Annotated in this window: 56 protein-coding genes (2 of these 56 cut by a window edge); 43 read left to right on the top strand and 13 right to left on the bottom strand. The window is 62.2% G+C overall.

Translation table 11 applies throughout. The features are described from left to right. The 6 genes in view from ACWF6P_RS24700 to ACWF6P_RS24675 are tightly spaced (at most 24 nt apart) and all read left to right on the top strand, a layout consistent with a single transcriptional unit that may run on beyond the window. On the top strand, positions 1–72 hold the final stretch of the coding sequence (locus ACWF6P_RS24700; protein WP_452622851.1) for a DHH family phosphoesterase. Its footprint begins 921 nt before the window's first position; the window shows 72 of its 993 coding nt (coding positions 922–993); its start codon lies off the left edge, out of view; its stop codon occupies positions 70–72. Positions 73–82: 10 nt separating this feature from the next. After that, complete coding sequence (locus ACWF6P_RS24695; protein ID WP_452622850.1) at positions 83–1,486, top strand: MATE family efflux transporter; 1,404 nt, start codon at positions 83–85, stop codon at positions 1,484–1,486. Further along, the gene (locus ACWF6P_RS24690) at positions 1,471–2,394 is read left to right on the top strand and encodes a metallophosphoesterase family protein (protein WP_317827802.1); all 924 of its coding nucleotides are present in this window, start codon (positions 1,471–1,473) and stop codon (positions 2,392–2,394) included. Before ACWF6P_RS24695 ends, ACWF6P_RS24690 begins: the two co-directional genes overlap by 16 nt. A gap of 13 nt (positions 2,395–2,407) precedes the next feature. Then, positions 2,408–3,067, top strand: coding sequence for a 4'-phosphopantetheinyl transferase family protein (locus tag ACWF6P_RS24685; RefSeq protein WP_452622849.1), 660 nt, complete (start codon positions 2,408–2,410; stop codon positions 3,065–3,067). A 24-nt stretch (positions 3,068–3,091) separates the two neighbouring features. Continuing rightward, positions 3,092–4,012: a tRNA pseudouridine(55) synthase TruB gene (truB, locus tag ACWF6P_RS24680; protein ID WP_452622848.1), complete on the top strand. Its 921-nt coding sequence runs from the start codon at positions 3,092–3,094 to the stop codon at positions 4,010–4,012. Next, positions 4,009–4,485, top strand: coding sequence for a GNAT family N-acetyltransferase (locus ACWF6P_RS24675; protein WP_452622847.1), 477 nt, complete (start codon positions 4,009–4,011; stop codon positions 4,483–4,485). Before truB ends, ACWF6P_RS24675 begins: the two co-directional genes overlap by 4 nt. Before the next feature lie 4 nt (positions 4,486–4,489). Here the strand turns inward: ACWF6P_RS24675 and ACWF6P_RS24670 are convergent, their stop codons facing one another. Then, positions 4,490–5,236 carry a metal-dependent transcriptional regulator gene (locus ACWF6P_RS24670; protein ID WP_452622846.1) on the bottom strand — a complete coding sequence of 249 codons (747 nt, stop codon included), beginning with the start codon at positions 5,234–5,236 and terminating at the stop codon, positions 4,490–4,492. A 117-nt stretch (positions 5,237–5,353) separates the two neighbouring features. On the opposite strand from ACWF6P_RS24670, the gene ACWF6P_RS24665 reads away from it, so the two are divergent. The 25 genes from ACWF6P_RS24665 (at position 5,354) to ACWF6P_RS24545 (ending at position 33,808) form a co-directional block, all read left to right on the top strand. Further along, entirely contained in the window at positions 5,354–6,334 is a 981-nt protein-coding gene (locus ACWF6P_RS24665) for a bifunctional riboflavin kinase/FAD synthetase (protein WP_452622845.1), read from the top strand. Positions 6,335–6,515: 181 nt separating this feature from the next. Beyond that, positions 6,516–6,785: a 30S ribosomal protein S15 gene (rpsO, locus tag ACWF6P_RS24660; RefSeq protein WP_003942254.1), complete on the top strand. Its 270-nt coding sequence runs from the start codon at positions 6,516–6,518 to the stop codon at positions 6,783–6,785. A gap of 438 nt (positions 6,786–7,223) precedes the next feature. After that, positions 7,224–9,494 carry a polyribonucleotide nucleotidyltransferase gene (locus ACWF6P_RS24655; protein ID WP_378533586.1) on the top strand — a complete coding sequence of 757 codons (2,271 nt, stop codon included), beginning with the start codon at positions 7,224–7,226 and terminating at the stop codon, positions 9,492–9,494. Positions 9,495–9,619: 125 nt separating this feature from the next. Then, positions 9,620–10,981 carry a M16 family metallopeptidase gene (locus ACWF6P_RS24650; protein WP_230813043.1) on the top strand — a complete coding sequence of 454 codons (1,362 nt, stop codon included), beginning with the start codon at positions 9,620–9,622 and terminating at the stop codon, positions 10,979–10,981. 28 nt (positions 10,982–11,009) lie between these two features. Continuing rightward, a complete protein-coding gene (locus ACWF6P_RS24645) occupies positions 11,010–12,122 on the top strand; it encodes an alcohol dehydrogenase catalytic domain-containing protein (RefSeq protein WP_452622844.1) in 1,113 nt (370 codons plus the stop codon). 180 nt (positions 12,123–12,302) lie between these two features. Continuing rightward, entirely contained in the window at positions 12,303–14,000 is a 1,698-nt protein-coding gene (locus tag ACWF6P_RS24640; protein WP_452622843.1) for a cutinase family protein, read from the top strand. A gap of 160 nt (positions 14,001–14,160) precedes the next feature. After that, positions 14,161–14,490 carry a hydrogenase maturation nickel metallochaperone HypA/HybF gene (locus ACWF6P_RS24635; RefSeq protein WP_452622914.1) on the top strand — a complete coding sequence of 110 codons (330 nt, stop codon included), beginning with the start codon at positions 14,161–14,163 and terminating at the stop codon, positions 14,488–14,490. 2 nt (positions 14,491–14,492) lie between these two features. Continuing rightward, positions 14,493–15,314 carry a hydrogenase nickel incorporation protein HypB gene (gene hypB, locus ACWF6P_RS24630; RefSeq protein ID WP_452622842.1) on the top strand — a complete coding sequence of 274 codons (822 nt, stop codon included), beginning with the start codon at positions 14,493–14,495 and terminating at the stop codon, positions 15,312–15,314. 197 nt (positions 15,315–15,511) lie between these two features. Next, entirely contained in the window at positions 15,512–16,627 is a 1,116-nt protein-coding gene (locus ACWF6P_RS24625) for an NADH-quinone oxidoreductase subunit B family protein (protein ID WP_378449942.1), read from the top strand. Between the two features lie 54 nt (positions 16,628–16,681). Then, a complete protein-coding gene (locus tag ACWF6P_RS24620; RefSeq protein WP_452622841.1) occupies positions 16,682–18,475 on the top strand; it encodes a nickel-dependent hydrogenase large subunit in 1,794 nt (597 codons plus the stop codon). Positions 18,476–18,478: 3 nt separating this feature from the next. Beyond that, the gene (locus ACWF6P_RS24615) at positions 18,479–19,381 is read left to right on the top strand and encodes a NifU family protein (RefSeq protein WP_452622840.1); all 903 of its coding nucleotides are present in this window, start codon (positions 18,479–18,481) and stop codon (positions 19,379–19,381) included. 36 nt (positions 19,382–19,417) lie between these two features. Beyond that, positions 19,418–20,038, top strand: coding sequence for a DUF5947 family protein (locus ACWF6P_RS24610; RefSeq protein ID WP_452622839.1), 621 nt, complete (start codon positions 19,418–19,420; stop codon positions 20,036–20,038). Further along, positions 20,035–20,673, top strand: a complete 639-nt coding sequence (locus ACWF6P_RS24605) for a DUF6084 family protein (protein WP_452622838.1) — start codon at positions 20,035–20,037, stop codon at positions 20,671–20,673. The genes ACWF6P_RS24610 and ACWF6P_RS24605 overlap by 4 nt, the downstream gene beginning before the upstream one ends. After that, on the top strand, positions 20,670–22,049 hold the full coding sequence (locus ACWF6P_RS24600) for a hypothetical protein (protein ID WP_452622837.1): 1,380 nt from the start codon (positions 20,670–20,672) through the stop codon (positions 22,047–22,049). Before ACWF6P_RS24605 ends, ACWF6P_RS24600 begins: the two co-directional genes overlap by 4 nt. Before the next feature lie 49 nt (positions 22,050–22,098). Continuing rightward, the gene (locus ACWF6P_RS24595; protein ID WP_374227973.1) at positions 22,099–22,218 is read left to right on the top strand and encodes a DUF6893 family small protein; all 120 of its coding nucleotides are present in this window, start codon (positions 22,099–22,101) and stop codon (positions 22,216–22,218) included. Between the two features lie 6 nt (positions 22,219–22,224). Continuing rightward, positions 22,225–22,719 (top strand): hydrogenase maturation protease, encoded by a 495-nt coding sequence (locus tag ACWF6P_RS24590; protein ID WP_378533575.1) that lies wholly within the window; start codon positions 22,225–22,227, stop codon positions 22,717–22,719. Positions 22,720–22,722: 3 nt separating this feature from the next. After that, a complete protein-coding gene (locus tag ACWF6P_RS24585) occupies positions 22,723–23,010 on the top strand; it encodes a HypC/HybG/HupF family hydrogenase formation chaperone (RefSeq protein WP_452622836.1) in 288 nt (95 codons plus the stop codon). Then, complete coding sequence (gene hypF / locus ACWF6P_RS24580) at positions 23,007–25,295, top strand: carbamoyltransferase HypF (protein WP_452622835.1); 2,289 nt, start codon at positions 23,007–23,009, stop codon at positions 25,293–25,295. Before ACWF6P_RS24585 ends, hypF begins: the two co-directional genes overlap by 4 nt. Positions 25,296–25,311: 16 nt before the next feature. Further along, complete coding sequence (locus ACWF6P_RS24575) at positions 25,312–25,611, top strand: HypC/HybG/HupF family hydrogenase formation chaperone (protein WP_030535597.1); 300 nt, start codon at positions 25,312–25,314, stop codon at positions 25,609–25,611. Next, the gene (gene hypD / locus ACWF6P_RS24570) at positions 25,608–26,720 is read left to right on the top strand and encodes a hydrogenase formation protein HypD (protein ID WP_452622834.1); all 1,113 of its coding nucleotides are present in this window, start codon (positions 25,608–25,610) and stop codon (positions 26,718–26,720) included. Before ACWF6P_RS24575 ends, hypD begins: the two co-directional genes overlap by 4 nt. Further along, positions 26,710–27,780 (top strand): hydrogenase expression/formation protein HypE, encoded by a 1,071-nt coding sequence (hypE, locus tag ACWF6P_RS24565; RefSeq protein ID WP_452622833.1) that lies wholly within the window; start codon positions 26,710–26,712, stop codon positions 27,778–27,780. Before hypD ends, hypE begins: the two co-directional genes overlap by 11 nt. Beyond that, positions 27,780–28,529, top strand: coding sequence for a DUF6390 family protein (locus tag ACWF6P_RS24560; protein ID WP_452622832.1), 750 nt, complete (start codon positions 27,780–27,782; stop codon positions 28,527–28,529). The genes hypE and ACWF6P_RS24560 overlap by 1 nt, the downstream gene beginning before the upstream one ends. Positions 28,530–28,560: 31 nt before the next feature. Continuing rightward, positions 28,561–30,378 (top strand): ABC transporter ATP-binding protein/permease, encoded by a 1,818-nt coding sequence (locus tag ACWF6P_RS24555; RefSeq protein WP_452622831.1) that lies wholly within the window; start codon positions 28,561–28,563, stop codon positions 30,376–30,378. Between the two features lie 234 nt (positions 30,379–30,612). Continuing rightward, positions 30,613–32,277, top strand: a complete 1,665-nt coding sequence (locus ACWF6P_RS24550; protein WP_452622830.1) for an alpha/beta hydrolase — start codon at positions 30,613–30,615, stop codon at positions 32,275–32,277. 103 nt (positions 32,278–32,380) lie between these two features. Continuing rightward, complete coding sequence (locus tag ACWF6P_RS24545) at positions 32,381–33,808, top strand: hypothetical protein (RefSeq protein WP_452622829.1); 1,428 nt, start codon at positions 32,381–32,383, stop codon at positions 33,806–33,808. 134 nt (positions 33,809–33,942) lie between these two features. Here the strand turns inward: ACWF6P_RS24545 and ACWF6P_RS24540 are convergent, their stop codons facing one another. Continuing rightward, entirely contained in the window at positions 33,943–34,581 is a 639-nt protein-coding gene (locus ACWF6P_RS24540) for a PadR family transcriptional regulator (protein ID WP_452622828.1), read from the bottom strand. Positions 34,582–34,624: 43 nt separating this feature from the next. Further along, complete coding sequence (locus ACWF6P_RS24535; protein WP_452622827.1) at positions 34,625–35,950, bottom strand: serine hydrolase domain-containing protein; 1,326 nt, start codon at positions 35,948–35,950, stop codon at positions 34,625–34,627. A gap of 86 nt (positions 35,951–36,036) precedes the next feature. On the opposite strand from ACWF6P_RS24535, the gene ACWF6P_RS24530 reads away from it, so the two are divergent. Together ACWF6P_RS24530 and ACWF6P_RS24525 are read left to right on the top strand one after the other, a co-directional pair. Beyond that, positions 36,037–37,629 carry a D-alanyl-D-alanine carboxypeptidase/D-alanyl-D-alanine-endopeptidase gene (locus ACWF6P_RS24530; protein WP_452622826.1) on the top strand — a complete coding sequence of 531 codons (1,593 nt, stop codon included), beginning with the start codon at positions 36,037–36,039 and terminating at the stop codon, positions 37,627–37,629. Between the two features lie 135 nt (positions 37,630–37,764). After that, entirely contained in the window at positions 37,765–38,427 is a 663-nt protein-coding gene (locus ACWF6P_RS24525) for a GAP family protein (RefSeq protein WP_452622825.1), read from the top strand. Between the two features lie 51 nt (positions 38,428–38,478). Here the strand turns inward: ACWF6P_RS24525 and ACWF6P_RS24520 are convergent, their stop codons facing one another. Then, positions 38,479–39,942 carry a glycoside hydrolase family 5 protein gene (locus tag ACWF6P_RS24520; protein ID WP_452622824.1) on the bottom strand — a complete coding sequence of 488 codons (1,464 nt, stop codon included), beginning with the start codon at positions 39,940–39,942 and terminating at the stop codon, positions 38,479–38,481. A gap of 176 nt (positions 39,943–40,118) precedes the next feature. On the opposite strand from ACWF6P_RS24520, the gene ACWF6P_RS24515 reads away from it, so the two are divergent. Continuing rightward, complete coding sequence (locus ACWF6P_RS24515) at positions 40,119–41,042, top strand: alpha/beta hydrolase (protein WP_452622823.1); 924 nt, start codon at positions 40,119–40,121, stop codon at positions 41,040–41,042. Between the two features lie 355 nt (positions 41,043–41,397). Continuing rightward, the gene (locus tag ACWF6P_RS24510; RefSeq protein ID WP_452622913.1) at positions 41,398–42,318 is read left to right on the top strand and encodes a tyrosine-protein phosphatase; all 921 of its coding nucleotides are present in this window, start codon (positions 41,398–41,400) and stop codon (positions 42,316–42,318) included. Between the two features lie 168 nt (positions 42,319–42,486). Here the strand turns inward: ACWF6P_RS24510 and ACWF6P_RS24505 are convergent, their stop codons facing one another. Next, positions 42,487–43,062 carry a TetR/AcrR family transcriptional regulator gene (locus tag ACWF6P_RS24505; protein ID WP_452622822.1) on the bottom strand — a complete coding sequence of 192 codons (576 nt, stop codon included), beginning with the start codon at positions 43,060–43,062 and terminating at the stop codon, positions 42,487–42,489. A gap of 108 nt (positions 43,063–43,170) precedes the next feature. On the opposite strand from ACWF6P_RS24505, the gene ACWF6P_RS24500 reads away from it, so the two are divergent. The 3 genes from ACWF6P_RS24500 (at position 43,171) to ACWF6P_RS24490 (ending at position 45,798) form a co-directional block, all read left to right on the top strand. Beyond that, on the top strand, positions 43,171–44,352 hold the full coding sequence (locus ACWF6P_RS24500) for a GDSL-type esterase/lipase family protein (protein ID WP_452622821.1): 1,182 nt from the start codon (positions 43,171–43,173) through the stop codon (positions 44,350–44,352). A gap of 71 nt (positions 44,353–44,423) precedes the next feature. Next, the gene (locus ACWF6P_RS24495) at positions 44,424–44,930 is read left to right on the top strand and encodes a VOC family protein (protein ID WP_452622820.1); all 507 of its coding nucleotides are present in this window, start codon (positions 44,424–44,426) and stop codon (positions 44,928–44,930) included. Positions 44,931–44,982: 52 nt separating this feature from the next. Then, positions 44,983–45,798 carry a MerR family transcriptional regulator gene (locus ACWF6P_RS24490; protein ID WP_452622819.1) on the top strand — a complete coding sequence of 272 codons (816 nt, stop codon included), beginning with the start codon at positions 44,983–44,985 and terminating at the stop codon, positions 45,796–45,798. Positions 45,799–45,817: 19 nt separating this feature from the next. Here the strand turns inward: ACWF6P_RS24490 and ACWF6P_RS24485 are convergent, their stop codons facing one another. Continuing rightward, complete coding sequence (locus ACWF6P_RS24485; protein ID WP_003942131.1) at positions 45,818–45,973, bottom strand: hypothetical protein; 156 nt, start codon at positions 45,971–45,973, stop codon at positions 45,818–45,820. 263 nt (positions 45,974–46,236) lie between these two features. Here ACWF6P_RS24485 and ACWF6P_RS24480 point away from each other — a divergent pair, with 263 nt between their 5' ends. After that, on the top strand, positions 46,237–47,286 hold the full coding sequence (locus tag ACWF6P_RS24480) for a lipoate--protein ligase family protein (RefSeq protein ID WP_452622818.1): 1,050 nt from the start codon (positions 46,237–46,239) through the stop codon (positions 47,284–47,286). A gap of 55 nt (positions 47,287–47,341) precedes the next feature. On the opposite strand, the gene ACWF6P_RS24475 is transcribed toward ACWF6P_RS24480, so the two are convergent. Together ACWF6P_RS24475 and ACWF6P_RS24470 are read right to left on the bottom strand one after the other, a co-directional pair. Further along, a complete protein-coding gene (locus ACWF6P_RS24475) occupies positions 47,342–48,502 on the bottom strand; it encodes a DUF7802 domain-containing protein (RefSeq protein WP_452622817.1) in 1,161 nt (386 codons plus the stop codon). Then, the gene (locus ACWF6P_RS24470; protein ID WP_230813137.1) at positions 48,502–49,449 is read right to left on the bottom strand and encodes a metal-dependent hydrolase; all 948 of its coding nucleotides are present in this window, start codon (positions 49,447–49,449) and stop codon (positions 48,502–48,504) included. Before ACWF6P_RS24470 ends, ACWF6P_RS24475 begins: the two co-directional genes overlap by 1 nt. Positions 49,450–49,674: 225 nt before the next feature. Between ACWF6P_RS24470 and ACWF6P_RS24465 the strand changes: the two genes are divergently transcribed. Further along, entirely contained in the window at positions 49,675–50,346 is a 672-nt protein-coding gene (locus tag ACWF6P_RS24465) for a TetR/AcrR family transcriptional regulator (RefSeq protein WP_452622816.1), read from the top strand. Here the strand turns inward: ACWF6P_RS24465 and ACWF6P_RS24460 are convergent. Beyond that, positions 50,297–51,031 carry an energy-coupling factor transporter transmembrane component T family protein gene (locus ACWF6P_RS24460; RefSeq protein WP_452622815.1) on the bottom strand — a complete coding sequence of 245 codons (735 nt, stop codon included), beginning with the start codon at positions 51,029–51,031 and terminating at the stop codon, positions 50,297–50,299. The genes ACWF6P_RS24465 and ACWF6P_RS24460 overlap by 50 nt on opposite strands. Further along, a complete protein-coding gene (locus ACWF6P_RS24455; protein WP_452622814.1) occupies positions 51,028–53,067 on the bottom strand; it encodes an ATP-binding cassette domain-containing protein in 2,040 nt (679 codons plus the stop codon). Before ACWF6P_RS24455 ends, ACWF6P_RS24460 begins: the two co-directional genes overlap by 4 nt. Before the next feature lie 102 nt (positions 53,068–53,169). Here ACWF6P_RS24455 and dapB point away from each other — a divergent pair, with 102 nt between their 5' ends. Then, positions 53,170–53,934, top strand: coding sequence for a 4-hydroxy-tetrahydrodipicolinate reductase (dapB, locus tag ACWF6P_RS24450; protein ID WP_452622813.1), 765 nt, complete (start codon positions 53,170–53,172; stop codon positions 53,932–53,934). Then, complete coding sequence (locus ACWF6P_RS24445) at positions 53,931–54,395, top strand: hypothetical protein (protein WP_283303888.1); 465 nt, start codon at positions 53,931–53,933, stop codon at positions 54,393–54,395. Before dapB ends, ACWF6P_RS24445 begins: the two co-directional genes overlap by 4 nt. A 34-nt stretch (positions 54,396–54,429) precedes the next feature. Here the strand turns inward: ACWF6P_RS24445 and ACWF6P_RS24440 are convergent, their stop codons facing one another. Beyond that, positions 54,430–55,086, bottom strand: a complete 657-nt coding sequence (locus ACWF6P_RS24440) for a DUF3105 domain-containing protein (protein ID WP_452622812.1) — start codon at positions 55,084–55,086, stop codon at positions 54,430–54,432. 48 nt (positions 55,087–55,134) lie between these two features. Continuing rightward, complete coding sequence (locus ACWF6P_RS24435; RefSeq protein ID WP_452622912.1) at positions 55,135–56,082, bottom strand: hypothetical protein; 948 nt, start codon at positions 56,080–56,082, stop codon at positions 55,135–55,137. Positions 56,083–56,286: 204 nt separating this feature from the next. Between ACWF6P_RS24435 and ACWF6P_RS24430 the strand changes: the two genes are divergently transcribed. Then, positions 56,287–56,703 (top strand): DUF1801 domain-containing protein, encoded by a 417-nt coding sequence (locus ACWF6P_RS24430; RefSeq protein WP_452622811.1) that lies wholly within the window; start codon positions 56,287–56,289, stop codon positions 56,701–56,703. 7 nt (positions 56,704–56,710) lie between these two features. On the opposite strand, the gene ACWF6P_RS24425 is transcribed toward ACWF6P_RS24430, so the two are convergent. After that, a protein-coding gene (locus ACWF6P_RS24425) for an isochorismate synthase (protein ID WP_452622810.1) crosses the window boundary here: on the bottom strand, positions 56,711–57,671 show its 3' portion. Its footprint extends 197 nt past the window's final position; the window shows 961 of its 1,158 coding nt (coding positions 198–1,158); the start codon falls outside the window, past its right edge; its stop codon occupies positions 56,711–56,713.

Genomic DNA, 57,671 nt, shown 5'->3' with positions numbered 1-57,671 from the left:
CTGTCGGCCGGATATACGTCGACCACTTCGAGCGACGAGATTGTCGCCGCGCTCGTCGCGGCACTCGGCTGAATCCGCGGCATTGAGCGAATCCGACGCCACCTCGGCGGGATCTTCAGCAGCTGATTTCGACGTCACTGGACGACGAATCTTTTCCCTGGCGTTTCCGGCACTCGGGGTGCTGGCCGCCGAACCTCTCTATCTGTTGTTCGACATCGCCGTGGTCGGCCGACTCGGGGCGCTTCCGCTGGCCGGTTTGGCGGTCGGTGGTCTGATCCTGTCGTTGGTGAGTACGCAGCTGACCTTCTTGTCGTACGGGACGACGGCGCGCGCGGCACGGCTGCACGGAGCGGGCCGCGAGCGCGACGCGGTAGGCGAGGGCGTTCAGGCGACCTGGCTGGCGGCCGCAATCGGCTTGGCCTTGGTAGCGATCGTGCAGGTGATCGCCGGCCCGCTGACTTCGGCGGTGGCCGGAACTCCCGACATCGCCGCGGCTGCGGAAAGTTGGCTTCGGATAGCAGTATTGGGTGTTCCACTCATCCTGGTAGCCCTGGCCGGCAACGGCTGGATGCGCGGGGTTCAGAACACGGTGCGACCGCTTCGGTTCGTCCTTGTGGGTCTGGGTATTTCGGCGGTCTTGTGCCCGATTCTCGTGCACGGTTTGCTCGGTGCTCCGCGTATGGAACTCGAAGGGTCGGCTGTCGCGAATCTGGTTGGCCAGAGCGTTTCGGGTGTCCTGTTCGCCTGGGCGCTCTTTCGTGAACCGGTCTCCGCCCGACCGCATTTTGCGATCATGCGGGCGCAGATGCTGATGGGCCGTGACCTGATTCTGCGCAGCCTCGCATTCCAAGCGTGTTTCGTCTCTGCGGCCGCGGTGGCGTCGAGGTTCGGTGCAGCTGTAGTCGGCGCCCACCAAGTTGTCCTCCAACTGTGGAATCTGGTTTCGCTCCTTCTCGATTCATTGGCTATCGCCGCTCAGACGCTGATCGGAGCGGCACTCGGCGGCGGATTCGCAGCCGCGGCGAAGAAGATGACCTGGCGGATCACCGCATGGTCGACGGTATTTGCCGTGGTGCTCGCGATCTTCTTTGCCGCCGGCCACTCCGTGATCCCCGGACTCTTCACGTCCGACGCCGAGGTGCTCGGTCAGATGTCGATCGCGTGGTGGTTCTTCGTCGCGATCATGCCGGTAGCGGGAATCGTGTTTGCACTCGACGGTGTTCTACTGGGTGCCGGCGATGTGGTGTTTCTGCGCAACGCGACAATGCTCTGCGCAGTTCTCGGGTTTCTGCCCGCGATCTGGCTCTCCCTCGTCTACGACTGGGGTCTGGCCGGAATTTGGGCAGGGCTTACCGTGTTCGTAGTACTTCGGATGGTCGCGGTGTCGTGGCGAGCGTTTTCCGGCAAGTGGGCAGTGACAGGTCCGGCGACGGCGAGGCGCGGAAGTTCAACTGAGGAAGCAGAGGGATCGTGGCAGCAAAGTTGATGGCGGTGAGCGACATTCATGTCGGTCACAACGGCAACAAGCCGATGACGGAAGAACTGTTTCCGGATTCGCCTGACGACTGGCTCATCCTCGCCGGTGACGTCTCGGAGAAGACGGACGACATCCGGTGGGCGTTGAAGCTCCTTCGCAGCCGATTCGCAAAGGTCATCTGGATTCCGGGCAACCACGAGCTGTGGACGACCGCCAAGGATCCGGTTCAGATTCACGGAGCGCCGCGGTACGAGTACCTGGTCAACATGTGCCGCGAACTCGACGTCATCACGCCCGAGGACCCGTTCCCGGTCTGGGAGGGGGACGAGGGGCCGGTCACGGTCGTCCCGATGTTCCTTCTCTACGACTACTCGTTCCTGCCCGCAGGTGCGCGGGACAAGGAACACGGGCTCGAGATCGCGCGGGACAAGAACGTCGTCGCCACTGACGAGTTCCTACTCTCGCCGCAGCCGTATGCAACGCGCGACGCGTGGTGCCGGGCCAGAATCGAATACACCCAGGCACGGCTGGACGCGCTCCCCGAAGGCACAAAAACCGTTCTCGTGAACCATTTCCCGATGGTCCGGCAGCCGACGGATGTGCTCATGTATCCGGAGTTCGCATTGTGGTGCGGAACCACCGCGACCGCCGACTGGCACGTGAAGTACAACGCGGTGTGCTCGGTGTACGGACACCTGCACATTCCCCGAACCACGTACTACGACGGCGTCCGCTTCGAGGAAGTCTCACTCGGATACCCGCGCGAATGGCGTCGGCGCGGACTGCCGGAGAAACTGTTGCGTCAGATTCTTCCCGTTCCGGAGTACCCGCCGGGAACGCTCAACAAGTGGGGCGGCCACTTCAAGGTCACGCCCGAGCAGGAAGCCGAAGTCGAGCGCATGCGCGCCGGACGCTGAGAGGTATCGCTACGTGATCGAACAGATTCTCCCCGGTGGAGTCGCGACGGCCGAGGCCTTCGTCGATCCGCCCGGTCTGGTACCGCATCCCAGCGAGGAGGCGTTGATCGGCCGCGCCGTCGAGAAGCGTCGTCGCGAGTTCGTGACTACTCGGCACCTCGCGCGTCAGGCGATGGGCAAGCTCGGTGTTCCGTCTGCTGCCGTCATGCGCGGCGAGCGTGGTGCCCCGCTGTGGCCGCAAGGAGTGGTCGGGAGCCTCGCCCATTGCGACGGCTACCGCGGCGCTGTCCTGGCGTATTCCATGCAGGTCCGCTCTCTCGGAATCGACGCCGAACCGCACGGCCCGCTGCCGGACGGGGTTTTGCCTGCGGTCAGTATCGAGGCGGAACGAACGTGGCTGGGTGCCCAGGAGACCGGCGGTCCGGTGCATTGGGATCGAGTGCTTTTCTGTGCGAAGGAAGCCACGTACAAAGCCTGGTTTCCGCTGACCGGGCGCTGGTTGGGGTTCGAGGACGCCCACATCACGTTCGAGGCGGAGTCGGACACTTCCGGAACTTTCACGTCACGTCTGCTCGTCCCCGGTGAGGCGACGTCCGGTCCGCCGCTCACCTCTTTCGACGGCAGGTGGTTGGTGTCGGACGGGCTCATCCTGACGGCAATTTCGGTGCAGTGAGTGCGACTGGCAGAATCGGCACACGTGTCAGCTCGTGAAAAGCCTTCCTCCGGTCTTGTCGGCGCCGGAATCCTGATCGTCGACAAAGAGGCAGGTATCACCAGCCACGACGTGGTCGCTCGTTGCCGCAAGTTGTTGAACACCCGCAAGGTGGGACATGCCGGGACGCTGGATCCCATGGCAACCGGTGTCCTCGTACTCGGCGTGGAGCGTGCGACCAAGTTGCTCGGACTCCTGGCGCTGACCACCAAGGCGTATTCGGCGACCATTCGTCTCGGTGCAGCGACGGACACGGACGACGCCGAGGGTGAGGTTCTGACTTCCGCAGACGCTTCGCAGGTGACGGACGCGGAGATCGCGGCGATCGTGGCAACGCTGACCGGAGACATCAAGCAGATTCCGGCGAGCGTGAGTGCTATCAAGGTCGACGGTCAGCGCGCACACGCATTGGTGCGAGCGGGAGAAACCGTCGAACTCGCTCCGCGCCCGGTAACGGTGTCGACTTTCGAAGTTCTGGCTCGGCGAGATGTTCCGGGAGGATTCGTCGACCTGGACGTCGACGTGGAGTGCTCGTCCGGTACGTACATCCGCTCACTCGCGCGGGATCTCGGTCGCGAGTTGGGCGTCGGCGGCCATTTGACGGCACTGCGCCGCACCCGCGTCGGGCCGTTCACTCTCGAACATGCGCGCACGCTCGAAGACCTGGCGGAGCAGCCGGGTGTGAGCCTCGACATCGACCAGGCCGCGCAGACGGCCTTTCCGCATCGGCAGATCACCGCAGAGGAAGCCGAGGCGATCAGCCAGGGGCGCTGGCTCGAGCCGCTCGGGATGAAGGGGATCTGTGCGGCCATCGATCCCACCGGACACACGATCGCGCTCCTGCAGGAGAAGGGTCGACGCGCCAGCTCGGTGATGGTCGTGCGGCCGGCGACGCTGCGGGGATGATCGTTCGCGAGCGTGTCGACGGCGACCTCGACGGTTGCGTCGATGTGCTCGCGCGGGTCCACGAGCGCGACGGATATCCGAACACGTGGCCCCTGAACCCGCGCCGCTGGCTCAGTTCGCCCACCGTGGTGAATGCGTGGGTCGGTGAGAGTGACGGCCGTGTTGTCGGTCATGTCGCCGTCGACAGCGAGGTCGGAGGTGCGCCGGTAACCGCGGGATCGACAGCTGTGTCGCGACTATTCGTTCATCCCCGTGTACGCGGGAACGGCCTCAGCGATGCGCTACTCGACGCCGTAACGGTTTTTGCAGCCGAGAGTCAGTTGGGACTGGTGCTCGACGTCGTGGATGACGCTCTGCCGGCGATCGCGCTGTACGAGCGTCGAGGTTGGGAGTACGTCGACGAGAGGCTCGCCGACTGGACCCGGGCAGACGGCGTCCGGCCTGTGGAACGTCGATACCGGCTGCCGCTCTGAGCGGTTAGACAAGCCAAATTGCTTGAGCGACTGGACTTCCCAGATCGATGGTGTTCGGGCTGTCGCCGAGTCGCACGGACACGGTACCGGCGAAATCGCGGCGCTCCTCGACAGTGATCTCGACATCGAGACTGACGCCGACGGAATCGAAGTAGCGGAGCATTTCGGGATCGGAATCGGAGATCCGGGCAACGCGGCCCTGTTCGCCGTTGGCGAAGTCGCTGAGCTGGCGGGCCGGGGGAGTTGGTACCGAACCATCGGTGGCGGGAATGGGATCGCCGTGTGGGTCGCGTTCGGGGAAGCCGAGTTTGGCGTCCATCCGGGCGATCATCAAATCGGAAACGGCATGTTCGAGGACTTCGGCTTCGTCGTGGACTTCGTCCCAGCCGTACCCGAGTTCCTGAACCAGGTAAGTCTCGATCAACCGGTGGCGCCGGACCATCGACACAGCGGCGGCGCGGCCGCTGTCCGTCAAGGCGATGGAACCGTAGCGGGCGTGATCGACCAGGCCCTGGTCCGAGAGTTTGCGGATGGCCTCGGACACGGTCGAGGCCGAGACGCTCATCTTCTCGGACAGGAGCTTGGTGGAAACCCGTTCGTGGGACCACTCCTGGATCGTCCAGATGACCTTGAGGTAGTCCTGAGCCACCGACGAGAGCGCGAGCGTGTCGATTGCCGCGTCGTGCGCCGAAGTGTTGTCGCTGTCCGACGCCGATGATGCTTCCGAGGTTCCGGTCTTGTGAGCTGCCACAACGCTTAGCTTAGGCTACGAAATCCGGAACTTCTGTACGTGAGCGGCAGCACAGCGGTGATTCGCTGGGCGGGTCCGAACGTGACCCGCCGCTAGTGGACCCGTAGGCTGCCAATCGTGCTGAGATGGCGTGGTCTCGACGAAGTTCCGGCCGATTGGGGTCGTTGTGTGCTCACTATCGGTGTGTTCGACGGTGTGCATCGCGGGCATGCCCAATTGATAGCGAGAGCGGTTGCCGCTGCCCGCAAACGTGGTGTTCCGAGTGTGTTGATGACGTTCGACCCGCATCCCATGGAGGTTGTGCGGCCGGGTAGTCATCCAGCCCAGTTGACGACGCTGCAACGGCGTGCGGAATTGGCTCAGGATCTGGGCATCGACGTCTTCTGCGTGATGCCGTTCACCGCTGATTTCATGAAGTTGACGCCCGAGCGCTACGTCCACGAAATTCTCGTCGAACGCCTGCATGTCGCCGAGGTGGTGGTGGGGGACAACTTCACCTTCGGCAAGAAGGCGCTCGGAAATGTTGATCTTCTGCGTGAGATGGGCGCTCGCTTCGGCTTTGCCGTCGACGGCGTCCAGCTGCTTGCCGAGCACGCGGTGACGTTCTCGTCCACCTATATCCGTTCGTGCGTCGACGCGGGTGACATGGAAGCGGCTACCGAAGCTCTCGGTCGTCCGCATCGTGTCGAAGGTGTAGTCGTGCACGGTGACAAGCGTGGACGCGAGTTGGGATTCCCGACGGCCAACGTTGCACCGCCGATGTTTTCGGCCATTCCGGCCGACGGTGTGTACGCGGCCTGGTTCACGGTACTGGGCGCCGGTGAGGAACTCGGGACTGTCGTTCCCGGTCGTCGATACCAAGCCGCAGTGTCTGTGGGTACCAATCCGACCTTCTCGGGCCGGACCCGAACCGTGGAGGCATACGTTCTCGACACCGAAGCCGACTTGTACGGCCAACACGTCGCGGTCGACCTGGTTTCGCGGATTCGCGGTATGGAGAAGTTCGACTCGATCGAGTCGCTCATCACGGCGATGAACCGAGATGTCGAACGCGCACGCCAGATTCTGAGTGAGGATGCAGAGCGCAGCGTTGGTTGAGCGCGGAGCGCAGCGTTGGTTGAGTTTCTCCTGCGTTAGTGGCGGCGGCCACATTCGCTGTAGGCGTGCGAATGTGCCGCATTACTGCTGGTAGCATCTTCTCTCGGTGCGTGCTGCGGTTTGCGGTGGCCGCGCCCGATCTAGTTCCTTTCACGCAAACGTCATTACAGGAGTGAATCAAGTGGCATTGACCACGGAAGAAAAGAAGGTCGTTCTCGGCGAGTACGGCTTGCACGAGACCGACACGGGATCGCCCGAAGCTCAGGTGGCAATGCTCACCAAGCGCATCACCGATCTCACCGAGCACCTCAAGACCCACAAGCATGACCACCACTCGCGTCGTGGACTGCTCTTGATGGTCGGTCGCCGTCGTCGTCTGCTGAAGTACGTGGCAAAGACCGACGTCGCTCGCTACCGCACGCTCATCGAGCGTCTCGGCCTGCGTCGCTAGATTTTTCTCACGACGCTGATCGAAAGCAACACGGCACGCTTCGGTTTGCCGAACACTCCGTCAGCCGGCGAAGCCACGCATATACTGGGCTTCGCTGGCTTTCGGCGTTAGCTGCCGCAAGGCAGTTTCCGCTGTCGGCGCACATGCACAGTTGTCAATGCGCAGTTGTGCAGAGCGAAGTCAGCACACCGTATGCACCAGAGAACGTGGTGTCGGTTGTCGGTAGTGGTTCTCCGGACCGGGCAAGTGCCCGAAAGCTCCGGCGGACTTCGATCGACGGCCGCCCGAACGTCGTGACGTCCCGAAGCAGAAATCGCTCGCATAGTAGGAGCGTCTGCAATTCAAGAGGGGGACGTCCCTCGGTGCGCAGTTTCCACCAGGAGGGTGGAAACGCCCGCGCGGGTACGGCGAAGACGAGAGGGAAGTGAAGAGAAAAGAATGACAGACAATTCCGTAGTAGAGGTCGACGAAGGCGTGTTCGAATCCACCGCCGTGATCGACAACGGGTCTTTCGGTACCCGCACCATCCGTTTCGAGACCGGACGCCTTGCTCAGCAGGCTGCCGGCGCCGTCGTTGCGTACCTGGACGACGAGACCATGCTGCTGTCCGCCACGAGCGCCAGCAAGCACCCCAAGGAGCACTTCGACTTCTTCCCCCTGACGGTGGACGTCGAAGAGCGCATGTACGCAGCGGGCCGCATCCCCGGTTCGTTCTTCCGTCGTGAGGGACGCCCCTCCACCGACGCGATCCTGACCTGCCGCCTCATCGACCGGCCGCTGCGCCCGTCGTTCGTCGACGGTCTCCGTAACGAGATCCAGGTCGTCGTCACGGTCATGAGCCTCAACCCGCAGGATCTGTACGACGTCGTGGCTATCAACGCCGCTTCCGCGTCGACGCAGATCGCGGGCCTGCCGTTCTCCGGACCCGTCGGTGGCGTGCGTGTTGCACTCATCGTCTCCGAGGACAACAAGGCCGGCCAGTGGGTTGCATTCCCGACGGTCGATCAGCTCGAGAACGCCGTCTTCGACATGGTCGTCGCCGGCCGCGTCGTGTCCGGCAGCGGTGACAACGCCGACGTCGCGATCATGATGGTCGAGGCCGAGGCCACCGACAACGTCATCGCGAAGATCGCCGACGGCGCTCAGGCACCGACCGAGGCCATCGTCGCCGAAGGCCTCGAGGCCGCCAAGCCGTTCATCGCACGCCTGTGCGCTGCACAGGCGGCGCTGGCATCCAAGGCTGCAAAGCCCACGGGTGACTACCCGGTCTTCCCGGCGTACCAGGACGACGTTTTTGCTGCCGTCGAGGCCGCTGCGTCCGAAAAGCTCAATGCCGCACTGACAATCGCCGGCAAGCAGGAACGCGACGACAAGACCGACGAGGTCAAGGTCGAGGTCCTCGAGCAGGTTGCACCGAACTTCGAAGGCCGCGAGAAGGAACTGGGAGCAGCGTTCCGCTCGCTCACCAAGAAGCTGGTTCGCCAGCGCATCCTGCGCGATCAGTTCCGCATCGACGGCCGCGGCGTCACGGACATCCGTTCGCTCTCTGCCGAGGTTGCGATCATCCCGCGCGCACACGGCTCCGCACTGTTCGAGCGCGGCGAGACCCAGATCCTGGGCGTCACCACTCTCGACATGGTCAAGATGGCGCAGCAGGTCGACTCGCTCGGTCCCGAGACCAGCAAGCGCTACATGCACCATTACAACTTCCCGCCGTACTCCACCGGTGAGACGGGCCGCGTCGGTTCACCGAAGCGTCGCGAAATCGGTCACGGTGCACTCGCCGAGCGCGCACTCATGCCGGTTCTGCCCAGCGTCGAAGAGTTCCCGTACGCGATTCGCCAGGTCTCCGAGGCTCTGAGCTCCAACGGCTCCACCTCGATGGGCTCGGTGTGTGCTTCCACGCTCGCGCTGCTCAACGCGGGTGTGCCGCTGCGTGCTCCGGTTGCCGGTATCGCCATGGGCCTGGTTTCCGACCAGGTCGACGGTGAAACCCGCTACGTGGCTCTGACCGACATCCTCGGCGCCGAAGATGCTTTCGGCGACATGGACTTCAAGGTCGCAGGCACCAAGGACTTCGTCACGGCTCTGCAGCTGGACACGAAGCTCGACGGCATCCCGTCGCAGGTTCTCGCCGGCGCTTTGTCGCAGGCGAAGGACGCACGGACCACGATCCTCGAGGTCATGGCGGAAGCCATCGACACCCCGGACGAGATGAGCCCGTTCGCTCCCCGCGTGACGGCCATCAAGGTCCCCGTCGACAAGATCGGTGAGGTCATCGGCCCCAAGGGCAAGATGATCAACTCCATCACCGAGCAGACCGGTGCCAACATCTCCATCGAAGACGACGGCACCGTGTTCGTCGGCGCTACCGATGGACCGTCTGCACAGGCCGCGATCGACATGATCAACGCCATTGCCAACCCGCAGCTCCCCAAGGTCGGCGAGCGGTTCCTGGGCACGGTCGTCAAGACCACCGCCTTCGGTGCCTTCGTTTCGCTCCTGCCGGGACGCGACGGGCTGGTGCACATCTCGAAGCTGGGCAGCGGTAAGCGCATTGCCAAGGTCGAAGACGTGGTCAACGTCGGATCCAAGATCCGCGTCGAGATCGCTGACATCGATGCTCGCGGCAAGATCTCGCTGATCCCGGTCGAAGAGGGCAACGACGAGGCTGCCGCTCCGGCCGCCGACGAGGCTGCTTCCGAGTAGATCTCACTTCGTACTCTGATGCGGCCCCGCGCGGATTTCCGTGCGGGGCCGCATCTGTACTGTCTGTAGACACAGAGCCTGTAGATACCTGTTTTCAATTGCACCGAGGACTGCTGAACCTTTTCATGGCAAAGACCACTCCCAACACCACGCGCAGCCGCAGCGCTGTGCTGAAATCGCCGATCGATGCGAAGTCTCCTGAATCGGGAGTGCAGCGCACGGTCCTTCCCGGCGGCCTGCGCGTCGTCACCGAATTCATCCCCGGTGTGCGTTCGGCCTCCGTCGGTGTGTGGGTCGGAGTCGGCTCCCGCGACGAGCAGCCGAGTGTGGCCGGTGCCGCGCATTTTCTCGAGCACCTGCTGTTCAAGTCGACGCCGTCACGGACCGCGTTGGACATCGCGCAGGTCATGGACGGTGTGGGCGGCGAACTCAATGCATTCACGTCGAAGGAACACACCTGTTTCTACGCGCACGTGATCGACGACGACCTTCCGATGGCGGTGGACCTTGTCGCCGACGTCGTGCTGCGCGGGCGTTGCAGAACCGCGGACGTCGACGTCGAGCGGCAAGTAGTGCTCGAAGAGATCGCGATGCGCGACGACGATCCGGAAGACTTGCTCGGCGACGCGTTTCTGACCGCGTTGTTCGGCGATCATCCTGTCGGTCGTCCGATCATCGGTAGCGTCGAATCGATCGAGTCGATGTCGCGCAATCAGTTGCATTCCTTCCACGTTCGGCGGTACACGCCGCAGCGGATGGTGCTGGCCGTAGCGGGAAACGTCGACCATAAGCAGGTTGTGACGCTCGCTCGCCGTGCATTTGCCGGGCATCTCGAGCGTGGGGTCAAGCCGGCGCCGCGGCGCGAAGGCACTTTGCGTTTGCGAACGATGCCTGAACTGAGCTTGACCCATCGCGACAGCGAGCAGGTCCACCTTGCTCTCGGGGTTCGTGCGTTCGGCCGGCACGAGGGCCATCGCTGGGCATTGTCGGTTCTCAACGCCGCGGTGGGTGGCGGACTGAGTTCTCGTCTGTTCCAAGAGATTCGGGAGAAGCGGGGTCTCGCGTACTCCGTCTATTCCGGCGTCGACACCTTCGCGGACACCGGAGCGTTCTCCGTGTACGCGGGTTGCCAGCCGGAGAACCTCGGGGAGGTCGCCACGGTGATCCGTGAGGTACTCGCGAATGTGGCCAGAGACGGAATCACCGATGCCGAGATCGCCCGCGCCAAGGGATCGCTGCGCGGCGGATTGGTTCTGGCACTGGAAGATTCAGGCTCACGCATGAACCGTATCGGTCGCAGTGAGCTGAACTACGGCAACCATCGCAGTGTTGCGCAGACGCTCGCGACCATCGACGCAGTCACCTCCGAAGAGGTGCTCGAGGTGGCGCAGGTGCTCTTGACGAGGCCGTTTGCAGCCGCCGTCGTCGGCCCGTACAAGCGGGTTCGTGACCTCCCCGCGTCGGTACGCGGGATCGTGGGCAAGTAGCTCGAACAATCGAAATCGGGGTGTGCAGTTGAAGATCCGTGGTGCAGTGCTCGAAGAGATCGGCCGGGAGCGTCCCTTTGCCAAGTCGACCCCGATTTCGATTTCGGAGCTTGATCTCGAATCCCCGGGCCCCGGCGAGATCCTCGTCAAGATCGAAGCTGCCGGGCTTTGTCACTCCGACCTCTCCGTGGTCGACGGGAATCGTGTTCGTCCCGTGCCGATGTTGTTGGGGCACGAGGCGGCCGGTCGGATCGTCGAGGTCGGGGAAGGAGTCGATTCGCTGTCGGTTGGCGCCCGCGTCGTGATGACGTTTCTTCCGCGGTGCGGTGATTGTGCGGGATGCGCCACCGACGGGCGGATGCCGTGCACGGTGGGCAGCGCCGCCAACAACGACGGCAATTTGCTCGGTGGCGCGCAACGGCTGAGGCGCTCCGGTGAGGACGTCAAACATCATCTCGGCGTTTCGGGTTTCGCAACGCATGCGGTGGTCAACGCCAAGTCGGTAGTTGCCGTCGACGACGACATCCCGGCCGAGATTGCAGCCGTCCTCGGTTGCGCTGTGTTGACCGGCGGGGGAGCGCTGCTCAACGCGGCCAAGCCTCGCCCGGCCGACACGGTGATGGTGGTCGGCTTGGGCGGAGTCGGGATGGCCGCCATCCTGACGGCGCGCGCACTCGGGGTCGAAAACGTCATCGGGGTCGACGCACTGGAGTCGAAGTTGGCCCAGGCCCTGGAACTGGGCGCGACCGAGGTCTTCACACCGTCCGGCCTGTCCGAGAGTGGCGTTCGCGCAGACATCGTCGTCGAGGCCGCGGGAAATGCTCGGGCCTTCGAGACAGCGGTGGCTGCGACGGCAGCGGGTGGCACGACCGTCACGGTCGGGTTGCCGGCGCCTGACGCACGCTCGTCGATCTCACCTCTCGGGCTGGTCGCCGAAGCGCGGACCATCATCGGCAGTTACCTCGGATCCGCCGTCCCGGCTCGCGACATCCCGATCTACGCGCAGCTGTGGCGAGACGGGAAGCTACCGGTCGAGAAGCTGATCTCCTCGCGAATCGAATTGGCCGACATCAATTCCGGTATGGACGAACTGGCGGACGGAAAAGCAATCCGACAGGTCATTATTTTCGACTCGGAGTAGCGTCACGCTGGCGTTATGCAGCGTTTATGAGCCTGCGACGAGATGAAAATCCACGCGGGCCGCCCGGGAAAATCGTTACCTCCTGTAACGCTCCTCTCGTACTGGACGACTACTCGAATGACGTTGCGTGACGCCCCGGGGGTCGGTCGTACGTTTTCCAAAGCTGATTGGGGAGAAGATATGCCGGTTCGTGGGTTCTTTTCGCGACATCGAATACTGGCGGGTGCAGTAGCGCCCGCAGCGCTCGGCGTGGCCGCACTGGTCGCGGTTGCGGTCGCTGTGGACTCTCCGGAGTCACGCACGATCGAGACACAATTGACGTCTTCGGTCACCGAGTGTCACGACATGGTGAGCATCGCGGTTGCCGGTCGACACGACACACCGGACGCTTCGACGGTGAAGATGTTGCTGGGAGCCGACGGGAAGCCCCTTCCTGCCGCCCTGTCCGGTGACTACAAGAGTGAACGCGTCGACCAGGTGATCAACCCGGCAGGCTCCGTCAACGCGAACAAGCCCGGCTCGTACGCGGCTGTGTACATCGCGTACCCGGCCAACATGGCGTCCTACGAGGACGCCGTCGCTGCCGGCGCTGCAAACACGCAGTCCGTGATGAGTGCCATCGCCAAGGAATGCCCGAAGACTCAGTTCTCGATCGTCGGGTACAGCGAAGGCGCCGATGTGGTGCGTCGCGTCGCGATGGACATCGGTACGCAGGAGAACAACGAGTTCGGGGTCGACCCGGACAAGGTTGTCGGTGTGGTCATGCTGGCGGATGCAGGCCGTGAAGCCGGCGACGGTACGTTCCTCGGTGCCAAGAATCCGTTCACGAACCCGGATAACTTCAATACGAAGTACCAGAACGGCACCTCCGCGACACCTGGCGAAGGTGTACTCCCCGGCACTGCCGGAGGTTTCGGCAAGCTGAACGGCAAGGTCGCGTCCTTCTGCTCGGACGGTGACTTCACCTGCTCGGCTCCCAGCAACATCTCTCTGTTGATCTTGGCGGCAAATGTCGGTCGGCAGTTGAACATCGACCAACTCGAAGCGCAGGGTCTGAACCCGGCCACCGGTCAGGACGTCGCGGTGGTGTTCGGCCAGATCGTCTTCGAGGCGTTCGCAGACATTTCGTCCAATCCCAACTGGATGCAGAGTGACGAGACGTTCCTTCAGGTGATGCTCAAGGTCTCGGATCCGGAGTACAAGCCCGGAAAAACACCCGCGCCGGCGCCCGTAGCCGATGGTGAGACGGTGTCCGCCGACAAGGTGTCTCCGCTGGCATATCTGCCGCAGAAGCTCTTCAAGGAGATCGTCGGTCTGATCGCTACCAACCAGAACACGATTCCCGTGATCTTGAGCGACCCCTACCAGCAGACACTCGCTCCGGATGTCGGACACCACTTCGATTACTGGCGTGATGCGGATGCTGCCAATGGCAAGCCGTTGACTTCAGCTCAGTACGCAGCGGCCTGGCTCACTTACCTCGCCCAGCAGGCGAAGGAAGGAAAGCCCGTCGACACAACGGCGAAGCCGACCCCGGAACAGATCAGCGCTGCAGTTGATGCCTACATGGCTGACGGCAATGCGGAAGGCGATGCCGCGGTGGCTGAAGGCACCGGAACCGGTCAGGCACCGGCCGGGGCCACAGGCTCCACGGGATCTGCCGGAGCGCCCGCAACCACGTCACAGGTCCCTGCGGCAGGATCGGCGTCGGTCACATCGGGAGCGGTAGCCACTCCGACGGGTTCGGCGGCAGTGACGCCGACGTCGACCGTTCCGACTTCACCGGTAGCGGGCACGGATGCGACGACGGCGCCCCCGACAACAACAGCGACGTCGACGACCACGACGACGACGAAGGTGCCGGTTCCGAACCCGTAACCCTTCTCTTCGGCGTTCGTCGCACGAATAACGCTGTCACAGGCTGCGATCCGCAATCAGTTGCGGATCGCAGCCTGTTTTCGTGTACGGGTTACGTACAGCGACCGATGGTGCTTATCGTGGAAGGGAGGTTTCCGCATCACGAATCGTGGGTTTCACCGTGCACGAGCTTTCTATTGCGCAGAGTGTGGTCGAAGCCGTGTGTGAGCGTGCCGGCGAGCGACGGGTATCGAGCGTGCGGCTTGAAGTAGGGCAACTCTGCGCGGTGGTTCCGCACTCCCTGCTGTTCTGCTTCGACGTCGTCACTGCGGGTACTCACGCCGAAGGTGCCAGCTTGCACATAGATCAGATTGCCACCAGCGCGTTATGCAAAAGCTGCGGTGTGACGTTCTCGCCGCCCGACATGTTCTTGCTGTGTGAATGCGGCAGTGCTGATGTGGAGGTGCTTGCCGGCCGAGAGTTGCGGATCCTGTCGATGGAAGTGAGCTGAGCATGTGCGCGACGTGTGGGTGCGGGGACACCACAGGACCTCGGGTTTCGGTAGTCGAAGACGGAGAACACGAGCAGGAACACGGCCATGGCCACGATCATGAACATGGCCACGGCCACGGCCACGGACATGACCATGAGCACGGACACCCCGACCACACTGTGATTCTCGAGCAGCAGGTGCTTGCCAAGAACGACGGCATTGCACTGAACAATCGTGAGAGGATGCGGGCGCGCGGAATTACGGCGCTCAACATCATGAGTTCGCCCGGCGCGGGGAAGACGACGTTGCTGGCGCGAACGATCCGGGAACTGGAACGGCAACGACCTGTCGCAGTGATCGAAGGTGATCAGGAAACCCGGCTCGACGCCGAGCGGATTCGTGATGCCGGTGCGTCGGTGGTCCAGGTGAACACCGGGGCCGGATGTCACCTCGATGCCGAGATGATCGACCGCGCGCTGCGCGCCCTGGATCCCGCAGACGAGTCGCTGCTTCTGATCGAAAACGTCGGAAACCTGGTGTGCCCCGCGCTCTTCGACCTGGGCGAGGAAGGCAAGGTTGTCCTAATTTCCACACCGGAGGGGGATGACAAGCCCAAAAAGTACCCGCACATCTTTGCCGTCGCGGACCTCGTGGTGATCAACAAGATCGACTTGCTCCCGTACGTCGACTTCGACGTCGATGCGTGTGTGGCGCAAGCGAAAATCCTCAATCCTGCTGTGCGCGTACTTGTTTTGTCCGCTACGACGGGTGAGGGCTTGGACGAGTGGTACGAGTGGATCGGTAGTCGTTCGGCGATTTCTCCGGTGGCCGTTGACAACTGATCTGCTCGGGTAGTTAATGAAATGAGTGGGTGCCACGCAAGAGGGCCGAGGTTCGACTCCGGTGGCGTCAGCATTTCGGTGCCGCGGCAATTCGAGGCCACAGAGTTTTGAGGCCACGGAGTTTTGAGGCCATTGCGTGTCAGGCCAGTCGCGGCGCTGAGAGTCAAGGCGCAAGTGCACCCGTGAAAGCTGCTGACATGGACACACAAAAATCGACTGCTGGCACCACGGCGGAACCTGCCTCCGAAAGCGCAGCGACCTCCCGAAGTGCAGCGGCGAAAGCGGAAGAAACTTTGATCCACGTGCTGTGGATCAATGCCGGTCTCAGTTGCGACGGTGACTCGGTGGCGCTGACTGCCGCCACACAACCCAGCATCGAGGAGATCGCGCTCGGGGCGTTGCCCGGCCTGCCTCAAGTAGCGGTTCATTGGCCGCTCATCGACTTCGAATGCGGACCGCAGGGTGGCGCCGACGATTTCCTCGAGTGGTTCTGGAAAGCCGACCGGGGAGAATTAGAACCCTTCGTTCTTGTTGTCGAAGGATCGATACCGAATGAGAAACTCCACGACGAAGGGTACTGGTGTGGCTTCGGGAACAATCGCGAAACCGGCCAACCGGTCACCACGAGCGAATGGCTCGACAAGTTGGCGCCGAAAGCGACTGCGGTAGTTGCGGTCGGAACGTGCGCGACCTACGGCGGCATACATGCGATGGCCGGCAATCCGACCGGTGCGATGGGCGTGCCGGACTATCTCGGGTGGACCTGGAAATCGAAGGCGGGCATCCCGATCGTGTGCGTTCCCGGGTGTCCCATTCAGCCGGACAACCTCTCCGAGACCCTGACCTATCTTCTGTACATGGCCACTGACCAGGCGCCGATGATTCCCTTGGACGAATCCCTGCGCCCGCAGTGGCTTTTCGGTGCCACCGTTCACGAGGGCTGTGACCGTGGCGGATACTACGAACAGGGCGAGTTCGCGACGGAGTACGGGTCACCGAAGTGCATTGTCAAACTCGGGTGTTGGGGACCGGTCGTGAAATGCAATGTCCCCAAGCGCGGTTGGATCAACGGAGTTGGCGGGTGTCCCAACGTCGGCGGGATCTGTATCGGGTGCACGATGCCGGGGTTCCCCGACAAGTTCATGCCGTTCATGGATGAACCGCCCGGCGGCAAACTCTCCACCAATGCGGTGGGAATGTACGGGTCCGTGATTCACAGTCTGCGCCGGATCACCGGTCACACGTTGGACAAGGAACCGCACTGGCGCGAGCGCGGGTCGAAGTTGCTCACGGGTGCAACGCGTACGTGGTGACCGACCGGATACATTCAAATTAGTTCGTGAGCAACGTCTCTGGGAGGCACTGCAATGACGGCCATCGTTCCCGAACCCACCTCGACTGCGGACCGCGACGGTCTTGTCGAGATGGCGTGGGACCCCATCACCCGAATCGTCGGCAGCCTGGGCATCTACACCAAGATCGACTTCGCCAATCGCGAAGTGGTGGAGTGCCACAGCACGTCGTCGATCTTTCGTGGGTATTCCCTGTTCATGAAGGGGAAGGACCCGCGCGACGCGCATTTCATCACCAGTCGTATCTGCGGCATCTGCGGTGACAATCACGCCACGTGCTCGTGCTACGCACAGAACATGGCGTACGGCGTCAAGCCTCCGCATCTGGGCGAGTGGATCGTCAATCTCGGCGAGGCCGCCGAGTACATGTTCGACCACAACATCTTTCAAGAGAATCTGGTCGCGGTCGACTACTGCGAGAAGATGGTCTCCGAGACGAATCCCGGTGTGTTGGCGCAGGCGGAGAACACGCGCTGCCCGCACGAGGATCAGCATGGTTATCGTACGATCGCCGACATCATGCGGACTCTCAATCCGTTCACGGGTGAGTTCTATCGGGAGGCGCTGCAAGTCTCGCGTTCGACCCGTGAAATGTTCTGCCTGATGGAGGGTAGGCACGTCCACCCGTCGACGCTCTATCCCGGTGGGGTCGGCACGGTCGCGACGATCGAACTGATGACGGACTACATGTCACGGCTGATGCGGTACGTCGAATTCATGAAAAAGGTCGTGCCCATGCACGACGACCTGTTCGACTTCTTCTACGAGGCGCTGCCTGGTTACGAAAAGGTGGGCCTGCGGCGGACCTTGCTGGGTTGTTGGGGTTCGTTCCAAGACCCCGAGTACTGCAATTTTTCGTACAAGGACATGACCGACTGGGGACGGAAGATGTTTGTCACTCCCGGTGTGGTTGTCGACGGAAAGTTGGTCACCACGGATCTGGTGGACATCAACCTCGGTATCCGAATCATGCTTGGCTCCTCGTATTACGAGGACTGGAGTGATCAGGAGATGTTCGTCAAAGCCGATCCGCTGGGTAACCCGGTCGATCGCAGGCACCCCTGGAATCAACACACCAACCCCCAACCGCAGAAGCGGAACCTCGAGGACAAGTACAGCTGGGTTATGTCTCCGCGATGGTTCGACGGAAAAGACAATCTCGCTCTGGACACCGGCGGGGGAGCATTGGCTCGTCTGTGGAGCACCGCTCTTGCCGGCCTGGTCGACATCGGATACCTCGAGTCGACCGGACACAGTGTGAAGATCAATCTTCCGAAAACAGCGTTGAAGGGTCCGGTCTCGCTGGAGTGGAAAATTCCGGAACACGGCAGCAACACTCTCGAAAGGAACCGTGCGCGAACCTATTTCCAGGCGTATGCAGCGGCCGCTGCCCTTCATTTCGCCGAGAAGGCGCTTGTCGAGATCCGGGCCGGCCGCACCAAGACATGGGAGTCGTTCGAGGTCCCGGACGAGGGTATCGGCTGCGGATTCACCGAAGCCGTCCGCGGAGTTCTCTCACATCACATGGTGATTCGTGACGGAAAGATCGCGAACTATCACCCGTACCCACCGACCCCGTGGAATGCGAGCCCGCGCGACAGCTACGGAACCCCCGGTCCATACGAGGATGCCGTGCAGGGTCAGCCGATCTTCGAGGAGAACGATCGGGACCACTTCAAGGGCATCGACATCATGCGGACCGTGCGTAGTTTCGATCCTTGCCTGCCGTGCGGCGTCCACATGTACCTCGGCGGCGGTAAGACCCTGGAGAAGTTGCACTCGCCGACGCAGTCCGTGACCGGGGAGTGATCGATGGAACAATCGGCCGACTACTGGCGCGGAGCAGGTGAGCGCATCGAGACGTTGTTGCAGGCCAATGCCGGTGCAGGCCCGGTGGCCAAAGATCGCGCCGAGCAACTGGTGCGTGAGGTCGTGCAGTTGTACGGCGCAGCACTCGAACGCACCGTCGCGCTGGCGGATCCGGCCACGATGGATGCGATGGTTCGCGACGATCTGGTGTCCAGCCTGCTACTGGTGCACGGACTTCACCCACACGACGTGGAGACCCGCGTCCGCACTGCGCTCGACAGCGTCCGTCCGTACCTCGGTTCGCATGGCGGCGACGTCGAACTGATCGAGGTGGCGGGCGGCGTGGTGCGACTACGGCTTCTCGGGAGCTGTAACAGCTGTCCTTCGTCCTCGGTCACCCTCGAAACCGCCGTTCAGGATGCGGTGCAGGCGGCGGCACCAGAGACCACCGGAATAGACGTCGAAACACCCGACCCGCACGAGGTGAAGTCGGGTGTGATCTCGGTCGAGTCCTTGTTCTCGCACGTACACGCAGGCGGGGGAGGTGCGCACTGGGTGGAGGTCCCCGAATTCGCCGAAGTCGACGTGGGCGAGGTCGCGGGGTTCCGGGTATCGGGCACCGATCTGTTGGTCTGTCGCTCCGGTGACGATCTGTACGCGTATCGCGACCATTGCCCAGTGTGTGAGCGCTCGATGGCGGGGGCTGTGCTCGAACGCATGATGGGCCGACCTGCCCGAGACGCCGCCGTCCTCACCTGTCCGACGTGCTCTGCCCACTTCAGTGTGTACGGAGCGGGAGCGCGGGTGGGCACCGGCTCCGAGCACCTGGCGCCGGTGCCGGTGCTGATTCGCGACGGGGTGCTCTCGGTCGCGCTTGCTGACGATTCAGTGATACCGGTGACCTAGCCGTGAACGCAGCCCGGTCATGAAAGTCACTGTGTCATGAAAGTCACTGTGGGAGAAGTGCTCACACGAATCGCCACGACGCGTGCCGTTCCGACCGGACCGCGGTGTGAGATGTGTGCGGCGGGCATAGGCGACGAACACCAACACGTCGTGGACGTACAGGTCCGGAGCCTGATGTGCGTGTGCCGTCCCTGCTATCTACTTTTTGCGCCGGTCGACGCGGACCTTCGATACAAGGCGGTTCCCGATCGGTATCTCGAATTTCCGAACTTCGACCTCGGACCTGGCCGGTGGGAGTCTCTGGAAATCCCCGTCGGCCTGGCATTCTTCTTTCGAAACTCATCCCTCGACAAGTACATAGTCTTTTACCCGGGACCGGCCGGAGCTACCGAATCCGAGTTGCCCATCGACTCGTTCGAGACTGTACTCGCGGAGAATCCGGGGCTTTCGCAGATGCGGGCCGACGTCGAGGCGTTGATCGTGTCGGTGCCCACGTCAGGACAATCGCCGAGATGCTTTGTTGTTCCCATCGACGCCTGTTACGAACTGGTGGGACGGTTGCGGTCCGTGTGGCGCGGATTCGACGGTGGTCAGGATGCCGCACGCGCAGTGGACGAGTTCTTCGGGCGCGTCGAGGCGCGAAGCAGGTCGGCATGACTGTTCTCGACTTCTCGGTCGACAACGTGGAGGTGGAACCGTACGCGGTTACGCCGAATCTGACGGTGAGATTGAGGATGTCGGAATCCACCGGCGCGACCGTCCGTGCGGTGGCTCTGCGCGCGCAGGTTCGAATCGAACCGCACCGCCGACCGTACTCCGACGCGGAAGGCGAAGGTCTGCGCGATCTCTTCGGTCCGCGCGAGCGTTGGTCGAGTACGCTGCGCACCTTCCTGTGGATGGAATGCTCCACGGTCGTTCAAGGATTCACCGGAACAACGGTCGCGGCCTTACCCATGGCGTGTACGTACGACTTCGCGGTGACGGCGTCGAAGTACATGCACGCACTCGGTGACGGAACAATTCCGATCGTGGTTCTACTGAGCGGAACCGTATTCACCGACGGGCAGCGCGGTTTCTCGGTCCAGCAGATCCCGTGGGACAGATCTGCTGCCTACGAATTGCCGGTCGATGTGTGGAAACAGCTGATGGCCACGCATTATCCGGCCTCTGGTTGGGTACGCCTCGACCATGAGACGATTGCCGATCTCGTGCGATTCAAGGCAGCTCACGGCCTCACGGACCTCGATTCAGCCGTGCGGCAGTTGCTGACGGCGAGCCAGGTGCAGCGATGACCCGAACGGAGATGGATCACGACGTTCGGGCCGTGGCCGACGCTGTCCTGTACGAGGGATATCTTCTTTATCCTTACCGTGCCGGCTCGGCGAAGAATCAATCCCGTTGGCAGTTCGGGGTTCTCGGACCGCCAGGCGCCGCCGAGGTCGGAGTCGGCGAGGAACCGTCGATGTCCGCGCAGTGCCTGCTCGGCGAATTCGAGCGGAGGGGCCCTGCTGCCGACCCCGTCGAAGTGACTGCGACTGTGAGATTTCTGCATCACCAGTCGCGGACGGTTGAACGACTCGGCGCCGGCGGCGCGTGGATCCCGGTCGATCGGTTGGTATTCGACGAGCGTGAGTCGATCTCGTGGGACGAAGCCACCGAAACCGAGATCGTGTTGGGTCCGTGGGGTGTGGACGAACTCGAGGCCGGTGTCGAAGAAATTTTCTGCGCGGCGGGAGTTGTCGACGGAGAGACTCTGTCGGACTCGCGGGGCAGAGTAGTCGGACGGATCGTTCGGACACGGCTTCCGGTGAATGGCTTCTTGGAAGTGAGCGCCTCCGCCGGAGACGGACGCACGGTGATTTCCGCGAAGATCATGAACGCCACGAGCGTCGACGCAAGGGACAAGGGCACGGCCACGGCGCAATCGATGCTCGGCACTCACGTCATTGTGAGCTGCACAGGCTCGAGGTTCCTGTCGTTGTTCGACGACGCAGATCACTCGGAGTCGCTGCGGCAAAATCGCTGTTATCCGGTGCTTGCGGGGACCGCGGACCCCACTCACCCTGGTACATCGCCCACCGTTCTGGTGTCACCGATCATCTTGTACGACTTTCCCGAGATTGCGCCGCAGAGCGAGGGATCTCTCTTCGATTCGACGGAGATCGACGAAATTCTCACCCTGAGAATCCTCGCCATGACCGATGAGGAAAAAGCGCGGGCGCGGGCAACCGACGCCAAAGCTTCCGACATCATCGACCGATGTGAGCGCTTGACGGACGATGATCTAGCCGGCCTGCACGGTGTGCTGCGAGATCCGCACGCCGGTTCTGATCTGATACCCGAGGTGCCTGACGGTGTGGACTGGTGGACCCCGGAAGCCGACACCAGTGTTCAACCACGCACCGACGCAGTTCTGATCAACGGCGTCCGCGTCTGTGGTGGAAGTACAGTTCGGCTTCACCCCTCACGTCGCGCTGATGCTCAGGACCTGTTCTTCGACGGCCGGATCGCCCACGTCGCGACCATTCATGAAGACGTGGACGGCGACATTCATGTTGGGGTGACACTCTTGGACGATCCGGCCGCCGATCTGCACAACTGGTACGGCCGCTACCTGTACTTCGCGCCGGACGAGATAGAGCCGATGCCGCGAGACAGCGTGAGTTGACGTAATTCACAGCTATCGGACTTCACAGCTATCGAGAGGAGAACTCGCCATGAGGAACATGGGATTGCTGTCGACGGCACTTCTCGGCGCCACCGCGATCGCAGCCGCGGTCGTTCTGGTGGTGTCGATGCCGGACATCCAGCGTTATCTGCGAATGCGAAAGATGTAAAACGCTGTGCGCGTGCTGATTGCAGGTGTCGGAAACATATTTCTCGAAGACGACGGATTCGGCCCCGAAGTTGTTCGGGCGCTGCAGCATGAGATTCTCCCGTCGGGAGCTCGCCTGGTCGACTACGGGATTCGGGGCGTGCATCTGGCCTACGACTTGTTGGAGTCGTGGGACGCGCTGGTGCTGATCGACGCCTTACCGGTGACCGGAGTCCCGGGGAAGCTCGCGATCATCGAAGTGGACCCCGAAAGTGAAGGTCCGCAAGGAGGTTTCGACGCACACTCGATGCATCCGAGTTCGGTGTTTGCCAGCCTGCAAGCCCTCGGCGGAACACTCCCGCGGACGTTCGTGGTGGGGGCACACGCGAAATCGATTGGCGACGGAATCGGATTGAGTGCAGAGATGCGTGATTCGGTAGGGCAAGCCGCCTCTGCGGTGATGGCACTCGTCCGGTCGATCGACGTGGATTGTGATGCCACCACACTGGGGCCGGAGGTGTGAGTCATGTGTCTGGGGATTCCGGGACGGGTACGCGAACTACTGGAGGGATACGGCGGTCAACTCGCCCTCGTCGACGTGGAAGGTGCACCACGCAAGGTCAACATCGGAATGCTCGACGAAGGCGCCGTCACGGCAGGTGACTGGGTAGTGATCCACATGGGTTTTGCAGTCGAGAAGGTCGACGAGCAGGGAGCACGCCACGCTCGGGCCGGCCTCGAACTGATGGGCCGTGGTGATCATGACGGTGAGATCGACGACTCCGATACTGGTACGGGCGAGGTCGGGACATGATGATCGCCTGCCGTGTCATCGTTCGCGGCGTAGTCCAGGGGGTGGGATTCCGGCCGTTCGTTCATGCGACTGCCACCGAGCTGGGACTCTCGGGTTCGGTGGGAAATTCTGCTCTCGGTGTCGTGATCGACGTCGAAGGCGACGGAGAGGCAATCGATGCATTTGTCGCTCGGGTGCGCAACCGCCCCCCACCGCTGGCCCGGGTGGAGTCGGTAGAGCGCGAGGACTCGCGGCCGGTAGGTCGTCAGGGGTTTTGCATAATCGAGACGGATGCGGGGTCGGTCGGGCGCACCTTGGCGCCGGCCGACGTCGGGATCTGCGACGATTGCCTCCGCGAACTGACCGATCCGAGCGATCGACGATTTCGTCATCCCTTCATCACCTGTACCAATTGTGGTCCACGATTCACGATCATCGAGTCGCTGCCCTACGACCGGGCCGCCACGACGATGAAACGGTTCCCGTTGTGCGCGACCTGTGCGGCGGAGTACGTGGATCCCTCGGACCGGCGGTTTCACGCGCAACCGATTGCCTGCCCGGAGTGCGGTCCGACGCTCTCATTCGTGGAACGGGGCACGGACGCGGTGAGCGGCGAGGCCGCACTGCTACGAGCCCGATCGCTACTACGAGACGGGAAGATTCTTGCGGTCAAGGGGATTGGAGGGTTCCACCTGGCCTGCGATGCCCACGACGATCGCGTGGTCCACGAATTGCGTGAACGCAAACATCGAGCAAGCAAGCCGTTGGCGGTGATGGTGCGAGATGTGCGAGAAGCCGGAGAGCTGGGTGCGGTCGGGGATGCTGAGGCCGATGCCATGTCCTCGCGCGCGCGTCCGATAGTGCTGGTTGCCAAAGCGTCTGGCTATGCACTTTCGCCCTCGGTTGCGCCCGGCATTCCGGATATCGGAATCATGCTGGCCTACAACCCGATTCAGCATCTTCTTCTGGGTTTGGCCCGAGATGCTGCGGGCCCGGCGGTGTTGGTCATGACATCGGCGAACATCGGTGGAGAGCCGATTCTGTACTCCGACAACGATCTCGATCGATTGGGTGACTTGGCCGACGGGGTATTGACCCACAACCGTCCGATCTTGATGCCGTGTGACGACTCGGTGCTGCGAATAGTGGACAGCCGACGACAGTTGCTTCGTCGCTCGCGCGGATATGCACCGCTGCCCGTCACCGCGCCGTTCGACGTACCGCCTACCTTGGCGGTCGGGGCCGACCTGAAGAACACCTTCTGTCTTGCAGAGGGCGGATATGTGTGGCCGAGTCAGCACATCGGAGACATGGGCGACCTTGCTGTCATCGACAGTTTTGCTGCGTCGGAGAGTCACTTCGAATCGATCACGGGAGTAGTGCCGCACCAGATTGCCTGTGACGAGCATCCGCGGTATCACTCGTCCTCGTGGGCTCGCAGTCGTAGTGGTGACCGACCGGTGCGCGTCGTCGGGCATCACCACGCACATGTGGCTTCCGTGATGGGGGAGAACGGCCGGGACGGGAGCGAACCAGTTCTCGGAATAGCGTTCGACGGCACCGGCTACGGGGCGGACGGCGCAGTGTGGGGAGGGGAACTACTGATGGCGACGTACAAGGGTTATCGCCGTCTCGCGCATCTGGGATACGTACCGCTGCCCGGGGGCGATGCCGGAGTGGAACGGCCGTACCGAATGGCGCTCGCCCACCTGTGGCATGCGGGGTTGGACTGGGAATCCGACCTCGCGCCCGTGGCAGCATGTCCACCCCGAGAGCAGTCGGTTCTACTTCATCAGTTGGAGACCGGTTTCGGGTGTGTGGACACCTCCAGCATGGGGCGGTTGTTCGACGCAGTCTCCTCACTGACCGGGGTCCGACAGAGGGTCGACTACGAAGCGCAGGCTGCCATCGAGTTGGAGGGGGTTTCGCGGGGAGTCGACAGCGCCGGTTCGCGGTACACCTTCGACGCGGTGCAGTCGGACGACGATTCGTGGACAGCAGATCCTCGGTCGGTCATTCGGGCTGTTGTCCGCGATCTCCGGGAGAAGGTGCCCGCCGAAGTGATCGGCGCCCGTTTCCACGAATCCGTAGCGCACCTGGTGCTCGAGTGGGCAATTCGTGGTCGGGAATTGGCGGGAGTGGACGAGGTAGTACTCACCGGAGGTGTCTTCCAGAACCCTCTCCTGCTCGTTCGGGCGTGTGCTCTGCTCGCAGCCGCTGGATTCATGCCGCTGACAGGACTGGAGTTACCACCGAACGACGGCGGTCTCGCCTACGGCCAAGTGCTGGTCGGGAGTTCGTCATGAGGTCAGGAGTTGTGCCATGTGCTTAGCCGTACCAGGACGTATCGAGTCCCTGGAGGAACGCGACGGAACGACGATGTCGGTGGTGAACTTCGGTGGCGTCCGAAAAGAAGTGTGCCTCGAGTACATTCCGGGCGCCCAAGTCGGCGAGTACGTCGTGGTGCACGTCGGATTTGCCATCCAGCGACTCGACGAGGAATCCGCTCGCAGCACGCTGGCGGAATTCGAGCACCTCGGCGTACTCGAAGAGGAATTCGGTGACGGGTTCGAGAGGGCTGCCCGGGCCGCGGGGATCGAACCGAAGGAGAAAGAATCATGAAGTATCTGGACGAGTTCTCCGATCCGGAACTGGCCGGGAAACTGCTGGATCAGATCCGCGCGCTGGCCACACGGCGATGGGCGATCATGGAAGTGTGTGGTGGTCAGACACATTCGATCATCAGACACGGCATCGATCAACTACTTCCGCAACAGATCGAGATGATCCACGGACCCGGATGCCCGGTCTGCGTCACCCCGCTCGAGATCATCGACAAAGCTCTCGAAATCGCGGCAAGACCCGATGTCATTTTCTGCTCCTTCGGGGACATGTTGCGAGTTCCGGGGAGTTCGTCGGATCTGTTCCGGATCAAGAGCGCCGGCGGCGACGTGCGGGTGGTGTACTCACCGTTGGATGCTCTGTCCATTGCCAAGGAGAATCCGGACCGGCAAGTGGTGTTCTTCGGGATCGGATTCGAGACCACCGCGCCGGCCAACGCCATGACCGTCTATCAGGCCAATCGCCTGGGTATCGAGAACTTCTCGCTACTCGTCTCGCATGTTCTGGTCCCGCCGGCGATGGCCGCGATTATGGACTCGCCAGAGTGCCGCGTGCAGGCATTTCTGGCGGCCGGGCATGTGTGCAGTGTGATGGGAACGTCGGAGTATCCGGCGCTGGCCGAGAAGTACAAGGTCCCGATCGTCGTCACCGGATTCGAGCCACTGGATCTGCTGGAGGGCATCAGAAAGACGGTGCTGCAGTTGGAATCGGGTCGATACGAGGTCGAAAATGCCTATGCCCGTGCTGTGACGGCCGAGGGCAATACCGCAGCGAAGGCGATGCTCGAGGACGTATTCGCGGTGTCGGATCGGACCTGGCGCGGCATCGGATCGATCCCGGACAGCGGTTGGCAGCTGGCACCGAAGTATGCGTATTTTGATGCCGAAGAGCGTTTTTCGGTGACCGATATCCATACTGACGAGTCGAGCGTCTGCCGTTCCGGAGAAGTGTTGCAAGGCTTGATCAAGCCACACGAGTGCAGTGCCTTCGGGAAGGAATGCACTCCGCGGAATCCGCTCGGTGCCACGATGGTGTCTTCCGAGGGGGCGTGCGCTGCGTACTATCTGTACCGGCGCCTGGAACTTCAGGAGGCGGGTCATGCCGGCTGAGGAGACTGCTGTCGCGGACTTGTCGGCGTGGGTCTGCCCACTGCCGCTGCGTGATTCGCCGAACATCGTCATGGGGCACGGTGGTGGGGGAGCGATGTCCGCCGAGCTCATCGAGCACCTGTTCCTGCCCTCGTTCGGAAGCGCTGCCGATGCAGAACTCGGTGACGCGGCCGTGTTCGACGTCGGCGGGGTGCGGCTCGCCTTCTCGACCGACTCGTACGTCGTGAAACCCATGGTGTTTCCCGGCGGAACGATCGGTGACCTTGCTGTCAACGGAACGGTGAACGACCTGGCGATGGCGGGAGCGCAGCCATTGGTGATGTCGACGGCATTCATCCTCGAGGAAGGGACGGCGCTGACCGACATCGCGGGAATCGCGAAGGCACTCGGGCGGGCCGCGCACATTGCCGGCGTCCGACTGGTGACGGGTGATACCAAGGTTGTCGATGCCGGTCACGGCGACGGAGTCTTCATCAACACCGCGGGGATCGGGATTGTCGCCGATGGTGTGGACATCAATCCCACCCGCGCACAAGAAGGTGACGTCGTGATAGTCAGCGGCGACATCGGCGTTCACGGAGTGGCCGTGATGAGTTGTCGCGAAGGTCTCGAATTCGGGACCGAGGTGCGCAGTGATTGCGCTTCCTTGAACGGCGTGGTCGCCGACATGATTGCCACCGACGTCGACATCCATGTTTTGCGCGACCCTACCCGGGGCGGAGTTGCCGCGACCCTCAACGAGATCGCTCAGGCGTCGAACATCGGGATTGCGCTGGTGGAGCGAGATCTGCCGATTCCCGCTGATGTGCGCGATGCCTGTGGGCTACTCGGCTTGGATCCGTTGTACGTCGCAAACGAGGGCAAGTTGATCGCTTTCGTTCCACGCGAAGATGCCGACCGAGTTCTGGAAGCGATGCGCGCCAATCCCCTGAGTGTGGGAGCTGCCGTGATCGGGAAGTGCGTGGCCGAACATCGCGGAATGGTGGTGGCGCGAACAGCATTGGGAGGCAATCGGGTAGTGGATTTGCCGGCGGGTGAACAACTTCCGCGGATTTGCTGATGACTGCCGTCGGTATGGACGGGCCGGTGTTGTTTGCTCGTTACGCGTATCCGCCGAACGAGTTGGGGTACTGCGGACCCGACGATCCTTCGGTGCTGCTTCGACAGGCCCACGGCATCTCGGCGAGTGGCGACCGTGACCGCGCTCGTCAATTCGACGGTGCGTGGCCGTACCTCGAGGCATTGGCCGTAAGTGCGGGCATCGACGACCCCCTGGATTCGCGAGTGATCGAAGCTTATTGGGTGGGAGGTGATCTCCTCGACTCTCTCGATTCGGGGAAGTTGTTGCAGCACCTGAGAACAGCCTTCGGTGAACGCGAGAACACCGGGTTCCTCCCCGTCCTCGGGGATCGGGACCGCGCGCTCGCTCACCACAGCTTTCACGTACTTCTGGTGTATCCGTGGGTCAAACTGCTTCGGAAGCGCGGTACGGTCCCTCTGTCCGTCCTCCAGAATTGCCGGATCAGATGGGGAGTGGTCGAGGACGTCGGCGAGGAGCACGCGTTGGTGGTTTCGTCCCCGCTCGAGTTCGACGGTGAGAAACTCGCACGCGGCACGCCGGTAACGCAACGAGTGCGATGGAGCGTTGACGGCCGCTCACTTGCGGCGACGCCCGTCCCGGGCGCCGTGGTGACGATGCACTGGGATTGGCTGTGCGACAACATCACTGCCGAGCAGTCACAGGCGTTGGATGCCGCAGAAGACTCGGCATTGCAGATCGCGAACCAGATGCTGTCGACCGATACGTGATCGTTGGTTCCTCTCCCGGACGGAGGCTGCGGTGAATTGGAACAACGCGGTACCGGACAGCGCACTGTGGTTGGCAGAGGCCTTCGCGATCACGGTTGTGGCTCTCGTGATCGCCGGGCTGCTACTTAGCCGGTACACCCGCTGGGGCAACCAGTTTCGTCGAATGGCATGGCCCTACTTCGATCCCCGGCGCACAGTCCTTCCACTGTTGATTCTCGCGTCACTGCTGTTGCTGACGATTTTCGGTGTCCGCGTGACAGTGTTGTTCTCGTACTGGTACAAGGATTTCTACGACGCCATCCAAAACCTCGACGAAACCGCTTTCTGGCACTACTTGCGAGTGTTCGCGATTTTGGCAGCAGTCCACGTAGTGAGCTCGCTTGTCGTGTACCTGGTGGGCCAAACACTCGATATCAGCTGGCGTAGTTGGCTCAATGACACATTGACCGACGATTGGCTCGACGGCAGCGCCTACTATCGCGGAAACTTCCTGGAGAACCCGGTCGATAATCCAGATCAGCGTATCCAGGCAGACATAACAGCGTTCGTGACCTCGTCCCGCACGTTGTCCATGGGCGCCGTCGCGGCAATGGTGTCGATCGTCAGTTTCACCAAGATCCTGTGGGATCTGTCCGGGCCGTTGACCGTTTTCGGTACCGAGATTCCGCGGGCAATGATCTTCCTCGTCTACATCTACGTTCTGGTGACCACGGCACTGGCTTTCTGGATCGGCCGGCCACTGATCATGCTGAATTTCTTGAACGAGAAACTCGGCGCGACCTTCCGGTACGCGCTGGTTCGACTACGGGAGTACGGCGAAAGCATCGCCTTCTATCGCGGAGAGAACGTCGAACGACGCACGCTCGGACTACGATTTGCTGCAGTGATCCGCAATATGTGGGCGATCGTCTTCCGGACGCTCAAATTCAGTGGCTTCAATCTGGCAGTGGATCAGACAGCGGTGGTGTTTCCGTTTCTGGTCCAGGGATCTCGATTGTTCAGCGGGCAAATCACTTTCGGCGACGTGATGCAAACTGCTCAAGCATTCGGCCAGGTGCACAATTCGTTGTCGTTCTTTCGAGAGTCCTATGCCGATTTTGCAAGTTTCCGGGCCACACTGATCCGTTTGACCGGGCTCGCCGATGCCAATCGGCGTGCCCGCGCACTTCCCGTGCTCGACGCGTTTTCCTCTGGCAGTCATTTGGTTGTTCGAGGACTCGACGTGCGCACGCCGGTGGGTGATGCTTTGATCTCCGAACTCGATCTGTCATTGGTGCCCGGTGATGCACTGCTGGTGAAGGGCCCGTCGGGCAGCGGCAAAACGACGCTGCTCCGCAGTATCGCGCAGTTGTGGCCGTACGCAGACGGTTCGGTGACCACCCCTGTCGGAGACGTCCTGTTCCTCTCGCAGCGGCCGTACCTACCATTGGGTTCTCTGCGCGCAGGCTTGGCATATCCGGATCAGTTGCCCTCAGGTCAGCCGCCCACTGGGCGATCGAAATTCGACGACTACACGCTCCGCGACGCGCTGGCCAGGGTGCATCTCGCGCATCTGATCGGTCGGCTCGACGAGGCTGAGGATTGGACTCGCATTCTGTCGCCGGGGGAACAGCAACGTTTGGCATTCGCCCGAGTCCTTTTGACCCGCCCGCGAACCGCTTTTCTCGACGAGGCGACGTCCGGAATCGACGAAGGCCTCGAGTACACGCTGTACGACCTCCTTCGTCAGGAACTGCCGGACAGCATTATTGTCAGCGTCGGCCATCGCAGCACGCTGGGCGTTTTTCACAACCGACAACTCGAACTGCACGGCGCTGGACACTGGTCGCTCACCGATCGTGAAGACTGAGAGTGCCTTTCGGGGCGCTGATAAATGACCGGTCTCGCTGCGAATGCGCGGTTGGTCAGGCCCTGCGCGACGAGTTCGGCCACCCAACTCCCGCAGCAGTCGCAGCGAGTTCTGGAATAGCTCGATCCCCGAAGGACGGGTGCCATGACGCCACAGCGTGCACCCGTAGTTCGCGCCTCATTCGAAAGGGATGAGAGGCTCATTCCATCTTTCTGACGCGCTTACGATTCCGGCATGAAACGTGTGTGGGAAGGTGTGCGGCGCTATGGCAAGACGCTGCATTCGGTCGGGTTGTCGTTCGGCTTGGTGTTTTTCGTCCTCTCGATGAGCCCGTCCCTCTTACCGCGCGCGTGGTACCTGCAGGGCGTGGCAACCGGTATTTCCGTCGCCACGGGGTACGGCATCGGTGTGAGCGTGGCGTGGATGATCCGCAAATGCGGAGTCGAACCGACATGGTCGGATCGGACCAAGAGAATTGGTTGGGCCGCACTCGCCGTTCTGGCAGTGATACTGGTACCTCTCTTTCTGATCTTGGGTTCGTGGTGGCAGCAGATCGTCCGTGATCTGGTCGAGGCACCTCGCGTCAACCGGGCGAACTATCTTCTGGTGCTGCTGATTTCGCTAGCGGTGTGGTTGATCTTGCTCGAGGCGGGTCGCGGTCTGCGACATCTCACCAGAAGTCTCGCTGCTGTTGCTCTGCGGTTTGTTCCCAAGGAAGCAGCGAAAGTCGCAAGTTTGGTCGTCGTCTTCGCGTTGGCGATCTTCGTCGTCAACGGTGCCCTCTACAACGGGCTCATCGCGTTCGCGAACTGGAGTTTTTCCGGCGCGGACAACGACACACCGGATGGTATCGACCAGCCTCTGATCGCCGAACGCAGTGGTTCGCCGATGTCTGCCGAGGCATGGGATTCACTGGGCAAGGAAGGACGCACCTTCATGGGTAGCGGGCCGTCTGCGGACAAGATTGCCGCGGTGACCGGCCGAGACGCGAAGCAACCCATCCGCGTGTACGCCGGCCGTGAGTCGTCCGATTCCGTCGACGGCGTCGCACAGCGGGTCGTCGCCGAAATCGAGCGCACCGGCGGGTTCGACCGTGCCGTCCTGGCAGTGGTGACCACCACCGGCCGCGGCTGGGTCAACGACGACGTGGCGTCCGCCTTCGAATACGTCCAGGGCGGCGACACCGCCATCGCGGCGATGCAGTACTCGTTCCTTCCCAGCCCTTTGGCATTCATCGCCGATCGCGAAACCCCGATGGCCGCAGGCCGGGCGCTGTTCAACTCTGTCTACGCGAAATGGATCGATCTGCCGCTCGACACGCGCCCCAAGCTTGTCGTTTTCGGCGAGAGCCTCGGATCGTACGGGGGACAGGCCGCGTTCGCGGGAGCACAGGACATGGCGACACGTGTGGATGGGGCATTGTGGTCGGGCACTCCGAACTTTACCGCTCAATGGCAGGAGATCACGGGCAGTCGAGACTCCGGCTCACGGGAAGCCGTGCCGGTGATCGACGACGGGCAGTCGATCCGTTTCGCTGCCTATCCGGAGGATCTCGAATTGGATGCGCCGTGGAACGACTCTCGCGTTGTGTACTGGCAGCACGCCAGCGACCCGATTGTCTGGTGGTCCTTCGACCTGCTTCTGAACAAACCGGACTGGCTTGCCGAGCCTCTCGGCCGTGATGTCGATCCGGGAATGACGTGGATACCGTTCGTGACGTTCTGGCAGGTGACACTCGACATGGTCTTCTCGGCTGACGTGCCGCCTGGTCACGGACACAACTACGGTGCCGAGGCAGCGGACATGTGGGCGCAGATCCTGCACCCCGAGAACTGGTCTCAGTCGGACACCGACGCGATTCGCGACGCCTTGACGAACAACTTTCAACCCACCAAGTAGTAGTGCGGAGTACGGACCTCGTGACGGTATCTCGTCGTTGGACTGGGAGTACTCGCTCTTGATCGTTCGATCACTGTTTGTCAGCTATCTAACAAGGAGCGCGATGCATTCATCAAGAACACTCGTAGCTGCGGTGGCGCTGAGTGCGATCACTGTATTTGCCGGGGCTGGGTCCGCGGTTGCCGCGCCGGCGATCGGATCTGTCGAGTTCGGTTCGTCGAGCGGATCTGGATCAGGAACCGGTTCGGCTAGCGGATCCGAATCGGGTTCTGTCGATTTCGGATCCGGCGGACCGGACATCGAGCATCCGGTGTCAACCTGCTTCTGGTCCGTGCCGATCAATCCCGAGCGCGCGGACCCGCAGCTCAATTACGCCTTTCCAGACACCGCGGCGATCTATTGGGCGGCACAGTTCACAATCCCCGAGGATGCCGAGTTGGTTATCCGAGGGCAGTATGCGCATGCGCGCTATCAGTCGTTGAACTCGTACAACGCAGCAACCGCTATGCCGACCGCCGTCCTCAATGACATTTCGACTGCTCCGGACGCAGGCTCGCGCAATACCTATCTTCCCGGCGCCGATCGATCGAACGAAGGTGCCAGGTCGTATACGGCTTCCGTCCTCAACGAGTCCTCGCCTGCTGAGCCGAAACCCAACACCTTGTATGCCGGTGTGCCAGGTCAGGACCGGATAAGCCTGCTCTATCGCATCTACCTGCCGGACAATGGGCGTGATCTCACCGGCGGCGTAGGACTGCCGGAGCCAGAGCTGCACCTTGCCGGTGGTCAGGTGTTGCGCGGGCAGGATCTGTGTTCAGCGGTCGGTGCGGACAACGGAATCTTGAAGCCGGCTTCGCTGCCGCTGGACACGTACAAGGCATTGCGTGACCAACCGGGCAAGCCTGCGACATTCCCTTCCGAGCAGACACCTGTCTGGCGGGCGTACTACAGCGCCGAATTCACGCTCGGCTGTACCTATCTCGGCAAATGCGTTGGCACACCTCAGCGGGTGGGCGGGCAGTACTCCAATATCGACAACAGCTACGTCACAGCCGAAGTCAACCGTGGGTTCGGCGATGTTCTAGTACTTCGGGGAGAGTTGCCGAGGACTCCGAAGACGACAACCGGCGCAAAGAACCTCGACAGCGCAGTCGACATGCGGTTCTGGTCGATGTGCAGCAATGAATCGCTGGCGACGACGAAGGTAGCGACGTGTCTGTTCGACGAGCAGATGGCCACTGATGCGGAGGGTCGCTACACGATTGTCGCGTCGCTGCCTGAAGACCGACCTGCAAACGCTACGAAGGAATGTGGGGTGTCATGGCTGTCGCTCTCGCCGGCCGGTGATGGCGCAGGGCATCTCGACGATTCCCTCTTGATCATGCGGAACATGTTGCCGGCCACAGACTTCAGTCACGCCGCGCACGATACCAAGACGCCCGGCGACGAGAAGGCCGTGATGGGACAGTATCTGCCGGACGGGCAATATACGTCCAAGCTCGCGTTCGAGGGCAGTGGCTGCGCGAAGTAGGCCGACTGACTCTACGAGTGAGTTCAGCGCCTGAGATTGTGTCTGGGTGTTCCTCATTTACGGTATCGGCCGCGCTCAGTTGCGAGCGCGGCCGATACCGTCGTGCCGGCCTTCTACGATCTTCCGTGCGGAAGCTAACTGCTTCCGTCGTCTATCGCACGGGCGAGGGTGGAGAGGGTGCGCTTGCGGTGGGTTGTTGCGGGTTGCACCGTGTCGGGCCAGTCTGCAGTTTCTTCCAATGCCCAGTCGGCCCATTCTGCGATGTGGTTGAAATGGCCGATCATGAATCGGTTGGCCAACGCCATCAGGTGATTTTGTTGGGGGAGTGTACCGGCTTCGGGAGCCGAAATACGTTGCGCATGTGAGACGAACAGACTTCGGGATTGAGTTGCCTGTTCGCGCATGGTGGTCAGGTTGGACCGCAGGTCGTCGATCGTCCCTTGATGGGCGAAGATCACGCGGATCATGCCTTCGAACTGCAAGGCCGGCGGCGTGGACTCGGTGGCGAGCCAGTCGCTCAACGCGGTTCGGCCTTCGTCGGTGATGGAGTAGACGGTGCGGGAGCGCTGAGTGCCTTTTGTGACCGTGGTGGCCGTGACCAGGCCGCGCTCGAGCAGTATTTTCGGGGCGTTGTATCGCTGGCGGTCGGCGCTGGGCCACAATTCGGCGACCCCGCGCCCGACCTGCTCGGCGATTTCGTATGCGGACCAGTCCTTGGCTGTCAGCAGTCCCAGGATCATGTACGAGGTGGGTGTGAGATCACGCTGAGCCACATGGCTCCCTTCGCTCCGCGGTTGGCATCCAAGACTACAAGTGTTACTTCCCTTCGCCGTTCGCATCCTCGGTGTCGGCGATGTCGTCGGATGCATCCTGTGCGGGTTTGCCGTAGATGAAGGGGACGAGCGCTCCAGCGACGGCAGACGCCGGCGCGAAACCATCAGCGGTTGGTGCCAAATTTCCCCACACCACCATGGTCACATCGTTGACCGGGTCGTACCCCATGAAGGAGTTGTAGCCGGGAAGTTCGCCGATATGGCCGTACATCGGACCCATTTGAGCGATGCCGTATCCGTATCCCGCTGATCCCTCGCCATCTGTGGGTTGCACACTGTTCAAACGCAACTCGTGTGTGGCCGGACTGAGGAGTGACCCGGTGCCTAAAGCTTTGACCCATGTCGCCATGTCGTTCGCAGTCGAGATTCCCTGACCTGCGGACCACGTCCACGAAGGATTGTGCATCGTGGTGTTGAACGGTCTTTCGGTGCCTGCAGCGATCGCGTCGAGGCGAGATTGCGGGAGCGCTTGTTTGCCTTCGCCGAGCGTTTCGACGTTCCCACTGTAGGTGTAGCCGTCTGCATAAGGCGTCGGGATGCTGGTGTCGGTGTTGGCAGGAAACGATGTCCCGGTCAGTGCGAGTGGCCCGAAGAATCGGTCCGCGAAGATCTGCTGAATCGGCTTGCCGTCGAGTTTCTCGGCGATCAAGCCGAGAAGAACGGTGTTGGTGTTGGAGTAGTGGTAGCCGGTGTCGGGCGCGAAATAGGGCGGCTGGCTCAGGCCCATCGCCAGTAGCTCCTCGGGTGCCCACACTCGTTCCGGTTGCTCGTCGAGCGCCCGGTTGAGTTCGAGGGTTTCGGTGTAGTTGTACAGGCCGCTACGCATGTCGAGTAGGTTGCCGATTGTGATGTTGTCCCCGTTGGGGACATCGGGGCGGAACTTACTGACCGGATCGGTTACCGCCAGCTTGCCCTCGTCGACCAACTGCAGGATTGCCGTGCCGGTCCAGGTCTTGGTGTTCGAGCCCACGCGAACCTTGGTGTCCAGGGTGGGAGGCTCGTTCACACCTTCTCGGACCGAACCCCACGTGTTGACGTACTGCTGCGTCGGTGTCGTGATCATGACCACCATCGCGATCTCGCGGAACTGCTCCGCCTTCTCGGAGACGGCGGAATCCATTGCAGCGCTGTCGAAAGACAAGACAGCGCTGTCCGTAGACCCGGCGGAGGTCGGCGCCGACGAGGAGGGGGACGCGGAATCGGTTGCGGACGAACAGGCTGAGAGCAATAACGCCGTTGCGATACCGACCACGGCCACTTTGCGAACCTTGACGTCGTGTCGTGACGTCGACTTCCCATCAGAGTTCATGAAATGACTTTAAGCGATACTGCACTCTGCATGCTGCACTTTGCAGTAAATTACGACAAATCAGTCATGCATCCTCAGGAGCGTCCATGCCGTACACCGCATCAGCTCGTGCCTTCGCTGCCTTGGTCAGCGTCGGCGTCGTCCTCACCGCATGTTCGTCGCAGCCGTCGAATTCCGAAGTCGCATCGGCTCCGACGCATCAAATTCCGCAGGAGGCAACCCGCATCATGACCTCCGATCCATACGCCATGGCTCGGTGGTCGTATCTCGTAGTCGACCCCGACACAGACGAGGTGGTCTACAGCAACAACGCTGACAACTCGATGTTTCTGGCCTCACAAACCAAACATTTCACCGTCGGCACCGCCTACGACACCCTCGGCGTGGACCGCACCGTCACGACCCCCGTGTATGCCACCTCCGTTCCCGTCGAGGGCACCCTCACCGGTGATCTCGTGCTCGTCGGCTCCGGTGACCTTGCGCTCGGCGGGCGCAATGCGGCACAGGGCCGATTCGACTTCGCCACCGACGGCATCGACCACGTGTACGCCGACGCCCTACCCGGAGCTGTTCTCGCGCCCGGCGATCCGCTGGCGGGCCTGAACGATCTCGCACGACAAGTAGCCGGCTCCGGCATCACTCGTGTCAACGGCGACGTCCTCGTCGACCCTCGTCTGTGGGACACCTACGAAACCGTCGAAGGCCTCGTCCCGTCGATCTTCGTCAACGACAACCTCCTCGATATTCAGGCGAGCCCGGGTGCGGTAGGTGAGCCCGCCACCATCGACATGCTTCCCGGAAACAGCCTGTTCCGCGTCGATGCACAGGTCACCACCGGTGAAGAAGGTAGCGATTCGACGCTGAAGGCAGCAGCCGATCCGTCCGATCCCACCCAGATCAACGTGACCGGTTCGGTACCGGCTGGAAAGACCTCGCTGACTGTCTATCGCATCACCGATGCAGCTACGTGGGCCCGTCATCTGTTCGTAGAAGCGCTGCGTCGCAACGGAATCGAAGTCGCGACAGTATCTCGTACCAACAACTCAGCTGCTCTTCCGGCCGATCGGACATATGCCGGCAGCCGACAAGTCGCGAACCTGCAATCGGCACCACTTTCGCAGTCGGGAGGGATGATCCTCGCAACCAGCTACAACACCGGCGCCAACACGTTCTTATGTCTGTTGGCGGTAGCGGCAGGATCGTCGTCGTGCAGTGACGGTCTACCTACCGTCCGGGCACTCGCGGAGAAAGCAGGTATTGCAGCGTCTGATCTTGTGGTCATGGACGGTCAGGGCGGAGATCCGTCGCAAGCGACACCCGCGGCCGTCGTCAACTGGCTCGACTGGGTGGACCAGCAGTCCTGGGCAGACGCATTCTGGGCAGGTCAACCGGTGCTCGGTGAGCGAGGTTCACTGTCCGGCGTCGGAACCGACAGTCCTGCGAAGGGGAAGGTCATCGGTAAGACGGGAACATCCGCCGACGTCGAAGCCGACACCGGCAGGTTGATCGTGACCCTTCAAGCGCTCTCGGGTTACATGATCACCCCCGACGATCGCCGACTTCTGTTCGTCGTAGCCGTCAGCGATGCAGTGTTTCCCGATCTGCCTCGTGGAGTCTTCCAAGTCGGGGGTGACGTGGGCGGTGTTGCCGCTGCGTTCCAACAAGCACAGACGAGCTGACACGGGACGAGACAGGGGTACGGCGGTTCGGGCACTCATCCCTTTCGGATGAGGCGTAAACGATGTAGGCGCACAGGGTGTCAGCATTGGCGCGCAGCGGTATCGACTGCGTCCCGATGAGAAACGAGTTTTGACATGGGTTCCGTTATCGGAGATCTCCTCCCCATAGCCGTCGGTGTCGCCGTCTCGCCGGTAGCCGTCATCGCCACTATCTTGATGTTGCTCTCCAAGCGCGCGGGTAGCACCAGCGTCGGGTTCGCGGTGGGCTGGTTACTCGGAATCTTCATCGCTACAGGTCTTTTCGTCATCGTGTCCAGTGCCGTCAGCACTTCAGATGATGAACCGTCCGCCACGGTTTCGTGGATCAAACTGGCCCTCGGTGTCCTCCTGTTGACGATCGGGGTCAAGCAGTGGCGGGGGCGCAGCGGCGAGCACGAAACACCGAAGTGGATGCAAGCCATCGACCAGATGACCGCGGTCAAGGGCTTGGGCCTCGGATTCGCGCTCGCCGCGATCAACCCGAAGAACCTGCTCATGTGCATCGCTGCCGGAGTGTCGATCGGTTCGGCGTCGCTGGCGACCAGCGAAGTGATCACCTCGATGCTCGTCTTCACGATCATCGCCAGCTCAACTGTCGCGATCCCGGTCATCGGATACCTGGTGGCTGCTGATCGCCTGCGCGAGCCGTTGGCCAATCTCAAAGTCTGGCTCCAAGACAACAACACCACGGTAATGAGTGTGTTGATCCTGGTCGTCGGCGTTGTTCTGATCGGCAAGGGAATCGGCGGAATCTTCTGACACCCACTTTTACACGCGGTGTGAACGCACGATTCCCGGATGATCGTTCGATCACGCTGGTTTAACCGCGTAGTCGCCGTCGGCGTGGCCGATCAGTTGCCATCCGCCCTCGATCGGGGACAGTCGGACGTCGGAGAGATTCGTGATCTCGAGCTGTGGCCGGTCGGTTCCTGGGTACCAGGCCTCGACCCTTCCGGAGCCGGTCCCGGTAAACCCGTTGCGCGACACCTCCGTCAGCGTGCCGGGCGCTGCTCGCGGATACGCTCGCGAGAGAGGAACGGTGAATCCCTCTACGAGCCCCAGTGATTCACCGGACGGGCAGTCGATGCGATTCAGATTTCCCTGTGGCTGGTGGGTATTGCCGTCGCGAACGGGGTGGGGGTCACCGCACGCTTGTGTCCATGACCACCACGCGCCGCCCATCCGGTACTTGTCGGTGGCGTCGACGAAGCGGTCGACGTCTGCTCCCTGCTCGTCGGCGTCCCCGAACCAACCCCATTCGCCCGTCCACAACGGGGCGTCGTACCAGGCGGCGGCGCGGTCGGCGATCCGAAATCCGTCTTCGATCGCGGGGAATTCGCTACTGACCGTGATGGATTCGCTGTAGAGGTGCGGCGAGAACACCACCAGGGGATCGGTCAGGTACTTGCGCGGGGGCAGTGCGTCGACGCCGAATGCCGACCAGATCGCGCTGGGCTCGAAGAACACGAGGTGCGGGAACCCGCCTGTTTCGGCTTGCCGGATGGCGTCGGTGGCGCGCTGGTAGAACTGGCCGATCTGGTCTGCTGCGGTGAATGGGTCGCGCAGACCGGGGTTCGGTTCGTTCAACAGGTCGTATCCGGCCACCGCGGGTTCGTCTTTGAACTCCGCGGCCAACTTCGCCCACGTCGCCACCAAGCGACTCTGGATTCCTTGCTCGTCGTCGTAAAACGCCTGGAAGGCATGGGCGATGGCCGGCGCAGCTTCCCGGAGCCCGCCGATGTTGCAGGTTGTCCATCCGCCGGTCAGGGTTGCCCACTCGGGTGCGCCGTCCCAGCCGACTCCCGGCCGCATGAAAGACGGGCACGACTGGTCGCTCGGGGTGCCGACGTACGGGCCCCATGCGTCCTGATGCATGTCGAGAACGGTGTAGATGCCGTGGTCTTTCGCATCCTCGACCGCGACTCGAATGCGGTCGACGTACGCAGCGTCGAATGCTCCGCGGGTCGGTTCGAGGAGGGACCACGAGACGTTGAGTCGTACGACGTTGAAGCCCAGCGCTGCCATGTGCGCGAAGTCCGCTCGTCCCAGCGGCGTAACGGTGGGTAGTCCGGTGCCGTTGGTTGCGTAGTCGTTGAGACCGTTGGCGTTCACGCCGCGTAGCAAGACCGTTCGTCCGTCGACGTCCTTGATCGTGCGATCTGCGACGGTCAGTGGGGGGAGAGACCAGCCCGATTCCGGTGGTGCGGCGTGAGCGGCCGGCGCTGCAATCTGAAGTGCCAGGATTGCAAGGGTGGCAAGCAGCAGCGCGCGCATCCGTAGACCTTTCTAGACAAACGTCCAATTCCGAGATGAGGCTAGCGTGACAATGCCTTGTTCCGGCGCGCTTTGCTCATACCTGTAACGGTCCCGTCGTGCCGAGAACACGACGGCTATGTGCTGCTACTGGAGGTGCGATCATTGTCGACAAGTCTCGACCCTAGGGAGCCCTGGTGAAGCTTGCATTGACCGATCTGATCGAACGAGTGTCTCGTGACGATGCGGCGAGCACGCGAGCGTTCTACGCGTCGCGGCCCGCCGGCGTCGGTCCGAGTTCGCTGCAGGAACTGCTTGTGGTGCGAGCCTCCCGAGTGGTTGACCCAACACCCGCGACCCGGGCAGTTGAACACACGCTCGACATCGAGGGCCGATCCGTCTCGGTGCGTGTAGTCACGCCGAAACATGGCGATATCAACGGGGTCTACCTATATCTTCCGGGTGGTGGTTTCTACATGAGTTCAGCGGCTGGCTCTGACGCTCGTTGTATGAGACTTGCCGACGCGGTCGGAGTAGCAGTGGTTACCGTCGACTACCGGCTTGCGCCGGAATTCCCTTGGCCGGCAGCGCCGGACGATTGTGAGGCAGTCGCTTTGTGGTTGCTTGATGTCGCTGCCGAACGGTTCGGGACGACCAGGCTCGCCATTGGTGGTATGTCGGCGGGAGCGACCTTGGTGATGACAACATTGCTTCGCCTTCGCGATCGAGGTCTGGCCATGTCGGTTTCGGGTGCGGTGCTGGAAGCGGGCACGTACGACGTCAGTGCACAGACTCCCGCTGGCCGAACAATCAGCGACGAATACTTCATCGAAGCCTATGTCGGCCATATCGGTGACCGTACTCTCCCGGATATTTCTCCGACATTCGGCGACCTGAGCGGCCTGCCGCCTACCCTCATTGTCGTCGGATCAGAAGACGTGGTCCTGGCTGAGAACCTTGCCATGGTGGCGCGACTGTCGGCGGCAGGCAACGACGTCGACTTGCGTCTCTATCCTGATGTCCCGCATGGATTTACAAACCATGCAACGCCTGTTGCCCGCCGTGCTGCGTCGGATGTAGGTGCCTGGCTTCGGCATTGTCTCGACGCCGAGCCGGCGTGACAGGCAGGGGCGTGGTTCAGCGTGCCGAGGGTATAGGAGTGGCAGGAGCTCGTCCTGCGGGACCCAATAACGTGAGTCTTCGTGACGCAGGCACGCAATGTGGCGCTCAAACCTCATCACGGCCGCGCCGGACATGTGGAGCGGCTACCTCCGCGGTCTGTCGTTCGGGCGGGTCCGGCGTGGTCGATGGCGCCGCTGTGACGGGCAAGAGTTTCTTCCTGCATGACGGCGGCTGTCCGGGCACCTGAACACATGTCCGGTTTCTTGGGCAAAGTCGGGACGAGGAGCGCGCCGCCCTTGTAATCTCGCACGTGGTTTGCGGGGCGCGGGGTCCTCCCGCACAGCGAGTGAGAGGATCAGAATGACGACTGCTTACGCGCGCCGCCGAGGGGTGCGCCTTTTCGGAATCACCCTCGCCGCATTGGTTGCCGTGGGTGCGGCCCTGACCGGTCCCACACTCGCCTCCGCCTCGAGCGACGACCTGCAATTGGGTTCGAGCCAGTTCGGATCGTCCGGGGAGCAACCGCCGCTGCCGGAGATCCCACCGCCGTCCGCGGCCGAGATCAGGCTCGACGAGGCGCGGAACTTCCGCGACATCGGCGGCTACCGGACTACCGAAGGCAGGACCGTCCGGACAGGCCTGGTGTTCCGATCCAACAAGCTCAGCTCGCTCGATGAGACTGATCTGGCAAAACTCACCGCCGCGAACCTGACCCTCGACGTCGACCTGCGCAACGCCTCCGAACGCGCAGAGGATCCCGATCGTATCCCCGCCGGGGTCACCTACCAGGTTGCCGACGTCGTCAGTATCGAACACGGCATCGCGTTCCACGAGTTCGTTCCCCTGACTCTCGGTCGCGCGTTGATCGACGGTGCAGTCAAGGGAACCTCGAACATCGGCCAGAGCATCGGCTACCCGTTCATGGTCAACTACCGTGGTTCCGATGTCGCCTTCCGCGACCTGCTGACTTCGATCGCGAACAACTCCGACGGCGCAACCGTCTACCACTGCAGCGCAGGGAAGGACCGCACCGGTTGGGGTACCGCGATCCTGCTGACCATTCTCGGTGTCCCGCGTGAGTTCATCAGTGCCGATTTCATGGCATCGAACACGTACCTGGGCCGGGACGACGCGGTGGACCTGTCGTGGCTCGATGCGGCGTATGCACAGGTCGACCGGCTCTACGGCGGTATGGATACTTACGTACGGGAGGGCCTGGGCGTCGACCAGGGCACTATCGACTCTCTGCGTGCCAAGCTTCTCCTCTCGGGGTAGCCCCACACCTCGGCTTCTTGCCCACTCGGACCCGCTGCTGTCCCAGTGCGACTGATGGTTGCGGAATGCGTACTTGTGTGGCACTGCTCCTGTGGTGGGCCCGAGGTTTCTCAGCCGTGTGCGATCACCAAGTGGCGCAAGCACTTTGCTGGCAGAAAGCAAGCCTGATCACGCACTCGAGGCGGGCCAATTGGTCAGCATCGAATCGAGTGTCTCGAGGATCCTGGACCAGCTTTCGGCGCTGTCCGGTGCGCTGTGGCTGAACGATCCACCCAACTCGAGGCTGGCGTACCCATGGAAAACGCTGCCGAGCAATCGAACTGCGTGGGTCTGATCGAGATCGGTGAGGTTGTACCCGCGAAGAATTGATCGCATCATCTGCGAGTGTCTGAAGCCCGCGCTCGCAGTTGCGGCCTCCGGGGTGAGGCGCATCTGTGACGCGGCGTATCGGCCGGGGTGTGCCCTCGCGTAGTCGCGGTACACGTTCGCGAAGGCGGTCAAGGCGTCGCGGCCGGACCGGCCCGCAACGGCGTCGGAAGCCTGGTCGGCCATCTCTTCCAAGGCAAGCAATGCGATTCTGGTTTTGAGGTCGTTCGAACTCTTCACGTGCGAGTACAGGCTTGCGACCTTGACGTCGAACGCTCTGGCGACCGCCGATACGGTTACCTGCTCGAAGCCCACCTCGTCGGCCAATTCGGCGCCCGCCACGGCGAGGCGTTCGGGTGTCAGTCCTGCGCGAGGCATGTCCGTTGATCCTGTTCGTCGAGAAGTGAAACCGCTTGCCTAAATAGTATAGGCAAATTACTGTGTGCTGTAGTTAAAACCTTCGCAACTTATCTACAGGTGAATGAGATGAACAGCCAGAGCAGCTGGATTACTACCGCAATTTCCGGGGACATCGTGCGCGGAGCCCTCGAGCTCGAGCGGACCGAACGCGGTGTGCTGACGCACCGTCTGCCCGCCAGGGCTCGCACGCAATTCGCTGACGGGCAGATGGCAATGGCGCAATCACAACCGTCCGGCGTGCGGCTGGTGTTCCGAACCAGCGCTACGGCCATCGAACTCGACACTCTGCCCACGAAAATGATCTACATCGGTGCCCCGCCGAGGCCACAGGGTGTGTACGACCTGCTCGTCGACGGCGAACCAGCCGGGCACGCAATCGCTGAGGGCGGCAACACGGTGACGATCGACATGGCGACCGGTACCGCTCAGAGACAATCCGGACCCGTCAGCACCATCCGCTTCGCGGACCTGCCTGCGAGATCAAAGGCTGTCGAGATCTGGTTGCCGCACAACGAAACCACCGAACTTGTCGCACTACGGACCGACGCCCCACTCGAACTCGCGGTCGAGACGAAGCGTCGCGTGTGGCTCCATCACGGAAGCTCGATCAGTCAAGGCTCCGGCGCTGAAAGTCCCTCCCGCACTTGGCCTGCTCTTGCAGCCTCCCTGGGCGGCGTGGATCTGATCAACCTCGGGTTCAGCGGCAGCGCTCTGCTGGACCAGTACACCGCCCGCGCTATGCGAGACACCGCAGCTGACCTGATCAGCATCAAGATGGGCATCAATCTGGTCAACTCCGACGTGATGCGCCTGCGGGCCTTCACGTCGGCAATGCACGGCTTCCTCGACACGGTCCGCGACGGTCATCCAGCCGCTCCACTGTTGGTCGTCTCGCCTGTCTATTGCCCGATTCACGAAGACACGCCTGGACCTGGCGCATTCGATTTCGACGCGCTTGCCAGAGGCGAAATGCGATTCGTTGCTACCGGCGATCCCGCCGAGTGCGCAGCCGGAAAGCTGACGCTGCGCTCCATTCGGGAAGAGTTGGCGCGCATCGTAACCCAGCGATCGGTGGATGATCCCAATCTGCATTACGTCGACGGGTGCGATCTCTACGGTGCGGCCGAGAACGAAGAGTTGCCGCTTCCCGATCAGCTCCATCCGGACGCTGCGACGCACCGTCTCATCGGCGAACGCTTTGCCCAACGTGTATTCGCAGACGACGGCGCATTCGCACGCACGGTGTGATCGCGCAAGCTGGGTCGATCGAATTTCACACGATTTGACCCTGACGTAGCGTGAGGGCTCACGATGACTTCATGACCGATACTTACCCAGCATTCGACATCAGCCCCGTCCCTGTCCCCGCAACCGATGCCGTGCCTCCGGAACAGTTCCGAGGTCTCTACGGAATGCCCATGTTCGTGTCGGTTCCGACTTCGAATCTGGCCGAATCGGCCGACTTCTGGATCCGTGGGCTCGGTTTCTTCGACCTCTTTTCGGTACCGGATCGACTGACGCACCTGCGACGCTGGGCATTTCAGGACGCTTTGCTCGTGCCAGGAGAACGGGCAGATTCACCACCGTCCGTCAGTGTGAGCTTTGCGTGTGTGCTGAGTCAGATCGACCAAATCGCACAGGCGTGTGAGGAATTGCGGCCCGGATGCACCAGTGGTCCACATCTGAAGCCGTGGAATTCACTGGAGTTGGAGATTGTGACACCGGAGAACGCCCGCGTGCTCATGACGGCCGCTCGTCCGTACGACCCGAACAGTGCCGAGGCCGAGTATCTGCGAGGTATGGGAATTGACGGACCCGACGACTGAACCGAGGCCTGACGCCGTGGCCTCCCGCACCGCGTCTGTCAGACTTGATGCCGTGACGGAGCAACTCTTCGGAGACGACGCAGGCAGTGCTCTCACTGTCGGTGCTGCCGCATCACGACTAGGCATAACCGTACGTACCCTTCATCATTGGGACGCAATCGGTTTGGTGCGTCCGTCCGGGCGCAGTGACGGGGGCTACCGGCTGTACACCGACGCGGACCTCGGCCGCATCGGCCGGGTGCTTGTCTACCGTGACGTGGGCTTGTCGCTCGATGAGATCGGGATATTGCTCGATGCGCCCGCAGCCCACGTGGACGAGACGCTGCGTGGGCAGCGCGCCGAGTTGCGGCAACGGATAGCCGACTTGGAGGAACTGGGCGAGTCCTTGGATCGCATCATCGATGCCAGGAAGTCGGGTGTGCTGTTGCCGGCACACGAGCAGGTGTCGATCTTCGGCCGACACTGGCAGCCGTCATGGGGGCCGGAGGCGAACGAGCGTTGGGGTGACAGCGCGCAGTGGGCGCAGCACGCGGAACGGTCGGCAGGTAGGACCGCCGAGGATTGGCAGAAGATCGCCGACTGCGTCGAGATGCTCAACGAAGACCTGGCGCTGGCGTGCCGGTCCGGAGTCGAACCGGGAAGCGTCGAGGCGAATTCGCTGGCAGAACGGCACCGAGCGTCGATCGGGGTTTACTTCGACTGCACACATTCGATGCAGGTGTGTCTGGGACGGATGTACCTGGCCGATCCGGGATTCACCGCGTTCTACGAGCAGGTCGAGACCGGTCTGACAGTGTGGCTCCGCGCTGTCATCGATGCGAATGCTCGGGCCAACGGAGTTGACCCCGAATCGGCGACGTGGCTGTGAGTGAGCTGGTGGTCGCTCATCAGTCCAATGACGCACAGGCGGTGCACCACGGTCGGCCGTCGACTCCGGGGGCACGATGGGACACCGCGATGCGCGCAGCCAAAATGCAGCTTTCGTTGTCGTGATAGACGTCGAGATCCGAAGGAACCGTCGAGTGGAACGCCGGGACCTTCATGTCTACCTCCGTTGTGACTTGCCAAGGAGTTGGCTCGTTGCGGCAATCCTCCCACCCCAGAGATCATCTCGCCTGTCGGCAGAAGCGGGAGTCAAGGCAGGGGCCGACACGTGCCGTCCCGACCTCGCGATTGTGCAGCCCCGCAGCGACTTACAGGTGTGAGTGATTGGTCGCCTTGCCGGCCGAACAGATGCGCACTGCGTGCGCGGTGTGATCTTCGACGGCGCTCACCGCAGAGAATCCCGCAGGGATAGGCTGGACGAATGCGTGGAGAGTACAAGGTTCCTGGTGGAAAACTGGTCGCGGTCGACGTCGAGGTGGCGGACGGTCGGCTGGCCGAAGTCGCAGTCTCGGGGGACTTCTTCCTCGAGCCCGACAGCGCGCTCGACGACATCAACTCGGCGTTGCGCGGAATGCCCGCCGAGTCGGATGCAGAACAGTTGGCGCATGCCATCTCCACTGCGCTCGACGAGTCCGTCTCGATGATCGGCTTCACGCCGCAGTCGGTCGGCATCGCGATCCGGCGCGCACTCGGCCACGCCACGAGCTGGGCGGATCACACGTTCGACCTCATCCCACCGGTGGTTCTCGATCCCGCGATGCACGTCGCGCTGGACGAGGTCATCGCGCGTGAGGTCGCATCGGGTGAGCGTCCGCCGACATTGCGATTCTGGGATTGGGACTCGCCCTTGGTCGTGATCGGATCGTTTCAGTCCGTGCGCAACGAGGTCGACTCCGAGGCGGCTGCGCAGCACGGCATCGGGGTGGTGCGACGAATCTCCGGTGGCGGCGCGATGTTCATGGAACCGGGCAACTGCATCACGTACTCGTTGGCAGTACCGGTGTCGTTGGTCGAGGGATTGAGTTTCGAGCAGTCCTACGCGTTTCTCGATCAGTGGGTCATGGGAGCGCTTGCCGAGGTCGGTATCAACGCTCGGTACGTGCCGCTCAACGACATCGCCTCGGACAAGGGCAAGATCGCCGGCGCCGCTCAGAAGCGATTCGCGTCCGGCACCGTGCTTCATCACGTGACCATGGCCTACGACATCGACGCGGAGAAGATGACGCAGGTGCTGCGAATCGGACGAGAAAAGATGTCGGACAAGGGAACCAAGAGTGCGGCCAAGCGCGTCGATCCGCTGCGTTCGCAGACCGGAATGACGCGTGCAGCAATCCTGGAGTCGTTTGCGCAGCACTTCCGAGGTCAATACGACACCCGCGACAGCGACTACACGGACTCGGAGTTGGAGCAGGCGCGCAAGCTGGTGGAGACGAAATTCAGCACCGAAGAGTGGACTCACCGCGTCCCGTGACGCCGTGACCCCGAGAAACCGGGACGAGACCCGAGAGGTCTCGTCCCCGGTCGACCTAGGTAGCCGGAGTCGCTGAGTTCGCGCCGAGAAGTTCAGCGTCGTCGGCGCGGGAGTTCCGCTTCGGAATAGTGAAAGTCGCGCTCACGCACAGGATTGCGATGACGAAGCACGCCAGTGTGTACCACAGGTTCCCGATGGGATCTCCAGCGCTGGTGGAACCGTCGACTGCGTCGAAGAAGTCGGGAAGCGCACTCGCCCACAGGATTGCCATGACAACCAGGTACACCACGCTGTAGATCTGGACGAACTTGTTGGTGTGGGCAGGAGCGTTCGATTCTGCCGAGCGCAGGTGCGTCCATTGGCGGACGAGAACCACGATCGCGACCACCGTGAGGACGGCCAGTTCCGCCGCGTAGAGGAACCCGCGAACGGTGTCGCTACCCATACCGAAGACCGTCGCCGGGAGCGGGAGGATGAACGTTCCCAGTGACGCCAGAAGGCCGATCACGATGGTGCGCCATACCAATTGAAGTCCCGAGAAGTGCTTGCCGGCATCGACCTGCCGCCCGACGAAGTACTGGACGCAGAATGCCAGCGACATGGGCCACAGAGCGGCGAAGACGACCACGCTGGGGAGTGGAACCGCGTCGAACATGGGTTGGTTGATCGGGTTCGACGTCGACCACTCCCACCATCGCAACTGAGGTCCGAGGTGGTCGAAGATTTCGTAGAACGCGTGGTGGACGAAGCCGACGCAGACTGCGCCCAGTAGTGGACCGTATTTGCGGAAAACGCCGAGCATTCTGACTATTTCGAAGGCCAACGTCGCCATCAGTGGATAGATGGCAACGATGTACAGCGGCAGTCGACCCCACATGAAGTCGACGGTGAACACGTTGTGCGCGAACATCGTGTCCACTTGTTCTTCGATGCCGAACGCCGCCGGGAAGTACAGCGGAGGCTCGATGATGAACAGGTAGGCGGTGGCGCCGAACCAGAGAACCAGGTTGGTGGGGTCGCCGTTGCGGCGCAACCGCACGATCGCCAGGATCAGTGCCAGCACCGAGCCGACGATGATCGTCCATTCGAGGACGGGCAGGGTCCAGTTCTCCAGCGCCGCCGGGTTACGGAACTCGACCAGTCCACCTGCTTCCTGACAGGAGAAACCGAGTTCTGTTGCTAGCTGGGCAAACGTAGGGGAGCAGTGCTCTGCCATCAGTTGGCCCCTGACGTGATCGACTCGGCTTGTGCCTGAGATTCGGCGGTGTACCAGCGTGTGCAGTCGTAGCCGTCGTCGTAACGCTTGAACCACTGGTCGGCGAGTGCGGGGAGTTTCTCGAGGTCCGGGTTGTGATTGGGCATCTGGCTGCGGAACACACCGCCGAGTGCGACGAGTTGTTCTCCGAGTTGAAGGTGATCGAAGGCGCGAGGCATCGTGCCCTTGGTCAGATACGGAGCGAACGACGTCAGAATCTTCTGCTTGGTGCGGTGGGTGGCGAACATCGACAGTGAGTCGACTTGCCGCTCGGAGAGCGGAACGTGCTGGTTGAAGCCTGCGCAGGCGATACGAATCACCTTCATCACGTGCGCGAAGATCGACGGTGCCATCCGCATCCGGTAAAGCTCGCTTCCGACAACGGAATTGAAGATGATCAGAGCTGAGCTACGATGCTCGACCTCCTCGACGAAGTGCCAGATGAACAGCGACGCGACGCGGTCGTCTCCTGGGCGGAACAAGGTCGCCTCGTTGTCGAGCATCAGCTTGAACACCGGAGTGAAGGTCGCCTCCAGGTCTGCGGTGTATGCAAGCCGGTAGTTCAGCGAGGTCGCCTCGGTCAGTAGATCGAATTCACCGATCACGGCGTCGAGCGTGTTCTGTAGTCCGGGGTAGCGCCTGATCAGAGCCTTCACATGCTGGCGGTGCGCGGTCGAGTGATGGCCTTCCTGACGCATGAACGCCACGGCTTCCTCGGCCACCTCAGGATCGCTGATCCGCGACTTGGTCTGCATGATCATCTTCACGATCATCTTTTCGAAACCGATGGCCAGGAACGAAACCGCGTTGGACATGCTCGACCAGGCCGGGTTCTCCGGGTTCCACAGGAAGGGAACGTCATGATCCTCGAATCCGAAATCCATCTTTCGGGGCTGAAGGTTGGTCACTTGTCGAACCTCGTCTTTCGGAGGGGCTGGTCAGGTGGCCGCTCGGGCACTGGAAGCCACGTGTGGCGGTAATCATACATATGGGTGTGCAGTTGTATGTTCACTTTCGCAGGCAGAGGGAAATTCGAGCTGTCCGGATGCAAATCTCGCCTGTGTTAGCCTGTGGCTCTTGGACTTCGAGCGCAAAGACATGGTTCGAGCCTCGTTCGAGCGAGGAAGTGGGCAGTGGCACGAAGGCGCGGGTGGGGCGGCAATCCACCGGACAGTGACGAAGATGCGTCTCGTCGCATTGTCGAGGCCGCGGTCGAGCTGATCGGACGGACGAGTTCGGAAATCAGCATCGGCGACGTCGCCGAGTCACTGGGCGTGATCCGGCAGACCGTGTATCGATACTTTCCCAGCGCCGACGCTCTGATGAGGGCAGCTGCGATCGCGTCGGTCGACGGCTATCTCGATCGACTGACCACGCACGTGAGCGGCATCGAAGACCCCGTCGAGGCGATGACCGAGGGTGTTGTCTACACACTGACCCAGGTCCACCGAACGCCCCATCTCGGCATCCTGCTCACAAGCACGAATTCGAGTCTTCACCCCGAAGGTCTGACCTCTCAGGAGGCGCAAGCCTTCGGAATGGCGATGATCACCCGCTTCGACGTGGACTGGCTGAGTTACGGATACGACGACGCGTCACTTCAGGAACTGGTCGAATACGTCCTGCGGACTATGCAGTCGTTTTTCCTCGCGCCCGGCGACCCGAAGCGGAGCGACGAGGAACTGCGGCGATACCTACGACGCTGGATGGGTTCCGCGATCATCGCGCAGTCGGGTTCGATGAAAAGTGACCCGGTCAGCGGAGAAGTATCGTCAAAGCGACCGCGCTCGCGCACGCAACAATGACGACGACCAAGGCGAACAGGTCGGCCAGCTGAGGGCGCTTGGGGTACGCCGCGATCAATCCGGTGCCCCCGCGAGCGGAGATCGCTTCGCCCATTTCGGCAGATCGCCGAATTGCCACCGACATGGTGGTGGTGATCAGGTCGACTATCGAGTTGTCGGCAGCGCTGTTCACCACAGCTTTCGGGCGCAGTCGCCGTGCGGCAACGAGCGTGAGCATCTCGTCGATCAACAGCGGAAGTGAACGAATGCAGAGGGCTGTCGCGATGGCCCACTCGTCGACGGGAATCTTGAAGAATCGAAGCGGTCGGCCCAGAGTGGCCAAGGCGGGGGCCACATCGCTCATCGACGTGGTCCACGCCAACATCAGTGAGACACAGAGCAATACAAGGCCGAAGGTCACGGCTTGCAGGTACAGGAACACCGCGTCGAGACCGATCGGAAGGTTGATCAATGCGCCGAGCAGAATAAGCGCCCACAACCACCACGGTGGGTGGGGAACTGCTGTCGGGGGAATGCGTCCGATCACCGCGGTCAGCAGCAGCAGTCCGAGCACGACGCCGATCGTCGGCCAGGACGGTGTCACAACCACCACGATGCTGACGAGTACGACGGCCACGATCTTCGTTCCGGCCCACAGTCGATGGACCGGAGAAGAAGTCGGAACTTCACGCAGGAGGGTGGTCATGTTGTCGATCCTTCCAAAGCTGCGCCGGCGGCCGGATCGAGTATGCGACCCTGCGACAGTCGAATCGTTCTGCTGCACACGGCATCCATGCCGTCGACGTCGTGGGAGATGACGACAACTGCGGTTCCGTTCCGACGAATCCAACGGAGCACGTTCAGGATTTCGTGGCGGCCGGGCGGATCGAGACCGGCGAGAGGTTCGTCGAGAATGAGCACTCGGGGTTGGCGGACGAGGAGACCTGCCAGCACTACGCGTCGCATCTGCCCGCCGCTCAACTCGTCGATACTGCGGCCGGCGATGTGACGGTCGAGTCCGACGGCGTCGAGCGCCCAGGACACTTGTACGGATCCGATCTCCGGACCACCGGCGGCCTCGATGTCCTCGGCGACGGTTCGGCGTTGCAATTGCAGCCGCGAATGTTGGAACGTGAGCCCGACGGTGCCTAGTTGGCGCGAGACAGGTTTGCCGTCGAAGACTGCGGTTCCCTTGCTCGGTGTGATCAGGCCGGCCATGATCCAGGCCAGAGTCGATTTACCGGAGCCGTTGCCGCCCAGGATCAGTAGCCCGTCCCCGTCGCTGATGGTCAAGTTCACCTCCGACAGTGCACGTCTCGACCACGGAGTCCGGTCGTTGTAGGTGTGCGTCACATCAGTGAGTTGGAGGACCGCGCGAGTGCCGGCCGGCCAGGGCGCGGCGGGCGGACCCGCAAACGTCGACGTCATCCAACCGGGTTGGTGGTCGATCTGCCGTCCGCGTTGCAGTTGAATCACCCGATCTGCCGCGCGGGTGTCGGCGTGGTGATGGGTCACGAGTACCACGGCCATGGGATGGCGTCGTGGAAGTTCGGCGAGGAGTGCGACCAACTCCTCCCGGCCGGCCTGATCGACCATCGCGGTGGCTTCGTCCGCGATCAGGAGAGCGGGGCGCCGCGCCAGAGCGGCAGCAACCGCCAGACGTTGCATCTCGCCACCGGAGAGCCCCGAGGTCTCGCGCATACCCATGCCGGCGAGTCCTACCTCAGCCAGCAGCGCATCGACTTCGGGATGCGATTCGGGAGGAAGCCCCCAGACGACGTCGTCCGCGACGCGGGTTCCGAGGATCTGGCTCTCCGGCCGTTGCAGGACGATGGCGGTTCCGCCGTGTCGGCCGAGGCCGGCGGACCCGGGTCTCGTCAGGCTCCCTACGGTCGGTGCGCGACCGGCGAGCAACCGGGTGAGTGTGGACTTGCCCGAGCCGTTGTGGCCGACGACGGTGACGAACTCTCCGCGCCGGACGGTGAAGTTGACGTCGACGAGGGCCGGCGTCGATGCACCCGGATAGGTGAAGCCCACATGATCGAAAGTCACCGGCAACGGATCGATCGGACGGTCGTCGGGTGTTGTCTCGAGCGGGTCGGACGAGGGGAGTGCAGCCAATCGATCGAGGACGGCGCCGAGGACAAAATAGGAGACGACGGTGCTCAGGACGATCCCGGAGATGATCGACGCGGCGATCCACAACCACCAGTAGTCGATGATCGAGCCGATGCTGTTCTCGATCCACTCGGCTGCCCCGACCAGCGAAGGTGCACGCTTGAAGATTGTGGCCACACCCAGCGCGGTGTTCTCGAGCGAGTTCAGGAACAAGTTGCGCAGGGGCGCGAGAACAAGCAACAGGACTATGGAGAACAACGCCAGCGCTGGCCCGATGACAAATGACGACAGCAATGCGGAGATGAAGCCGAGACCACGCCGCTTGACCGTGCCGATGATTCCGCCGAGGAGGGCGCACAGTGCCACCGCCCATGCCGATCCCGAACCGGCGGTGACAAAGGCGACCGCAGTAGCCGACACTCCGGCCGTCACTACCACACGGACCCGAAAGCGCTGGGCAACAATTCCCATCGGAACCGCGGCCACGAGGTTGAGGGCGCTGGCCATGGGGATGACCGTGGCGATGACGGACAACGCGACCGTGAATCCGGCCATGACGGCACCCGTTGCCAACTCGAGTGGTCGAAGGCTGCCGGTTTCGCGGACTTGCGGACGGTTGCTCACTACGTCCAGTGTGCCAGTGGTGACACAACTCCTGCCCGACTGATGGTGAGCGCATCAGCGCGATTGCGTAGGCTTCACCTCAAACAATGCATCGGACGGAGCGTGGAAGACGTGAGTGCAGCACCCATCAGGGTCGGGGTTCTGGGAGCCAAGGGCAAGGTCGGTCGAGCGATCTGCGAGGCAGTGGACGCTGCTCCGGATCTGGAACTTGTTGCGCAGGTCGACACCGGTGATCGCATCGAGACGTTTGTCGACACCCGCACTCAGGTAGTGGTCGACTTCACTCACCCCGACGTCGTCATGGGAAATCTGGAATTCCTCGTGGCCAACGGAATTCACGCTGTGATCGGCACCACCGGTTTCGACGAGTCCCGGCTCGCGACTGTGCAGTCCTGGCTCGACGCCCAGCCGGCAACGGGTGTTCTGATCGCGCCCAACTTCGCCATCGGTGCGGTGCTGTTGATGCGTTTCTCGGCTGCGGCGGCGCGCTTCTTCGATTCCGTCGAGGTCATCGAACTTCACCATCCCAACAAGGCCGACGCGCCTTCGGGCACCGCATACCGAACGGCCGCCTTGATTGCCGAGGCTCGCGCGGAAGCAGGCGTTGGACGCAGTCCTGACGCCACCACGACCGAACTCGAGGGTGCGCGCGGAGCCGACGTCGACGGCGTCCGGGTTCACTCCGTGCGCATGGCCGGGCTGGTTGCGCATCAGGAAGTGATTCTCGGAACGCAGGGTGAGACGCTGACCATTCGGCACGACTCCATCGATCGGAATTCGTTCGCGCCAGGCGTTCTGCTCGGTGTTCGACAGATCGGGTCGCATCCGGGTCTGACGGTCGGTATCGATTCCTTCCTCGATCTATGAACAAGACCACCCGCACCCTCGCGCTGATCGTTGCGATCTGTATCGCGCTCGCGGTGTACTTCGTGCTGCTCGGTCAGCGCGGAATCCAGCTCATCCAGGACGGCGGTGGCGCCGCAATCGGACTCGGGATCGGAGTGCTGATCCTGCCGTTCCTGGGGCTGTGGCTCGTCATCGCCACCCTTCGTGCGGGGTTCACGCACCAGCGTCTCGCACAGCAGATCCACGACGAGGGCCTCACGGTCGACGCGTCTTCGCTTCCGAAATTGCCTTCGGGTCGGATCGAGCGAGCGGCCGCCGACGAGTTGTTCGCTCAGATCAAGGTCGACTGGGAAGCAGATCCGGACAACTGGAAGCAGAACTTCCGGCTCGCTCGCGCCTACGACTACGCCGGTGACCGAAGCCGGGCTCGGGAAACCATGCGCAGGGCAGTGGAACTGGAACGTCGTTCGCGAGGCAAGTAGTTTCCTCTGCTGAGACCAGGGGATTGGTGAGGTGCTAGCGCTCCGGAACCGTTGTGGGAGAAGACGGATCCGGAGTGGTGGGGTCGAATGGCGGCGGGTTGTTCGGGTCGAAGCTCGTCACCGGCACCGAACACGTCGCGCCCACTTCGGGATACGTGTTCGGATTGACCCGCAATGCCGAGACGAATTGATCGATGCGAGCGTCCTCGGCGTTGTCGAGCTTGAGTTGACGGCCCCATGACTGCAGCGAGATCGGCGAATCCAGGGTCGGATACGGCGACATCAGTGTGTAGCTCATGCCCTCGACTCGCTGCGCCAAGCGGGTCTGATCCTCGCCCGAGACGAGGTCGGGGTTGTACGTGATCCACACAGCTCCGTGCTCGAGAGAATGGACCGCATTCTCGGTCCGAATCGCTTGCGGATAAACAACTCCGGTGCAGTTTGCCCAGACCGAATCATGACGGCCGCCGAAAGGCGGTGAATGTGTGTACGCCACACGTTCGTTCGAGCGTACATGTTGAGCGGCTGGGTAATCGACCGCGACAACTCCGTCGATAGCTTCGGACGGATCCGGGTTGTCGACGCTCGGAACGAACGCATCCGGACGAGGTGTTCCTTCGACGGAATTCGCGCACGAAGCCAGTGCGAGAACTGCCGAGATCGCCACTGTCGCTCGAAGTTGTTTGTTCACTCGGTCATGATAGCGGCGCCCGATCGCTTTCCCTGGGACGTGAATCGACTACGAGCCGAGAGAGCCGCTCGCTCCGCCGGAGAGTGCGATGTCACTGGCGCCGCGAAGAATTCGCAGCGGCGGCAACGGCCCTTGGTTTGCCTCGGAACCGCTGATCAGATCACCGACAGCGTCGAATGCGATCGCTTCACCTTGTGGCTCGTCGGGAAGGGGAACACGAATCGGTTTGGTGGTCAACGCTTTCACGACATCACCATCGGGAGCTGCATACAGGTAGACGTCCGTGTACGTGCGAAGCGCTACCACCGTGCCGTCCTTGCTCACAGCGCCGCCCGTGACGGCCATCGTGCCGGCATGAGGAACCGGCCCACCGGAAGTGAGGGTGGGTGTCATCCTCAGCTGGCCCACTTCGGCCAATATGGTCGGCGACGACGTACTCAGATCTTGAACATGCTGTCGCTCAGCGGTTGTGTAGACGACGCTTGCGCCGAAATAGTCCTTGGTGACGATGACGGGAAGCCCGTCGCCCTGAATCAACAGTGTCTCGGCGTCGTGCGCCCCGTCCGGATAGATCAGGGGGTAGGAGGCAGTGGTGCCTGAAGTCGGATCGAGTTCGATCAGCCCGATCGACGTTCGTACCGCGTTGTTGTCGCCGATGTCTGCCAGCCACAGATGGCCGTCAGGAGTCGACGAGAGATCCTCGACATCGACGCGCGGGCTGCCCACATTGATCCAGCGCTGAACTTCGCAGTTCGAATCGAGTTCGGCGACGCGATCGTCAGAGCCGCTGTCGCCGATTGCGTACTTCCCGGCCGCGGTGACGGTGAGTCCGGACAGCTCGGAAAGGCCCGCATTGGTGGGCGTGCACAGAGCGTCGAAGACGCGCGAGGGCTGTTGCGCCGCCGCCGGAGCAGCCTGAACACCGACGACTGCGGCGGTGAGAACAACTGAGCCGGCAGCCGCGTAGATCGAGTGGGCGAGCGCGCGATTCCACATCACGATGGAGTCCTCCGGGCCGAAGAATCGGGACTTAGTACCCAGAGAATACTGGACGTCCGTCTCGGTTTGTCCGAAAAGGGCAAGAAATGGTCTACACCTCGACATCGTGATGCGTCAGCGGTTCGCCGAATGAATGTGGTTGCCGGAGGGGATACTCGACTCACCGGAGATCGGCGACAACGAGCAGGAAGTGACGAAGCGATGGCGAAGAGTGATCCCGAAAAGCAGAGTGATCCCGAAAAGCACGGCGCAGACTCCCCGTCTCAGTTGATCGACAAGCGAATCGAGGAACTCGGAGACTGGCGGGGCGAGACGCTCTCGCGGATACGCACTCTGATCAAAGAGGCGGATCCGGATGTAGTGGAGGAGTGGAAGTGGCGAGGAGTCCCGGTGTGGTACCACGCCGGAATGATCTGCACCGGTGAGACTTACAAGAGCGCAGTCAAGGTGACTTTCGCCAAAGGCGCATCACTCGAGGACGCCTCGGGCCTCTTCAACTCCAGCCTCGAGGGCAATACGAGGCGGGCGATCGATTTTAACGAGGGTGAAGCCGTCAACGAAAAGGCGTTCAAGGCACTCGTTCACGCCGCGATTGCCCTGAACACCTCGAAAAAGTGACTCCCAGTCAGAGCTGATGTTCAGCGAGGTCGAACGCGCTGAGTAACGTGCGGAATTTTGTACTGGTCTCTCGCAGTTCGGTTTCAGGATCGGAAGAAGCGACGATGCCGCCGCCGGCGTAAGCCCGCGCGGACAGACCGTCTGCGGCGATCTCGGCGCAACGAATGGCTACCATCCACTCGCCGTCTCCGGTGCGGTCGCACCAGCCGATCGCACCGGCATAGAACCCGCGATCGCCCTCGGTTGCGGTGATGTGCTCGCGCGCAGCGTTTGTCGGTGTTCCGCAGACAGCGGGAGTCGGATGCAGCGCCATTGCCAGTTCGAGAGAGGTCAGGCTCGGGTCGGTCAGGACGCCTTCGATCTTGGTCCCGAGGTGCCACAATTGCGGTGTCCGAAGCAGTTCCGGAGCACTGGGTGCTTTGAATGACGTGCACAGCGGTCCGAGTATCGCGCTGATGGAATCGACGACAAAAGCGTGTTCGGTGAGATCTTTGGTCGAAGCGCGGAGTTGCTCGGCATTCGCCTCGTCCTGATCCGCACTCGGATGCCGTGCAATCGAGCCCGCCAAAGGGTGGCACGTGACGACGCCGCCTCGCCTTTCGATCAGAACCTCGGGCGTCGAACCGACCAGCGAACGCCCGCGGTACTTTCCTCCGGCGGGGGACAGATCGACGCAGAAACCGTTGTGCGCGTGATCGAGTGCAATCAGTGTCTCGGCCAGAGCGACGGGGAAGATCGCGGACTCGGCCTCGATGGTCAGGGAGCGTGCGAGGACAACTTTGTCGAGTTCGCCTGCTCGGAGAAGGGCGACGGCGCTGCGGACCCTGTCGGAGTGAATCTGCGGGCTCGGTTCGAATCCGGCAATCCGCGCCGTGGGGAGAGCTGGAATGTTCGGGTGATGGAGATCACCCCGGACTCGTGTGAAACTCAGTGGCGCGGTGAGGGCGGAAGGCGTCTCCGAAGAAAAA

The organism is Rhodococcus sp. NPDC055024, assembly GCF_053608585.1.
This window is presented reverse-complemented; position numbering and strand designations above follow the sequence as displayed.

Excerpts from the sequence above, each read along its gene's own strand:
- ACWF6P_RS24610 (WP_452622839.1), top strand. The coding sequence starts at position 19,418 with ATGAAAGTCACTGTGGGAGAAGTGCTCACACGAATCGCCACGACGCGT.
- hypE (WP_452622833.1), top strand. The coding sequence starts at position 26,710 with ATGCCGGCTGAGGAGACTGCTGTCGCGGACTTGTCGGCGTGGGTCTGC.
- ACWF6P_RS24525 (WP_452622825.1), top strand. The coding sequence starts at position 37,765 with ATGGGTTCCGTTATCGGAGATCTCCTCCCCATAGCCGTCGGTGTCGCC.
- ACWF6P_RS24575 (WP_030535597.1), top strand. The coding sequence starts at position 25,312 with ATGTGCTTAGCCGTACCAGGACGTATCGAGTCCCTGGAGGAACGCGAC.
- ACWF6P_RS24460 (WP_452622815.1), bottom strand. The coding sequence starts at position 51,031 with ATGACCACCCTCCTGCGTGAAGTTCCGACTTCTTCTCCGGTCCATCGA.
- ACWF6P_RS24560 (WP_452622832.1), top strand. The coding sequence starts at position 27,780 with ATGACTGCCGTCGGTATGGACGGGCCGGTGTTGTTTGCTCGTTACGCG.
- ACWF6P_RS24675 (WP_452622847.1), top strand. The coding sequence starts at position 4,009 with ATGATCGTTCGCGAGCGTGTCGACGGCGACCTCGACGGTTGCGTCGAT.
- ACWF6P_RS24535 (WP_452622827.1), bottom strand. The coding sequence starts at position 35,950 with ATGAACTCTGATGGGAAGTCGACGTCACGACACGACGTCAAGGTTCGC.
- ACWF6P_RS24615 (WP_452622840.1), top strand. The coding sequence starts at position 18,479 with ATGGAACAATCGGCCGACTACTGGCGCGGAGCAGGTGAGCGCATCGAG.
- ACWF6P_RS24435 (WP_452622912.1), bottom strand. The coding sequence starts at position 56,082 with ATGTGGAATCGCGCGCTCGCCCACTCGATCTACGCGGCTGCCGGCTCA.
- ACWF6P_RS24600 (WP_452622837.1), top strand. The coding sequence starts at position 20,670 with ATGACCCGAACGGAGATGGATCACGACGTTCGGGCCGTGGCCGACGCT.
- ACWF6P_RS24475 (WP_452622817.1), bottom strand. The coding sequence starts at position 48,502 with ATGGCAGAGCACTGCTCCCCTACGTTTGCCCAGCTAGCAACAGAACTC.
- ACWF6P_RS24620 (WP_452622841.1), top strand. The coding sequence starts at position 16,682 with ATGACGGCCATCGTTCCCGAACCCACCTCGACTGCGGACCGCGACGGT.
- ACWF6P_RS24595 (WP_374227973.1), top strand. The coding sequence starts at position 22,099 with ATGAGGAACATGGGATTGCTGTCGACGGCACTTCTCGGCGCCACCGCG.
- ACWF6P_RS24485 (WP_003942131.1), bottom strand. The coding sequence starts at position 45,973 with ATGAAGGTCCCGGCGTTCCACTCGACGGTTCCTTCGGATCTCGACGTC.
- hypF (WP_452622835.1), top strand. The coding sequence starts at position 23,007 with ATGATGATCGCCTGCCGTGTCATCGTTCGCGGCGTAGTCCAGGGGGTG.
- ACWF6P_RS24550 (WP_452622830.1), top strand. The coding sequence starts at position 30,613 with ATGAAACGTGTGTGGGAAGGTGTGCGGCGCTATGGCAAGACGCTGCAT.
- ACWF6P_RS24545 (WP_452622829.1), top strand. The coding sequence starts at position 32,381 with ATGCATTCATCAAGAACACTCGTAGCTGCGGTGGCGCTGAGTGCGATC.
- ACWF6P_RS24480 (WP_452622818.1), top strand. The coding sequence starts at position 46,237 with ATGCGTGGAGAGTACAAGGTTCCTGGTGGAAAACTGGTCGCGGTCGAC.
- ACWF6P_RS24430 (WP_452622811.1), top strand. The coding sequence starts at position 56,287 with ATGGCGAAGAGTGATCCCGAAAAGCAGAGTGATCCCGAAAAGCACGGC.
- ACWF6P_RS24650 (WP_230813043.1), top strand. The coding sequence starts at position 9,620 with ATGGCAAAGACCACTCCCAACACCACGCGCAGCCGCAGCGCTGTGCTG.
- hypD (WP_452622834.1), top strand. The coding sequence starts at position 25,608 with ATGAAGTATCTGGACGAGTTCTCCGATCCGGAACTGGCCGGGAAACTG.
- ACWF6P_RS24500 (WP_452622821.1), top strand. The coding sequence starts at position 43,171 with ATGAACAGCCAGAGCAGCTGGATTACTACCGCAATTTCCGGGGACATC.
- ACWF6P_RS24605 (WP_452622838.1), top strand. The coding sequence starts at position 20,035 with ATGACTGTTCTCGACTTCTCGGTCGACAACGTGGAGGTGGAACCGTAC.
- ACWF6P_RS24640 (WP_452622843.1), top strand. The coding sequence starts at position 12,303 with ATGCCGGTTCGTGGGTTCTTTTCGCGACATCGAATACTGGCGGGTGCA.
- ACWF6P_RS24655 (WP_378533586.1), top strand. The coding sequence starts at position 7,224 with ATGACAGACAATTCCGTAGTAGAGGTCGACGAAGGCGTGTTCGAATCC.
- hypB (WP_452622842.1), top strand. The coding sequence starts at position 14,493 with ATGTGCGCGACGTGTGGGTGCGGGGACACCACAGGACCTCGGGTTTCG.
- ACWF6P_RS24585 (WP_452622836.1), top strand. The coding sequence starts at position 22,723 with ATGTGTCTGGGGATTCCGGGACGGGTACGCGAACTACTGGAGGGATAC.
- ACWF6P_RS24520 (WP_452622824.1), bottom strand. The coding sequence starts at position 39,942 with ATGCGCGCGCTGCTGCTTGCCACCCTTGCAATCCTGGCACTTCAGATT.
- ACWF6P_RS24625 (WP_378449942.1), top strand. The coding sequence starts at position 15,512 with ATGGACACACAAAAATCGACTGCTGGCACCACGGCGGAACCTGCCTCC.
- ACWF6P_RS24505 (WP_452622822.1), bottom strand. The coding sequence starts at position 43,062 with ATGCCTCGCGCAGGACTGACACCCGAACGCCTCGCCGTGGCGGGCGCC.
- ACWF6P_RS24530 (WP_452622826.1), top strand. The coding sequence starts at position 36,037 with ATGCCGTACACCGCATCAGCTCGTGCCTTCGCTGCCTTGGTCAGCGTC.
- ACWF6P_RS24445 (WP_283303888.1), top strand. The coding sequence starts at position 53,931 with ATGAACAAGACCACCCGCACCCTCGCGCTGATCGTTGCGATCTGTATC.
- ACWF6P_RS24495 (WP_452622820.1), top strand. The coding sequence starts at position 44,424 with ATGACCGATACTTACCCAGCATTCGACATCAGCCCCGTCCCTGTCCCC.